At 69.2% G+C, this 56,621-nt stretch carries 55 protein-coding genes (1 of these 55 running past the window's edge); 30 read left to right on the top strand and 25 right to left on the bottom strand.

Features of this window, described 5'->3' with window-relative positions:
* Nucleotides 1-15 precede the first annotated feature (15 nt).
* On the top strand, nucleotides 16-654 hold the full coding sequence (locus OIE13_RS36155) for a ferritin-like fold-containing protein (protein WP_326644516.1): 639 nt from the start codon (nucleotides 16-18) through the stop codon (nucleotides 652-654).
* A 516-nt stretch (nucleotides 655-1,170) separates the two neighbouring features.
* On the opposite strand, the gene OIE13_RS36160 is transcribed toward OIE13_RS36155, so the two are convergent.
* The 6 genes from OIE13_RS36160 to OIE13_RS36185 form a co-directional block, all read right to left on the bottom strand.
* Nucleotides 1,171-1,401 (bottom strand): DUF3107 domain-containing protein, encoded by a 231-nt coding sequence (locus OIE13_RS36160; protein ID WP_326644514.1) that lies wholly within the window; start codon nucleotides 1,399-1,401, stop codon nucleotides 1,171-1,173.
* A gap of 127 nt (nucleotides 1,402-1,528) precedes the next feature.
* Nucleotides 1,529-2,158, bottom strand: a complete 630-nt coding sequence (locus tag OIE13_RS36165) for a TetR/AcrR family transcriptional regulator (RefSeq protein ID WP_326644512.1) — start codon at nucleotides 2,156-2,158, stop codon at nucleotides 1,529-1,531.
* Between the two features lie 60 nt (nucleotides 2,159-2,218).
* Complete coding sequence (locus tag OIE13_RS36170; protein WP_326644510.1) at nucleotides 2,219-2,521, bottom strand: hypothetical protein; 303 nt, start codon at nucleotides 2,519-2,521, stop codon at nucleotides 2,219-2,221.
* 618 nt (nucleotides 2,522-3,139) lie between these two features.
* Nucleotides 3,140-3,499 (bottom strand): hypothetical protein, encoded by a 360-nt coding sequence (locus tag OIE13_RS36175; protein WP_326829356.1) that lies wholly within the window; start codon nucleotides 3,497-3,499, stop codon nucleotides 3,140-3,142.
* A gap of 608 nt (nucleotides 3,500-4,107) precedes the next feature.
* Complete coding sequence (locus OIE13_RS36180) at nucleotides 4,108-4,428, bottom strand: hypothetical protein (RefSeq protein WP_326829357.1); 321 nt, start codon at nucleotides 4,426-4,428, stop codon at nucleotides 4,108-4,110.
* Nucleotides 4,429-5,186: 758 nt separating this feature from the next.
* A complete protein-coding gene (locus tag OIE13_RS36185) occupies nucleotides 5,187-5,504 on the bottom strand; it encodes a hypothetical protein (RefSeq protein ID WP_326644504.1) in 318 nt (105 codons plus the stop codon).
* 406 nt (nucleotides 5,505-5,910) lie between these two features.
* Here OIE13_RS36185 and OIE13_RS36190 point away from each other — a divergent pair, with 406 nt between their 5' ends.
* The 16 genes from OIE13_RS36190 (at nucleotide 5,911) to OIE13_RS36265 (ending at nucleotide 28,306) form a co-directional block, all read left to right on the top strand.
* On the top strand, nucleotides 5,911-6,819 hold the full coding sequence (locus OIE13_RS36190; protein ID WP_326829358.1) for an alpha/beta fold hydrolase: 909 nt from the start codon (nucleotides 5,911-5,913) through the stop codon (nucleotides 6,817-6,819).
* Between the two features lie 80 nt (nucleotides 6,820-6,899).
* Nucleotides 6,900-8,081: an adenylyltransferase/sulfurtransferase MoeZ gene (moeZ, locus tag OIE13_RS36195; protein WP_326644500.1), complete on the top strand. Its 1,182-nt coding sequence runs from the start codon at nucleotides 6,900-6,902 to the stop codon at nucleotides 8,079-8,081.
* A 175-nt stretch (nucleotides 8,082-8,256) separates the two neighbouring features.
* Nucleotides 8,257-8,991 (top strand): hypothetical protein, encoded by a 735-nt coding sequence (locus OIE13_RS36200; protein ID WP_326644498.1) that lies wholly within the window; start codon nucleotides 8,257-8,259, stop codon nucleotides 8,989-8,991.
* Nucleotides 8,985-10,277: a S8 family serine peptidase gene (locus OIE13_RS36205; RefSeq protein WP_326644496.1), complete on the top strand. Its 1,293-nt coding sequence runs from the start codon at nucleotides 8,985-8,987 to the stop codon at nucleotides 10,275-10,277. Before OIE13_RS36200 ends, OIE13_RS36205 begins: the two co-directional genes overlap by 7 nt.
* A 287-nt stretch (nucleotides 10,278-10,564) precedes the next feature.
* Complete coding sequence (locus OIE13_RS36210) at nucleotides 10,565-11,362, top strand: hypothetical protein (protein ID WP_326644494.1); 798 nt, start codon at nucleotides 10,565-10,567, stop codon at nucleotides 11,360-11,362.
* Entirely contained in the window at nucleotides 11,356-12,786 is a 1,431-nt protein-coding gene (locus OIE13_RS36215; RefSeq protein ID WP_326644493.1) for a S8 family peptidase, read from the top strand. Before OIE13_RS36210 ends, OIE13_RS36215 begins: the two co-directional genes overlap by 7 nt.
* A 111-nt stretch (nucleotides 12,787-12,897) precedes the next feature.
* The gene (locus tag OIE13_RS36220) at nucleotides 12,898-13,266 is read left to right on the top strand and encodes a hypothetical protein (RefSeq protein WP_326644492.1); all 369 of its coding nucleotides are present in this window, start codon (nucleotides 12,898-12,900) and stop codon (nucleotides 13,264-13,266) included.
* On the top strand, nucleotides 13,254-13,562 hold the full coding sequence (locus OIE13_RS36225; RefSeq protein ID WP_326644490.1) for an MGMT family protein: 309 nt from the start codon (nucleotides 13,254-13,256) through the stop codon (nucleotides 13,560-13,562). Before OIE13_RS36220 ends, OIE13_RS36225 begins: the two co-directional genes overlap by 13 nt.
* 218 nt (nucleotides 13,563-13,780) lie before the next feature.
* Nucleotides 13,781-16,576 carry a CDP-glycerol glycerophosphotransferase family protein gene (locus OIE13_RS36230; RefSeq protein WP_326644488.1) on the top strand — a complete coding sequence of 932 codons (2,796 nt, stop codon included), beginning with the start codon at nucleotides 13,781-13,783 and terminating at the stop codon, nucleotides 16,574-16,576.
* A gap of 342 nt (nucleotides 16,577-16,918) precedes the next feature.
* Entirely contained in the window at nucleotides 16,919-20,098 is a 3,180-nt protein-coding gene (locus OIE13_RS36235; RefSeq protein WP_326644486.1) for an ATP-dependent helicase, read from the top strand.
* 220 nt (nucleotides 20,099-20,318) lie between these two features.
* Entirely contained in the window at nucleotides 20,319-23,615 is a 3,297-nt protein-coding gene (locus tag OIE13_RS36240) for an ATP-dependent helicase (protein ID WP_326644484.1), read from the top strand.
* 98 nt (nucleotides 23,616-23,713) lie between these two features.
* A complete protein-coding gene (locus tag OIE13_RS36245) occupies nucleotides 23,714-23,929 on the top strand; it encodes a hypothetical protein (protein ID WP_326644482.1) in 216 nt (71 codons plus the stop codon).
* Entirely contained in the window at nucleotides 23,926-24,372 is a 447-nt protein-coding gene (locus OIE13_RS36250) for a hypothetical protein (protein WP_326644480.1), read from the top strand. The genes OIE13_RS36245 and OIE13_RS36250 overlap by 4 nt, the downstream gene beginning before the upstream one ends.
* Before the next feature lie 235 nt (nucleotides 24,373-24,607).
* Nucleotides 24,608-25,801, top strand: a complete 1,194-nt coding sequence (locus OIE13_RS36255; protein ID WP_326644478.1) for a cytochrome P450 — start codon at nucleotides 24,608-24,610, stop codon at nucleotides 25,799-25,801.
* A gap of 279 nt (nucleotides 25,802-26,080) precedes the next feature.
* Nucleotides 26,081-27,205, top strand: a complete 1,125-nt coding sequence (locus OIE13_RS36260) for an RNA-guided endonuclease InsQ/TnpB family protein (protein ID WP_326829359.1) — start codon at nucleotides 26,081-26,083, stop codon at nucleotides 27,203-27,205.
* Between the two features lie 156 nt (nucleotides 27,206-27,361).
* Nucleotides 27,362-28,306, top strand: a complete 945-nt coding sequence (locus OIE13_RS36265; protein WP_326644474.1) for a hypothetical protein — start codon at nucleotides 27,362-27,364, stop codon at nucleotides 28,304-28,306.
* A gap of 408 nt (nucleotides 28,307-28,714) precedes the next feature.
* Here the strand turns inward: OIE13_RS36265 and OIE13_RS36270 are convergent, their stop codons facing one another.
* The 4 genes from OIE13_RS36270 to tgmA all read right to left on the bottom strand — a co-directional run bounded on the left by OIE13_RS36270 (nucleotide 28,715) and on the right by tgmA (nucleotide 32,368).
* Nucleotides 28,715-29,518: an SAM-dependent methyltransferase gene (locus OIE13_RS36270; protein ID WP_326829360.1), complete on the bottom strand. Its 804-nt coding sequence runs from the start codon at nucleotides 29,516-29,518 to the stop codon at nucleotides 28,715-28,717.
* 463 nt (nucleotides 29,519-29,981) lie between these two features.
* Nucleotides 29,982-31,127, bottom strand: coding sequence for an ATP-grasp peptide maturase system methyltransferase (gene tgmC / locus OIE13_RS36275; RefSeq protein ID WP_326644470.1), 1,146 nt, complete (start codon nucleotides 31,125-31,127; stop codon nucleotides 29,982-29,984).
* On the bottom strand, nucleotides 31,124-32,092 hold the full coding sequence (gene tgmB / locus OIE13_RS36280; protein ID WP_326644469.1) for an ATP-grasp ribosomal peptide maturase: 969 nt from the start codon (nucleotides 32,090-32,092) through the stop codon (nucleotides 31,124-31,126). The genes tgmC and tgmB overlap by 4 nt, the downstream gene beginning before the upstream one ends.
* Nucleotides 32,093-32,095: 3 nt before the next feature.
* On the bottom strand, nucleotides 32,096-32,368 hold the full coding sequence (tgmA, locus tag OIE13_RS36285; protein ID WP_326829361.1) for a putative ATP-grasp-modified RiPP: 273 nt from the start codon (nucleotides 32,366-32,368) through the stop codon (nucleotides 32,096-32,098).
* 326 nt (nucleotides 32,369-32,694) lie between these two features.
* Between tgmA and OIE13_RS36290 the strand changes: the two genes are divergently transcribed.
* From OIE13_RS36290 to OIE13_RS36300, 3 genes are read left to right on the top strand one after another with little or no spacing between them, the layout of a single operon-like run.
* Nucleotides 32,695-32,919, top strand: coding sequence for a hypothetical protein (locus OIE13_RS36290; RefSeq protein WP_326644465.1), 225 nt, complete (start codon nucleotides 32,695-32,697; stop codon nucleotides 32,917-32,919).
* Nucleotides 32,903-33,409: a DUF6879 family protein gene (locus OIE13_RS36295; protein WP_326644463.1), complete on the top strand. Its 507-nt coding sequence runs from the start codon at nucleotides 32,903-32,905 to the stop codon at nucleotides 33,407-33,409. The genes OIE13_RS36290 and OIE13_RS36295 overlap by 17 nt, the downstream gene beginning before the upstream one ends.
* Before the next feature lie 14 nt (nucleotides 33,410-33,423).
* Nucleotides 33,424-34,296, top strand: coding sequence for a helix-turn-helix domain-containing protein (locus OIE13_RS36300; protein ID WP_326644461.1), 873 nt, complete (start codon nucleotides 33,424-33,426; stop codon nucleotides 34,294-34,296).
* A 49-nt stretch (nucleotides 34,297-34,345) separates the two neighbouring features.
* On the opposite strand, the gene OIE13_RS36305 is transcribed toward OIE13_RS36300, so the two are convergent.
* From OIE13_RS36305 to OIE13_RS36325, 5 genes are all read right to left on the bottom strand, one after another.
* On the bottom strand, nucleotides 34,346-35,287 hold the full coding sequence (locus OIE13_RS36305; RefSeq protein ID WP_326644459.1) for an ankyrin repeat domain-containing protein: 942 nt from the start codon (nucleotides 35,285-35,287) through the stop codon (nucleotides 34,346-34,348).
* A 305-nt stretch (nucleotides 35,288-35,592) separates the two neighbouring features.
* Nucleotides 35,593-36,105: a DUF6879 family protein gene (locus tag OIE13_RS36310; RefSeq protein WP_326644457.1), complete on the bottom strand. Its 513-nt coding sequence runs from the start codon at nucleotides 36,103-36,105 to the stop codon at nucleotides 35,593-35,595.
* Between the two features lie 116 nt (nucleotides 36,106-36,221).
* Entirely contained in the window at nucleotides 36,222-36,431 is a 210-nt protein-coding gene (locus OIE13_RS36315) for a DUF397 domain-containing protein (RefSeq protein WP_326829362.1), read from the bottom strand.
* Between the two features lie 56 nt (nucleotides 36,432-36,487).
* Nucleotides 36,488-36,697 carry a DUF397 domain-containing protein gene (locus OIE13_RS36320; protein WP_326644455.1) on the bottom strand — a complete coding sequence of 70 codons (210 nt, stop codon included), beginning with the start codon at nucleotides 36,695-36,697 and terminating at the stop codon, nucleotides 36,488-36,490.
* Nucleotides 36,698-36,705: 8 nt separating this feature from the next.
* Nucleotides 36,706-37,551 (bottom strand): helix-turn-helix domain-containing protein, encoded by an 846-nt coding sequence (locus tag OIE13_RS36325; RefSeq protein WP_326644453.1) that lies wholly within the window; start codon nucleotides 37,549-37,551, stop codon nucleotides 36,706-36,708.
* 405 nt (nucleotides 37,552-37,956) lie between these two features.
* Between OIE13_RS36325 and OIE13_RS36330 the strand changes: the two genes are divergently transcribed.
* Together OIE13_RS36330 and OIE13_RS36335 are read left to right on the top strand one after the other, a co-directional pair.
* A complete protein-coding gene (locus OIE13_RS36330; protein ID WP_326644451.1) occupies nucleotides 37,957-38,310 on the top strand; it encodes a hypothetical protein in 354 nt (117 codons plus the stop codon).
* Nucleotides 38,307-39,287 (top strand): ATP-binding protein, encoded by a 981-nt coding sequence (locus tag OIE13_RS36335; RefSeq protein WP_326644449.1) that lies wholly within the window; start codon nucleotides 38,307-38,309, stop codon nucleotides 39,285-39,287. Before OIE13_RS36330 ends, OIE13_RS36335 begins: the two co-directional genes overlap by 4 nt.
* Before the next feature lie 126 nt (nucleotides 39,288-39,413).
* On the opposite strand, the gene OIE13_RS36340 is transcribed toward OIE13_RS36335, so the two are convergent.
* From OIE13_RS36340 to OIE13_RS36360, 5 genes are read right to left on the bottom strand one after another with little or no spacing between them, the layout of a single operon-like run.
* Entirely contained in the window at nucleotides 39,414-40,304 is an 891-nt protein-coding gene (locus tag OIE13_RS36340) for an aliphatic sulfonate ABC transporter substrate-binding protein (RefSeq protein ID WP_326644448.1), read from the bottom strand.
* Nucleotides 40,304-41,458, bottom strand: coding sequence for an LLM class flavin-dependent oxidoreductase (locus OIE13_RS36345; RefSeq protein WP_326644446.1), 1,155 nt, complete (start codon nucleotides 41,456-41,458; stop codon nucleotides 40,304-40,306). The genes OIE13_RS36340 and OIE13_RS36345 overlap by 1 nt, the downstream gene beginning before the upstream one ends.
* The gene (locus OIE13_RS36350) at nucleotides 41,448-42,323 is read right to left on the bottom strand and encodes an LLM class flavin-dependent oxidoreductase (RefSeq protein WP_326644444.1); all 876 of its coding nucleotides are present in this window, start codon (nucleotides 42,321-42,323) and stop codon (nucleotides 41,448-41,450) included. Before OIE13_RS36350 ends, OIE13_RS36345 begins: the two co-directional genes overlap by 11 nt.
* Nucleotides 42,324-42,375: 52 nt before the next feature.
* Complete coding sequence (locus OIE13_RS36355) at nucleotides 42,376-43,104, bottom strand: ABC transporter ATP-binding protein (protein WP_326644442.1); 729 nt, start codon at nucleotides 43,102-43,104, stop codon at nucleotides 42,376-42,378.
* Nucleotides 43,101-43,460, bottom strand: a complete 360-nt coding sequence (locus OIE13_RS36360) for an ABC transporter permease (protein ID WP_326644440.1) — start codon at nucleotides 43,458-43,460, stop codon at nucleotides 43,101-43,103. Before OIE13_RS36360 ends, OIE13_RS36355 begins: the two co-directional genes overlap by 4 nt.
* Before the next feature lie 60 nt (nucleotides 43,461-43,520).
* On the opposite strand from OIE13_RS36360, the gene OIE13_RS36365 reads away from it, so the two are divergent.
* From OIE13_RS36365 to OIE13_RS36375, 3 genes are all read left to right on the top strand, one after another.
* The gene (locus tag OIE13_RS36365) at nucleotides 43,521-43,694 is read left to right on the top strand and encodes a hypothetical protein (RefSeq protein ID WP_326644439.1); all 174 of its coding nucleotides are present in this window, start codon (nucleotides 43,521-43,523) and stop codon (nucleotides 43,692-43,694) included.
* Nucleotides 43,695-43,733: 39 nt separating this feature from the next.
* Nucleotides 43,734-44,018 (top strand): hypothetical protein, encoded by a 285-nt coding sequence (locus OIE13_RS36370; protein ID WP_326644437.1) that lies wholly within the window; start codon nucleotides 43,734-43,736, stop codon nucleotides 44,016-44,018.
* 245 nt (nucleotides 44,019-44,263) lie between these two features.
* The gene (locus tag OIE13_RS36375) at nucleotides 44,264-45,082 is read left to right on the top strand and encodes an alpha/beta hydrolase (protein ID WP_326644434.1); all 819 of its coding nucleotides are present in this window, start codon (nucleotides 44,264-44,266) and stop codon (nucleotides 45,080-45,082) included.
* A 93-nt stretch (nucleotides 45,083-45,175) separates the two neighbouring features.
* Here OIE13_RS36375 and OIE13_RS36380 read toward each other — a convergent pair whose 3' ends face one another.
* From OIE13_RS36380 to OIE13_RS36390, 3 genes are read right to left on the bottom strand one after another with little or no spacing between them, the layout of a single operon-like run.
* Nucleotides 45,176-46,732: an IucA/IucC family protein gene (locus OIE13_RS36380; RefSeq protein ID WP_326644433.1), complete on the bottom strand. Its 1,557-nt coding sequence runs from the start codon at nucleotides 46,730-46,732 to the stop codon at nucleotides 45,176-45,178.
* A complete protein-coding gene (locus tag OIE13_RS36385) occupies nucleotides 46,729-48,696 on the bottom strand; it encodes an IucA/IucC family protein (protein WP_326644430.1) in 1,968 nt (655 codons plus the stop codon). The genes OIE13_RS36380 and OIE13_RS36385 overlap by 4 nt, the downstream gene beginning before the upstream one ends.
* Nucleotides 48,681-49,898, bottom strand: a complete 1,218-nt coding sequence (locus OIE13_RS36390) for a siderophore biosynthesis protein (protein ID WP_326644428.1) — start codon at nucleotides 49,896-49,898, stop codon at nucleotides 48,681-48,683. Before OIE13_RS36390 ends, OIE13_RS36385 begins: the two co-directional genes overlap by 16 nt.
* A 225-nt stretch (nucleotides 49,899-50,123) precedes the next feature.
* Between OIE13_RS36390 and nudC the strand changes: the two genes are divergently transcribed.
* Nucleotides 50,124-51,110 carry an NAD(+) diphosphatase gene (gene nudC, locus OIE13_RS36395; RefSeq protein WP_326644426.1) on the top strand — a complete coding sequence of 329 codons (987 nt, stop codon included), beginning with the start codon at nucleotides 50,124-50,126 and terminating at the stop codon, nucleotides 51,108-51,110.
* Nucleotides 51,111-51,241: 131 nt separating this feature from the next.
* On the opposite strand, the gene OIE13_RS36400 is transcribed toward nudC, so the two are convergent.
* Nucleotides 51,242-51,496 carry a glutaredoxin family protein gene (locus tag OIE13_RS36400; protein WP_326644425.1) on the bottom strand — a complete coding sequence of 85 codons (255 nt, stop codon included), beginning with the start codon at nucleotides 51,494-51,496 and terminating at the stop codon, nucleotides 51,242-51,244.
* Nucleotides 51,497-51,554: 58 nt separating this feature from the next.
* Nucleotides 51,555-52,523 carry an alpha/beta hydrolase gene (locus OIE13_RS36405; protein WP_326644424.1) on the bottom strand — a complete coding sequence of 323 codons (969 nt, stop codon included), beginning with the start codon at nucleotides 52,521-52,523 and terminating at the stop codon, nucleotides 51,555-51,557.
* 176 nt (nucleotides 52,524-52,699) lie between these two features.
* Here OIE13_RS36405 and OIE13_RS36410 point away from each other — a divergent pair, with 176 nt between their 5' ends.
* The 4 genes from OIE13_RS36410 to OIE13_RS36425 form a co-directional block, all read left to right on the top strand.
* Nucleotides 52,700-54,766: an ATP-dependent DNA helicase UvrD2 gene (locus tag OIE13_RS36410; RefSeq protein ID WP_326644422.1), complete on the top strand. Its 2,067-nt coding sequence runs from the start codon at nucleotides 52,700-52,702 to the stop codon at nucleotides 54,764-54,766.
* On the top strand, nucleotides 54,763-55,629 hold the full coding sequence (tesB, locus tag OIE13_RS36415) for an acyl-CoA thioesterase II (RefSeq protein WP_326829363.1): 867 nt from the start codon (nucleotides 54,763-54,765) through the stop codon (nucleotides 55,627-55,629). The genes OIE13_RS36410 and tesB overlap by 4 nt, the downstream gene beginning before the upstream one ends.
* A 540-nt stretch (nucleotides 55,630-56,169) precedes the next feature.
* Nucleotides 56,170-56,439 (top strand): WhiB family transcriptional regulator, encoded by a 270-nt coding sequence (locus tag OIE13_RS36420; RefSeq protein WP_030910441.1) that lies wholly within the window; start codon nucleotides 56,170-56,172, stop codon nucleotides 56,437-56,439.
* Between the two features lie 74 nt (nucleotides 56,440-56,513).
* A protein-coding gene (locus OIE13_RS36425; protein ID WP_326644415.1) for a hypothetical protein crosses the window boundary here: on the top strand, nucleotides 56,514-56,621 show its 5' portion. The gene runs 87 nt beyond the window's last position; only the first 108 of its 195 coding nucleotides appear in the window; its start codon is at nucleotides 56,514-56,516; the stop codon falls past the right edge of the window.

A 56,621-nucleotide genomic window follows, 5' to 3' on the forward strand; every position in this document is an offset into this window, starting at 1 on the left:
TCGTAGGCTGCGTCCATGAGTGATTCCCCTCCCGGTGTCTGTGACCTGCTCGGTGTTCTCGCCTACGCCGAGCTGACGGCGTTCCTCAGGCTCGCCGAGGACGCCACCCGGTATGCCCCCTCGCTGACCGATCGGGCGGCCCTCGGTGGCCTCGCGGCGGTCGAGTACGCGCATTTCGAACTGCTCCGCGACCGGCTCGCCGCCCTCGGGACCGATCCTGAGGAGGCGATGGCGCCCTTCGTCGGGCCGCTGGACGACTGGCACGCCCAGACCGCTCCCGGAGACTGGCTGGAGGCTCTGGTGAAGGCGTACGTGGGTACGGGGATCGCGCTCGACTTCTACCGCGAGGCGGCCATCGGCATGGACGACGAGACGCGGGACCTCGTCGAGGAGGTCCTCGCGGACGAGGAAAGGTCCCGGTTCGCCGTGGAGAGGGTCGGCGCGGCGCTGCAGGAGGACCCCACGCAGGCGGGGAGACTGGCACTGTGGGCCAGGCGGCTGGTCGGGGAGGCGCTGAGCCAGGGACAGCATGTGGCCGCGGCCAGGCCGGAACTCGCGACGCTGCTGGCGGAGGCGGCCGGGGAGGACATCGGCCGGATGTTCGCCCGGCTGACCGAGAAACACGGCAACCGGATGATCGCTCTGGGGCTGTGAGCCGCTGCCCCCCGCGCCCCTGGCATGGGGGCCGGGATGGTCGTTCGGGGGATGTTCCCGGCTCCCGGAGCGGCCCTGGGCCTGTTCGCCGGGGGGCGGAGCAGGAGAACCGGTCCGCGGATCGAGGCGCGTGGGACGCCGAACAGCGGTAGCGTGCGAGACATGAGGGCCTCGCGCCGCTATGGCAGTTCCTTGACGAGATGTGGGCCGAACCGCTGGACATCGCGTCCCGTGCTACGCAGAGGAGGCGCGGGGTGTCCGGCCGTCGGCCGGGGCCGGGAGCATCTTCGCCGGGTCAGACGTCCGCGCTGCTGCGGGTTCGGCGAGCGGGACGAGTGCCCGGGCACATGGGGGAACGAGCGTTTCTGAGCCCGGCGAGACGGGTGCCGGGGGTCCGGGGCGCCCCACATCGGATTCTCCGCAAGAGATGATCACTCGACGCCCGTGCTCGCGCCGGATCCGCGGACCGCGCCATGCCGGCGGGGGACGACGATCCGGCGCGAGCCTCGGAATCCGTTAGAGCGTGCCGCCGAAGCCGACGGGACGCGCCGCCTCCTCGCCGATCTCGATGAAGCCGAGTGACGCGACCGGGACGATGATCTTCCGGCCGTTGACGTCGGTGAGGGTGAAGACACCGCTGCCGGATGTGAGGGCGGCACCGATCTCGCTCTCGACCTGGTCGGCCGTGAGGTCGGTCTCCACTACGAGTTCACGGTGCACGGAACGTACGCCGATCTTGATTTCCATCGTGCTCCCTTTCGATGAGGGTTGCTCGTCCCATGGTCGCCCCATCGAAGGTCCGACGCGCCGGTTGATCGCGCCAAGCGAACAGATGTCCTGGGGCCGGCGGGGCCGGCGGGGCCGCGGGACGTTCTCAGTGGTCGGCGACGGTGCGGGGGAAACCGGAGATGCCGCGCCACGACAGGCGCGCGATGAGCTGGGTGGCCGCGTCCTTGGGAATGGAGCCGTTGCTACTGATCCAGTAACGTGCGCTGACCTCGGCCATGCCGACCAGCCCGACGCCCAGCAGGCGTGCCTCGTCGCTGGAGCAGCCGGTGTCCTCCTGGATGACCTGGCTGATCATCTCGGCGCTCTCACGGAGGTTGCGCTCCATGCGCTGGCGGACCGGGGCGGCGTTACGCAGATCCGACTCGAACACCAGCCGGAAGGCCTCGCCCTGGCTGGAGACGAAGTCGAAGAACGCGCCGATGGCGGCCTGGACACGCTGCTTGTTGTCCGTGGTGGAGGCGAGGGCGTCGCGGCAGCGAGTGATCAGGTCGTCCACATGCAGGTCGAGCAGGGCCAGATAGAGCTCCTGCTTGCCTGGGAAGTGCTGGTAGAGGACCGGCTTGCTGACCCCGGCACGCTCGGCGATCTCGTCCATCGCGGCCGCGTGGTAGCCGTTCTCCACGAAGACCTCCTGCGCCGCGCTGAGCAGCTGGCGGCGGCGGGCTGTCCGGGGCAGCCGGGTGCCCCGGGGCTTGGCATCCGGGGTAGCGGTCACGTGGTCTCCTTGGGTGAAACTCCTGGTGTCTGGGGCCATCCTACGCGCGGGTAACAGGGGTCAGCGATAATCGTCCTCATCGAGCTCGATCGTGCGTCGCTGCTCGAAGATGTCGGCGGGATTCGCCTCCATGGGGACGGTATCGGGCCACTCCTGATCCTCCTCGCGCGCGGTCCGGTCCTGCTCGGCGGCGTCCGCGGGGTCGACCTCCGCCTCCGCGGAGAGGTCGGGGGACAAGACGGAGCCGCCCTCGCGCGCCGACTGACGCTGCTCGGCGGCGTCGGCCTCGGGCGTCTCGATCGGGATCTCCTCGGACGGGTCGTCGACCGTTTTCCCGTGCTTGCCGGCGCCGTGCACGTTCATGTCTGACATCCCCTGTCGTCATCCGGGCTTCGGCACGTTTCCTGTCCTGGCCCGGTTCCTGCAAACGTCGGACATCGCCCAGCGTACGACCTCGGATGCCGCGCGCTGAGAAAGGCACGGCATCGGATTGCCCATGGCGGTACCTGCCGCATTGGCGATGCTTTACATCTGTCCGGCGATTTTTAGAACATGTGTGCGATAGTTGGCCGGAGGTGTCGGGCCCGGTGGGTCGCGTCGGCATTGAGGTGACCGGGGGCGGGCGCCGCTCGACCGACATTCGAGGGAGAGGGTTGGCGGAGGGGCGGGGGATTTGGCAGAGGGGCGGGGGATGTCGCAGCGGGGCCCGCGGTTTGAAAACCGCGGGCCCCGCCGGTAATTCCTGAGAAATGAGAACTCGCACTGTATATGAGAGCCAGGAGCTTAGGCACTTCTCCTCAAGCTCCGGTATTTGCCGTCCGACCGCTTTTTCTCGGTGAGAAGCCGTGATCGTGGCGAATGCGGGATCCTGTCTCTCCGTCACGGTTTCGGAGCCACTGGAAATCGCGGATCCGGCCGTATGTGGTTTCGGCCTCTGGTCGTGCCGCGCCCCGCCCGGGGCGCGCGGCCCTGGTCAGGAGACTAGGAGACCGGGGGGGCGGCAAGGTCGTTGTTGCCACCGTTGCCGCCACCGTTGCCGTCGCGGCCGTCGCGGCGGCGCTCCTCGCGGAGGGGCTCGAAGCGGTCCTGGCGGTTGTCGTTCCTCAGGTGGTTGCGGTTGTTGTTGTGGTTGTTGATGATCAGCCTGAACCGCCGGTGGCTGTGACGGCGGTGGCAGCCGCCACCGCAGCCGCCGCCCCAGGTCGGGAAGGCGACGGAGGTGACCGTGGTGGTCATCGCGCTGGCGCTGGTGACGGTGGTCGCTGCGCCCATGCCGACGACTCCGCCGGTCAGCGCCGTGCTGATCGCGAGCCCTACGAGGACACCCTTGAACTTGGGCATTGCGTTTCCCCCTTGAAAGGATCGGTTGCCCCGATTTTCTGCATTTCCTGGGTTGGTAGGAAATTGCCGGAGATAGCCGGTGATGAGCCATCCCTGGTTGTCATAGTTTCCTGGCATCTCTGCTGATAAACAGAGATCGAAGGCTTTTGCTCTCTCCTTAGATATTTATCATCGATGTTGAACTCTTATTGATTGATTTCAAATGAAATGTTCTTAATGTCGCATTTGTGCTTTGTGGGGGAGGGGTGTCGAGGTGAGGGGTGTTGGGGAGGGGGTGGGGAAGGTGATGTGCCGGGGGGCCGGGTGCATGGGCGAGGGCCTCGCGGTTCGAAAACCGCGAGGCCCCGCTGTAATTCCTGAGAAATGAGAACTCGCACTGTGTTGGGAGTCAGGGTCTTGGGGATTTCTCCTCAAGTTCCCGTTTCCGCTGTTCGATCGCTTTTTCTCGGTGAGAAGTGGTGATCGTGGCGAATATGGGGTCCTGTCGCTCCGTTACGGTTCCGAAGCCGCTCGACATCGCGGATTCGGCCGTGGGTGGCCTCGTGTTCCGACCGTGCCGCGCCCCGGTCGGGGGTGCGACCTCGGTCCGGTGACCGGGAGGCCTGCTATTACCTGCCGTCGCGCTCGGCGAGAACGGGCACGAGGCGGTCGTTGCGGTTGAAGTTGTCCAGGTGGTTGTCGTTGTTGTTGCGGTTGTTGATGATCAGCCTGAAGCGGTGGCGGCTGTAACGGTGGTGCGAGCTGCGGCAGCAGCAGCCGCAGCCACGCCTGCAGCTGCCGCCGCCGCAGGTCGGGAAGGCGGCGGCGGTGATCGTGGTGGTCGTCGCGCTGGCGCTGGTGACGGTGGTCGCCGCGCCCATGCCGACGACTCCGCCGGTCAGCGCCGTGCTGATCGCGAGCCCTGCGAGGACACCCTTGAACTTGGGCATTGCGTTTCCCCCTTGAAAGGATCGGTTGCCCCGATTTTCGGCATTTACCGGATTGGTCGGAAAAGCCGGAGATGATCGGTGATGAGTCATCCCTGGTTGTCATGGTTTCCTGGTATCTCTTCCGACAAACAGAGATCGAAGGCTTTTGCCCTCTTCTTATCTCCTTATGGTTGATGTCGAACTCTTATTAGTTGTTTTAAAGTGAGATGTTCTTAATGTCGTATTTGTGCTTTGTGTGGGGGGGAGGGCGCCGGGGCGTTGTCGAGGGGAGGGGCGGAGTGCGGTGGGGGGAATCCTCGCCGGCTTTCTGGGGGTCCTGCCGGGGTCGTCTCCGAGGTGTCCTGCTGTCGAATCCGGTGAGCGTGGGTGGATGCCGTGGGGGCCGTTCTCGTGCGTCGGTGTCGAGGTGAGGGGTGTTGGGGAGGGGGTGGGGAAGGTGATGTGCCGGGGGGCCGGGTGCATGGGCGAGGGCCTCGCGGTTCGAAAACCGCGAGGCCCCGCTGTAATTCCTGAGAAATGAGAACTCGCACTGTGTTGGGAGTCAGGGTCTTGGGGATTTCTCCTCAAGTTCCCGTTTCCGCTGTTCGATCGCTTTTTCTCGGTGAGAAGTGGTGATCGTGGCGAATATGGGGTCCTGTCGCTCCGTTACGGTTCCGAAGCCGCTCGACATCGCGGATTCGGCCGTGGGTGGCCTCATGTTCTGGCCGTGCCGCGCCCCGGTCGGGGGTGCGACCTCGGTCCGGTGACCGGGAGGCCTGCTACTCCCTGCCGTCGCGCTCGGCGAGAACGGGCACGAGGCGGTCGTTGCGGTTGAAGTTGTCCAGGCGGTTGTTGTTGTTGTTGTGGTTGTTGATGATCAGCCTGAAGCGGTGGTGGCTACGACGGTGGTGGTGCGAGCGGCTGCAACCGCAGCCGCGACCGCAGCCGCCGCCCCAGGTCGGGAAGGCGGCGCCGGTGATCGTGGTGGTCGTCGCGCTGGCGCTGGTGACGGTGGTCGCCGCGCCCATGCCGACGACTCCGCCGGTCAGCGCCGTGCTGATCGCGAGCCCTGCGAGGACACCCTTGAACTTGGGCATTGCGTTTCCCCCTTGAAAGGATCGGTTGCCCCGATTTTCGGCATTTACCGAATCGATCGAGAATTACCGGAGATGGCCAGTGGTGAGCCATCCCTGGTTGTCATGATTTCCTCGCATGTCTGCCGATAAACAGAGATCAAAGCCTTTTGCCCTCTCCTTATCTATTTGTGGCCGATCTTGGATACTTAGCGGCTGCTTTCGGGTTAAATGTCTTTAATGTCGCATTTGTTCTTTGAAGTACAGGGCATTGAAGGAGGCATCTAGCTAATGGTGATAAAGCGTGTAATAAAAAGACATCTGGCGAAAATAGGCTTATGTGCCTTTTGTGGTACCCGGGGGCCGTCGTCCGGCGTGTCGCGAGGCGAACTATCGTGGAAGGGCGGAGGGGCGACAGGAGGTACGAGTGGTGCACAAACCGATCCCCAGCTGGCAGGGCGAGATGATCGACCTCGGCGATCAGCGAATCCATGTGCGGTCGACGCCGCCAGGCCCCGCGGAGACCGCCGTCTATGTGCACGGCCTCGCGGGCTCCGCGACCAACTGGACAGACCTGATGGGTGAGTTGTCCGACGTGGTGACCGGCCACGCCGTCGACCTGCCAGGGGCCGGATACTCGCCCGAGCCGCCCGGCGGCGACTACTCCGTCGACGCCTACGTCCGGACCGTCACCGCCCTGATAGAGCAGGTCTCACGAGCCCCCGTACACCTGTTCGGCAACTCCCTGGGCGGAGCCGTCTCCGTGCGGGTCGCCGCCACCCGCCCCGACCTGGTCCGCTCGCTCACCCTGATCTCACCGGCCCTGCCCGATCTGCTGCCCAGGTACGGTCCCGCGCGGGTGGCGCTGTCCACCGTGCCCAGGCTCGGCGAGTGGGCGGCGAGCCGGCTGAGCCTCCTGCCCGCCGAGCGCAGACTCGGTGCCACGCTCGCCATGTGTTACGCCGATGTGGGGAGGATTCACCCGGAGCGGCTCAAGGAGGCGATCGAGGAGCTGCGCCGCAGGGACGGTCTCCCGTACGCGGGGGCGGCACTGATCAACTCGGCGCGCGGCATCGTCGCCGAGTACTTCCGGCGCGGCGAGACGAACCTGTGGCGGCAGGCGGCCCAGGTGACCGCGCCCACACTGGTCGTGCACGGCCGCCACGACCGGCTCGTCAACCCTCGGATGGCGGCCCGGGCCGGCCGGACGTTCCCGCAGGTGAGGCTGGTGCTGCTGCCCGACGCCGGGCATGTGGCCCAGATGGAGTTCCCCGGCAGGGTGGCCCGCGAGGCCAGGATCCTGATAGGTGAGACGGTCCTCACTCCGGTTGGGGAATGACCAGGGCACCAGGTTAGGTTGTGAGTGGAGCGTGCTGCGCTAGCCGTATCGTCAAGACCCCCTGAAACGGGAGCAGAACTGTGTCGTTGCCACCGCTGGTAGAGCCGGCAGCCGAGTTGACCGTCGACGAGGTGCGCCGTTACTCGCGTCACCTGATCATCCCGGACGTGGGCATGGCCGGGCAGAAGCGCCTGAAGAACGCGAAGGTGCTCTGTGTGGGCGCGGGCGGCCTGGGTTCCCCGGGGCTGCTCTACCTCGCCGCCGCGGGAGTGGGCACGCTCGGCATCATCGACTTCGACGTGGTCGACGAGTCCAACCTGCAGCGGCAGGTCATCCACGGCCAGTCCGACATCGGCCGTCCCAAGGCGGAGAGCGCCGCGGACAGCGTCAGGGAGATCAACCCCCTGGTCAACGTGATCGTCCACAACGAGGCGCTCACCACCGACAACGTGATGGAGATCTTCGCCGGCTACGACCTGATCGTGGACGGCACGGACAACTTCGCCACCCGCTACATGGTCAACGACGCGGCGGTCCTCCTCGGCAAGCCGTATGTCTGGGGCTCCATCTACCGCTTCGACGGTCAGGCCAGCGTCTTCTGGGCCGAGCACGGCCCCTGCTACCGCTGCCTCTACCCCGAGCCCCCGCCGCCCGGCATGGTCCCCTCGTGCGCCGAGGGCGGCGTGCTCGGCGTGCTGTGCGCGTCGATCGGCTCCATCCAGGTCAACGAGGCCATCAAGCTCCTCGCGGGCATCGGTGAGCCGCTGGTCGGCCGTCTGATGATCTACGACGCCCTGGAGATGAACTACCGCTCGGTCAAGGTCCGCAAGGACCCCGAGTGCGTGCTCTGCGGCAAGAATCCGACGGTCACCCAGCTCCTGGAGGACTACGAGGCGTTCTGCGGCGCGGTCTCCGAGGAGGCCCAGGAGGCCGTCTCCGGCTCTACGATCACCGCGGCCGATCTCAAGTCCATGCAGGACGCGGACGAGAACATCTACGTGATCGACGTTCGCGAGCCGAACGAGTACGAGATCGTGTCCATCCCCGGTGCCGTGCTCATCCCCAAGGGCGAGTTCCTCAACGGGTCCGCGCTGGAGAGGCTCCCGCAGGACAAGAAGATCGTCCTGCACTGCAAGTCCGGTGCCCGTTCCGCCGAGGTTCTGGCGGTCGTCAAGAGCGCCGGCTTCTACGACGCCGTCCACGTGGGCGGTGGCGTGCTCAGCTGGATCAAGACCGTCGACCCGAGCCTGCCGACCTACTGACCGACCCGGCGGGGTTTTCACGGCACGCGCCCCGTGGAGCACGCGCTCCACGGGGCGCTCGCTGTTCCCCTGCCGTTCGGGCGGCACTCGCGCCGCCGCCACATGTGCTTTCCATGCCGACGGATATGGACGGAACGGCGGATGCCACCCGCCTCACCGCATTAAGGTCGAGAGCGTGAACGAAGTCCCACGTCAGCGACGGCATTCATGGCCGACGCTGGTCGTGGCATCGGCGCTGACGCTGTTCTGCGCGGTCGTGGCCGGGGTGGCGACCAGCGCCGCCGGGGCGGAGCTCACCCGGGGGCCGACCCAGGCGGAGCTCGATCGGGCAGCCCTCGACGAGGTGGCCCGGCGCTGGCAGGCGTGGCCCGCCGGACGGGTCTTCCCCAAGACGGTCCGTTACGCCGCGGAGCAGGGGGGCGAGGAAAAAGCGCAGAGGGTGGGCATCTCGCCGGAGACCCGCTGTGACGACGCGGTCGACGCCAAGCTGCGCAAGGCGCTGCGGCAGGCCGGCTGCCTGGGCATCCTGCGCGCCACCTACATCGACGCGCTCCAGGGGGTCGTCGTCACCATCGGGGTCGCGGCCTTCGCCGACGAGATCGGCGCCACCAGGGCCAAGGCGGCGCTGCCCAGAGGGGGCCGGCCCCTGCCGGGTCTGAGGGCGCTGGCCTTCCCCGGCACCGTCGCGGACCGGTTCGTCTCCGCCGGGCGCCAGGCCGGCCTCGTCCGGCAGGCGGGCACGTACGTGGTGATGGCCACGGTCGGCCAGACAGACGGCCGGCCCGCCAGTGCGGTCGGCGAGCAGCGGCCCACCCTGTTCGCGTTCACCGGCGACATCGCCGACCGGATCCTTGCCGGCCTGTCCAGGCCCGCTCGCCCCGACTGTGCCTCCGCGGAGTGGCGATGCTGACCATGCCGAGGCGTCTTTCCGCCGCCTGCGGGGCGCTCGCGGCGACAACGCTGGTGGGACTGGCGGGGTTGGCGGGACTGACGGGGCTGACGGCACTGGCCCCGGCCGCGCGGGCCGACGACGTCAGAGACAGCCAGCGGGATGTGCTGCGGACCCTCGGCCTGCCCGCCGCCTGGCGGGTCTCGGAAGGGGAGGGCGTGACCGTGGCCGTGCTCGACTCAGGGGTGGACGGCGACCATCGCGACCTGGCCGGATCGGTGATCGAGGGCAAGGACTTCACCGCCGGGGCCAACCCGCGAGGTGTGCAACCCCTCCGGCTGCACGGAACGTACATGGCGTCGCTGATCGCCGGGCACGGTCACGGGCCGGGCGGGGCAGACGGGGTGATCGGCGTCGCGCCCCGCGCGAAGGTGCTGTCGGTGCGGGTCATCCTGGAGGACGAGGAGCCCGGTTTCCGAGAGTTCAACACCGCCGAGCGCTACGAGAACGTGGTGGCCAGGGGCATCCGGTACGCGGTGGACCACGGTGCCGACGTGATCAACATGTCGATCTCCAAGGAGCTGGCGACCAAGGAGGAGCGGTCGGCGATCCGCTATGCGATCTCCAAGGGGGTCGTGCTCGTCGCGGCGGCGGGCAACGCCGGTGCCGAGGAGCCCGACGCCGGCGGCAACGCCCCCTACTCCTACCCGGCGGCCTTCCCGGGGGTGGTCTCGGTCGCCGCGACGGACCAGGGGCTGCGCCGGGCCTCGTTCTCCAACCGGAACCCCTCGGTCCTGGTGGCCGCGCCGGGGGTGGACATCCTCGGGGCAGGCCCCGGTGACGAGTACTGGGTCGGTCGCGGCACCTCGCAGGCGACCGCCCTGGTATCGGGCGTCGCCGCCCTCATTAAGGCGAAATATCCAGAAATATCGCCCGTGCTGGTTGTCCAGGCGATCACTGCGGGAGCCACCCGGCGGCCCAACGGCGGCTACGACACCGGTATGGGCTTCGGCGTCGTCAACGCCACCCGGGCACTCGCCGCGGCCGCCAGGATCTCCCGGCACACCCTCACCGCCGAGGGGGCCGGCGGACACGACCCCGCCCGTCCGCTGGGCCTGGCGGTCGAGCCGGTGCGGGTCGTCCACCGTGACCGGCACAGGATCAACCTGTACGGCGGGGTGGCCGTGGTCGCGGGTCTCGGCGCGGTCGCCTGCCTGGTCACGATCGCCGTGTCCGTCGGCCGCCCACGCTCACCGGTGACCTACGAGGAACCCGTGCCCGACCCGGTCGCCGCGCCCTGGCCGTGAGCACCGGGGGCGGCCCCGGTAGCGGTCGGGGCCCGGAGTCGGGCTTGGAGCCGGAGCCGGGCTTGGTGCCGCGAAAATACACGCCGCTGATGAGGCGGAGAGGGCATGCGACGTAGCATCGGAGTATGTCGCAGTCAGGGCGGTCCCGGGAGCCGGAGCGGCGTCCGGGAACCCCGGCCTCCCGCGCTCGCGGCGGCTGGCCACCATCCGGCTCCCGGGTGAGCGGTGCCGGGGGCGGCGGGACCAGGCGGACGCCCGCGTCGGGCGCCACGCCCAGGCGATACCGTGTGCGCGCCTGGCCGGCGGCGGGCCGCGACCGCGCGATGGTCCAGCGTGCCGAACTGGCGACCCTGGAACAGGGCATCCGCTTCCGTACGATCTTTCTGATCCTGGTGGGCACGATCCTCGCCATCTCCGCCACCAACGTGCTGACCGGCACGGTCGGGCTGCTGCGCGAGACGAGTTCGCGCCCGCTCACCGCCGCCGAGCAGGCCCGCTACATCTCCGACGACATCGCCAGACGCTGGTACACCTGGACCGCGGACCTGGTCTTCCCCATCGAGTTGCAGTACATCGGCCTCGGGAGGGTCCAGCAGTACGCCCGCAGGGTCGGCCTCGCCCCCGAGGTGGCCTGCGCGGCCGGTACCGACGCGCAGGTGGGGTCGGTGCTCACCCGGTACGGCTGCCGCACGCTGCTGCGGGCCACCTACGTCGACCAGACGTCCACGTTCGTCTTCACCGTGGGCATCGCCGTGCTCGACGACGAGGAGCGGCGGCTCGCCGCCTCCGCGCAACTGGCCGTGGACGACAGGGTGGGGGTGCGTCCCGTGGCCTTCCCCGGCACGGCGACCGAGCTGTTCGGGGCGGCCCAGCGCCAGCGTAACGCCTGGGGCGGCGTCGGCCCCTACATCGTCTTCTCCACCGCCGGCTACGCCGACGGCCGCACCCGCCAGGCGGTCGCCCCCGAGGAGATCCTGCACAGCGAGCTGTGGCCCGCGGCCCAGGCGGTCGCCGGGCGCATCGCCAGGGCCCTCGGTGACGAGCCGAGCGCCGTGCCCCAGTGCACTCAGGGGAACGTGTGCTGAGGCTACGGCTGTGGGCGGCAGGAGCGCTGTTCGCGACCTCGATGGCGGCCCCGCTGCCGGTCTCCGCTGCCGTGTCCGCCGCTGCCGTGTCCGCCACCGCCGTGCCCGTCGCCGTGTCTGCCGCCGTGCCCGTCGCCGTGTCCGCCACCGCCGTGCCCGTCGCCGTGTCTGCCGCCGTGCCCGTCGCCGTGTCCGCCACCGCCGTGCCCGCCGCTCCCGTACTGGCCGCGCCGCCGGAGGGCACCGCCGACGTGCGCGAGGACCAGCGCTGGGTGCTGGAGATGCTGCGCGCGCAGGAGGCATGGAAGGTCACCAGGGGCTCGGGCGTCACCGTGGCCCTGGTCGACAGCGGTGTGGACGACCAGGTGGCCGAGTTGCGCGGGCGGGTGATCTCCGGACCCGACATGGGATCTGTCAAGTTCGACCGGAACTCCCCGGACGCCGGACGGCACGGCACCGCCATGGCCTCGCTCATCGCCGGGGCGGGCAACGGCGAGGAAGGCCTTCTCGGGATCGCACCCGAGGCCAGGATCCTCTCGCTGCCGCTGATCGTCGAAGAGCGGCCCGAGGACGGTTCCGCGCTGTCCCAGGAGGATCTGCGCTCGCGCGGCGACAGCCCGCTGGCCCGTGCGATCCGCTACGCCGCCGACAACGGGGCCAAGGTCATCAGCATGTCGCTGGGTGCCTACGGGCCGCACAGGAGCGAGCGGGAGGCGGTCTCCTACGCGCTGTCCAGGGGCGTGGTGCTCGTCGCCGCCGTGGGCAACGACGGAGACTCCCAGTACGCCATGGACAACTCCACCTCCTTCTGGAACTTCCCCGCCGGATACTCCGGGGTCATCGGCGTGGGCGCGGTGGACAGGCTGGGCAGGCCGGCGAGGTTCAGCAGTGACAATCTGTCGGTCCTGGTTTCGGCGCCCGGTGTCGGGGTGCCGGTGGTCGTCCCCGGCGGAAAGTACGGATCCTCTGAGGGGACCAGTTCGGCGACCGCGCTGGTGGCCGGAGTCGCCGCACTAATAAAAGCGAAATATCCGAATATGGCGCCGCAGATGGTGGCGCAGGCTCTGGTCTCCACAGCTGTAGCCGGTCCCGACGCCGGCTACGACGACCACGTCGGCTACGACGACCACGTCGGGTTCGGCGTCGTCGACGCCGCCGCGGCGCTCGCCAGAGCGGATCGGCTCGTGGCGGGTGCGGTGGAGATCCCGGTCCCGGAGGGCAAGCACTTCGGCGTCGGCATCCCGCACGTGGAGTCCGGTAGACCGGGCCCCGATCCCCTGAAACTCTGGCTGTACGGAGTGGGCCTTGTCGGCGGCCTGCTGGCGTTCGTGGCGGCCGTGGTGATGCTCGGCCGGCAGCCGGACAGGAGCGGACCGGTAGCGGCCGATGCCGAAACGACCAGGCGTGGGAGATCCCGGAGATAAGCGCAGTTTGAAGTCAATTAGAACGCGTTTAGGACACCGTTCGGATGCGGTAGCCCGAATGTCTGGATTTACACTCCGAGAAACCTGGAAGGTTCGCTATTCTCCCGCGTCATGGGGTACGAGTTGCGCGTGGAGCGCCCTGCGCCTCTCGCCTTCGCGGAACTCGCGACTGTGCTGGGGCAGGCGGGGTTCGAGTTCAGAGGATCGCAGGAGTCAGGGGAGGTCCTGGCCCGCCACAACGGCGCGGTTCATGCCATAGCGCTATGGAACGGCCGGTTGTCCGGCGCCCCCGGATCGGACTGGCAGGTGGCCCAGCTGGCACGCGTGTCCGCTCTGCTGGGAGCGCGGCTGGTCGGTGAGGACGGCGAGTCCTACGCGATCCGCGGCGGTCTGGTCGAGCAGCTGAACGGCTCGGTGGCCTACGAGTTCGGCAAGCTCGATGAGATCCTCACGGCCGGGCCGACCGTATGGAGCCAGTAGGCCATCCCACCCCGTACGCCGAGCGGGTGCTGGACCTGGTCGAGCGCATTCCGCCCGGCATGGTGATGTCCTACGGCGACATCGCCGAGTACCTCGGCGAGGGGGGCCCACGCCAGGTCGGCAGGGTGATGTCCACCTGGGGCGGGGGCGTGCCCTGGTGGCGCGTCGTGCATGCCGACGGCACCCCGCCACCCGGCCACGAGCAGCGATGCCTGGTGAACTGGCGCGAGGAGGGGACTCCGCTCAGGGGCGCCCGAGTCGATATACAGGAGGCCAGATGGGACGGAAACCCGTAGATCACAAAAGCCTGTAAATCCTACAGACCCGTAAATCGCAGCGTAACCGGGCCTGCTGTGGCGCACTACCATGGCCTAGGACAGCGCTCTGTCCGAAAGGCGGTGCTTTCCCCATGGCCATCGGTGCCACTCCCGCGCGAGCCGGCGGCGACCCTGTCGTTGATCGCCTTCGGGTCGTCCAGGATCTCTGCGACCGGGGAGAACCCCTCGAATCGATCATGGCTGAGGTGCTGGCCGACGGGCTGAAACCGGATGAGCGTCGCCGGTTCGACGCCGACGCGCTGGCCGGGCCGCTGGGTTCCCGGCTGGACATCGTGACCAAGCGGGGCGCCGCACGGCGCCGCGAGTTCGTCACGCTCCTGAAGCCGTATGTGACCGGTGTCGACGCGAGGGTCAAGCGAGACCTGCCGGTCGCCCGCAGGATCGCCTTTCATCTGATCGAGCACCGCGAGATCGACGACCTCGCCGACGGCGAAGCGCTGCAGAAGCTCGTGGCCGCCGCCGCGGAGCCGTCCAGGCGCGTCCGCAAGAAACTCCGCTGGTACGCGGACCTGCCGCTCCAGGACGAGCTGCCCGAGGCCCTGTTCCGGCTGCGGGCGGCGGACCTCATCCCGATGACCCAGATCGAGGACGTCTCCTGGTCCGGCGGGCGGCTGCACGTCAGCGGCCACGCCTATCTGGCCGGGTTGTCGGTGCGTAGTCGCCGATTCAACAGGGCCACGGTGGTGCTGCGCGGCCCGCGCTGGCTGCCGCCGGTGCGGCTGCGCACCCGGAGGGTCTTCCACCCCGAGGCGACCCACGGCGCGGAAGAGGCCGGCTGCAACTACGACTGGTCCGGTTTCACCGCCGAGCTGGGCCCGTGGTCGCTGCGCTGGCGTTCCGCGGTGCGGGCCGTCGTACGCGGCGGCAAGCGGCTGCTGCGCCACCGCGCCACGGTGCAGGACACCACCACCTGGCGCGCCGAGATCGTGATCTGGAGCAGGGGCGCCCGCGCCGGCGGCCTGCTGCGCGGCCCCTCCACCGGCCGTACCGAGCGCCCATCGGGGCTCGACCTCGGTGGGGGCTGGTGGATCCGCCCCGTCTGGACCTCCGACCGGGCACTCCAGGTGGTGCTGCAGCCCACCAGGGCCGAACTGACCGGCGTGAAGCTGGACGGCGAGCGGCTGGAGGTCCAGGTCTTCCTGCCGGGCAAGGAGGCGAGCAGGGGCCACGCCCGGCTGGACGGTCACCGGATCGCCGCGGACTTCACACCCGTAGACGGCGGCACCGCGGTCGTCGTGCCGCTCGCCGTGGCCTCCCTGCTGGAGGAACGCGACGGCGGCCGTCTCTGGATCGAGCCCAAGGGCGACCCGGCGGCCTCCGTCATGATCGGCAAGGCGGAGGAGAGCCGTACGGTCGTCGGGGACCGTGAGATCACCGTGCTGCGTGACCGGCGTGACCGGGTGAGCGTCTCCGCGCACCGGATCCGCCCGGTCGTCACCGCCGCGACCTGGGACGAGCAGGGTGCGCTCACCCTGGAGGGCTCCTACCCGGGCTCCGGCGCGGCCGAGCTGACCCTCAAGCACCGCAGCGGGCTGATCCACGCCGTCCCCCTGGAGCGGGAGGGCTCCCGTTTCACGGTGCGGATCGCGGCCGCCGCGATGCCCCGTTTCGGGGACACGGTCCCGCTGGGCAGCGGCACCTGGAGCATGGCGGTCCGCGACCCGGCCGGCCAGATCGTCCCGTTCCGCGTCGACCACGCCATTCTCGACGGGCTGGACGAGGACACGAAGATCCGCGACGGCCGTGAATACCGCCTGATCTCCACCCGCTTCGACATTCCGGTGCTGTCCGTCGCCGAGCACCGCCCCGACGACGAGAAGGGCGCCGGCGGCCTGTACGCGCTGCGCCGCGGCTTCTACCCCGCGGAGCGGACCCGCGAGCTGAACGACGCGGTCGTCTACGTCGCCTACGACGGACGGCAGTACGAGGGCAACGTCCGCGCGATCTACGAGGAGCGCGTGCGGCGCGGCGACGCCGGAGAGCACGTCTGGGTGGTCAAGGACGGCGCGTTCAGGCCTCCGGGCCCCGCGGAGCTCGGCTTCGGCGAGGGTGAGGGGCCGACCGTGGTGCGCGCGGGCAGCCGCGAGCACTACGCGGTGCTGGCCCGCTCGCGGTACGTGGTGACCAACGGCTTCCTGCCGCCGTGGTTCCGGGCGCGAGAGGACCAGACGGTCGTGCAGACCTGGCACGGCACCCCGGTCAAGCGCCTGGGCAACGATCTGCCGCACATGTCCCGTGACCCCAGGCCGCCGGCCTGGCACCGGCAGGCGGTCGAGGTGCGCGGCTGGGACCTGCTGGTCTCCCAGAGTCCCTGGGCGACCCGGGTACTGCGCAAGGCGTTCGGCTACCAGGGCGAGGTCCTGGAGAGCGGCAACCCGCGCAACGACGTGCTGGTGGCCCCCGACCGTGACGAGATGGCGGCGCGGGTGCGCGCCGGGCTCGGCATCGCCGAGGGCGCCAAGGTGGTGCTCTACGCGCCGACCTACCGCGACTACGACCGCAAGAACGCCTCGATCCGCCTGGACCTGGCCGAGGCGCACCGGGTGCTCGGCCCCGGCCACGAGTTCCTGATCAGGGCGCACTCGATGCAGGCGGCGCCCAACGTGCCCGTCGGCCTCGGACGCGACGTCACGACATATCCCGATATTACGGATCTGCTGCTGATCGCGGACGTGCTGATCACGGACTACTCGTCGGTCATGTTCGACTTCGCGGCGACCGGCAGGCCGATGCTCTTCTTCACGCACGACCTGCAGCGCTACTCGTCCAAGCGGGGCATGTACCTCGACCTGGCCGCCGAGGCCCCCGGACCGCTGCTCTCCAGCGGGGCGGAGGTCATCAAGGCACTGCGGTCGATCGACGAGGTGGCCGTCGCCCACGCCGAGCGGTACGACCTCTTCCAGCGCACCTACGCGCCCCGCGACGACGGCAAGGCCACGGCCCGGCTCGTCGACCACGTCTTTCCCTCCTGAGCGGTTCCCTGGGGCGACCGTGAGCGGTTCCCTGGGGCGGGCGCTGAGCGGTTCCCTGGGGCGACCGTGAGCGGTTCCCAGGGGCTGCCGTGAGCGGCCCTCGGGACGGCCGCCCGGCTGCTGAATCCCTTCCAGAGGGCTGCGGCGCAGGTCAGCGCCGTGCCCCGGCCATTAACCCCACCCGGTTCCGCCCGTAGCCCGCCCCGCCGGGGCGGGAGTCCGCCATGCCGTACCCGCCGACTCGGCACGATCATCGTCCGGGATCTGGTGGAATGGCGAGTTGTGAGTGGTCAGGACTGGCGGCTGGTACGTCGTGAGGGTGCGGGGAGAGCTGTTGCCCCTGTGCTGGACGAGCACCAGCGGGCGGTGGTGGCCCACGAGAGCGGCCCGCTCCTCGTGCTCGCCGGGCCGGGCACCGGCAAGACCACCACGATCGTGGAGACCGTCGTCGACAGGATCGAGCGCCGGGGCGTCGACCCCGAGCGGGTGCTCGTCCTCACCTTCAGCCGAAAGGCCGCCGAGGAGCTGCGCGAGCGCATCACGGCCCGGATGCGCCGTACCACCCGCACCCCGCTCTCCCTCACCTTCCACAGCTACGCCTACGCGCTGCTCCGCCGCGAGGCGATGATCGCGGGAGGGGTGTCGCCACGCCTGCTGACCGGCCCCGAGCAGCTCCTGGAGATCCGTCGCCTGCTCCACGGCGAGCTGGAGGACGGCGCCGTCCACTGGCCGCAGGACGTGCACGAGGCGCTCAAGACGCGTGGCTTCGCCTCCGAGCTCCGCGACTTCCTGGCCCGCGCCGCCGAACGCGGCCTCGACGGGCCGGAGCTGGTCGAGCTGGGCCGCCGCCACGGCCGCTCCGACTGGGTGGCCGCCGGAGGGTTCGCGGACCGCTACCAGGCCAGGTTCGACCTCGACCTCGAACCGGTGCTCGACTACGCGGAGCTGATCCGGGCGGCGGGGGCACTGCTCTCCGACCCCGAGGTGCGCGCCCGCGAGCGATCGGCGTACGACGCCGTCTTCGTCGACGAGTACCAGGACACCGACCCCGCCCAGGAGTTCCTGCTCCAGCAGCTGGCGGGGGAGGGGCGCGACCTGGTCGCGGTCGGCGATCCCGACCAGTCGATCTACGGTTTCCGCGGCGCCGACGTCCGAGGGATCATGAACTTCCCCGACCGGTTCCGCGACGCCGACGGCGCGAAGGCCCCTGTCATCGCGCTGCGCGTCTGCCGTCGCAGCGGCCGGGACCTGCTGCGGGCCACCCGCCGCGTCACCGCCCGGCTGCCCGCCACCCCCGGCGGCGCCACCCACCGCGACCTGCGCGCGCTGCCGGACGCCGACCCCGGTGACGTACGGGTGCTGGTGGCCGACGGGGCACCTCAGGAGGCGGCGATCGTGGCCGACACGCTCCGCCGGGCGCACCTGCTGGACGGCGTCCCCTGGTCACGGATGGCGGTGCTGGTCCGCTCCGCGACCCGTCAGGTGCCGCTGCTGCGCCGTGCCCTGGTCACCGCCGGGGTGCCGGTCGTGGTCGGCGGCGGCGAGGTGCCGCTGTTCCAGGAACCGGGCGTCCGGCCGTTGATCAGACTCATCCAGGTGGCGCTCCACCCGGAGACCCTCGACGAGGGGGTGGCCGAAGAGCTGCTGACCGGCGCGCTCGGCGGCACCGACATGATCGGTGTGCGCCGCCTCCGTCGCGCCCTGCGGATCGCCGAGCACGAGGCGCTGGCCCACCCCGGCGAGTACGAGGCGGCCGAGATACCCGAGGCGGCCGAGATGGCCGAGATGGCGGAGCGCGAGGCCCCGGGCCCTCGCTCCTCGGGAGAACTGCTGGTCGCGGCGCTGCAGGACGCACGGGAGCTGGTGCGGGTGGATGAGCAGGTCGCGCTGCCCGCCGAGCGGCTCGCCGGTCTCATCTCCGCCGCCGCCGAGGCCGTACGGAAGGGCGGCACCGCGGAAGACGTGCTGTGGACGGTCTGGGAGGCCACCGGGCTGGCCAGGAAGTGGACGGACGTCAGCCTCAGGGGCGGTGTCAGGGGCACCATGGCCGACCGCGACCTCGACGCCGTCGTGGCGCTGTTCGACCACACGGCCAGGTTCGTCGACCGGCTCCCGCACGCCGGGGTGGACGTGTTCGTCGACGACCTGGTCGCCCAGGAGATCCCCGGCGACTCCCTCGCCGATCGGGCCCCCGACGGGGACAAGGTCCGCATCCTCACCGCGCACCGCTCCAAGGGCCTGGAATGGGACGTGGTGGTCGTCGCCGGGGTCCAGGAGGGCGCCTGGCCGGACCTGCGGCTGCGCGGGTCCATCCTGAGCACCGACGACATGGTCGCCAGGGCCGAGGGCTCCGAGCACGAGAACCCGGCGGCCGTCTCCGCCGCGCTCGCCTCCCAGCTGCTGGCCGAGGAGCGCCGACTGTTCTACGTGGCCGCCACCAGGGCCAGGAGCAGGCTCATCGTCACCGCCGTGGGAGGTGACGACACCGAGGAGCGGCCCTCCCGCTTCCTCACCGAGTTGGTCCCCGGCTCGACCGAGGAGGCGGGCGTCGACGAGCGCTCCCGCTGGCTGAGCATGTCCGCGCTGGTGGCCGACCTGCGGTCGGCGGTCACCGACTCCACCAGGCCGGAACCGCTGCGCAGGGCAGCGGCCGGGCACCTGGCCAGGCTCGCCGCCGAGGGGGTGCCCGGCGCCCACCCCAACGACTGGTACGCCCTCACCCCCATCTCCGACGACCGCCCACTGAGCTGGCCCGACGACATCGTGCGCGTCTCGCCCTCGGCGGTGGAGAGCTTCAGCAAGTGCGGCCTGCGCTGGCTGCTCGAAACCTCGGTGGGCGCGGGCGGCACCGACGCGGCCCGCGGTCTGGGCACCGTCGTCCACGCGCTGGCGGTCCTCGCCGCGACGGGCATGCCCACCGAGGAGACCCTCGGCAAGCGCCTGGACGAGGTCTGGCACGAGCTCGATTTCGGCGGTGTCTGGTACAACCGCAAGCAGCGCGCGGTCGCCGAGGAGATGATCTCCAAATTCGTCGCCTGGCACGAGAACAACCCCAGGACACTGGTCGGCCTGGAGGAGGCGTTCACGGCCATGGTCTCCGAGGGCGTGCAGATCAAGGGCCGGGTCGACCGGGTCGAGCGCGACGGCGAGGGCCGAGCTGTGATCATCGATATCAAGACCGGCAAGAACGGTCCGAAGGACGCCGAGCTCGAACGCCACCCCCAGCTCGGCGTCTACCAGCTCGCCGCGCTGCTGGGCGCCTTCCAGCGGCACGGCCTGACCGAGCCGGGCGGCGCGGCCCTGGTCCAGGTGGGCGACGCGGCGGGCAAGAAGCAGGCCAAGGAGCAGGCGCAACCTCCCCTGTCGGACGACCCGGAGCCCGGCTGGGCCAGGGACATGGTCGACACCGTCGCCGTCGGCATGTCGGGGCCGTTCTTCCAGGCCAAGGTCAACGACGGCTGCCGTACCTGCGCGGTGCGGTCGAGCTGCCCGGTCAGCAAGAACGGAGACCAGGTGTGCTGAGCCGCCTCGGCGTGGAGCGTCTCCAGCATCCGGCACCGGCCCTCGCGCATCTCCGCGTGGAGCGTCTCCAGCATCCGGCACCGGCCCTCGCGCATCTCCGCGTGGAGCGTCTCCAGCATCCGGCACCGGCCCTCGCGCATCTCCGCGGCGCTCTTCGGCAGAGCGCCCGGCACGGAGGCCTCGGGCACCGGGGCCGTGTCGCGCCCGCCGGGGGCGCGGCGTGCTGAGCCCGGTTCAGCTGGCCGCCAAGCTGGGCATCCTGCCGCCGACCCCAGAACAGGCGGCCGTGATCGAGGCCGGCCTCGAACCCATGGTCGTGATGGCCGGGGCCGGGTCGGGCAAGAGCGAGACCATGGCCGGGCGCGTCGTCTGGCTGGTCGCCAACGGGCTGCTCCGCCCCGAACAGGTGCTCGGCCTGACCTTCACCAGGAAGGCCGCCGCGGAGCTGGCCGCACGGGTGCGTGAGCGGCTCAACGGTCTCGTCGAGGTCGGGCAGGTGCCCGCGGAGCTGATGGAGGGCGAGCCGACCATCTCGACGTACCACGCCTACGCGGCCCGCCTGGTCACCGAGCACGCCCTGCGCGAGGCGCTGGAACCGACCATGCGCCTGGTCTCCCCGGCCGTCTCCTGGCAGCTCGCCAGCCGGGTGGTCAGCGCGTACGACGGGCCGATGGAGCAGGTCGAGTGGAGCCCGGCGACCGTCACCCGGGCGGTGCTCGAACTGGCCGGTGAGCTGGCCGAGCACCTGCGCACCCCGCAGGACGTGCGCGACGTCGGCGCCCGGCTCGCCCAGCGGTACGCCAAGCTGCCCGGCACCCCGACCAAGGAGCAGCGCAGACCGCTGCTCACCCAGCGGGTCAGGGAGCAGCTGCTACCGCTGGTCGAGGCGTACGACCGGCTCAAGCGCGGCCGGGAGGTGGTCGACCACGGAGACCAGATGGCGCTGGCCGCCAGGATCGCCGCCAGGCACGCCGACGTCGGCGAGATCGAGCGCGGGCGGTTCGCCGTGGTCCTGCTCGACGAGTACCAGGACACCAGTCACGCCCAGCTCGTCCTGCTCCGTGCCCTGTTCGGCGGCGGCCACCCGGTGACGGCGGTGGGCGACCCCTGCCAGTCCATCTACGGCTGGCGCGGCGCCTCGGCGGGCAACCTCACCCGGTTTCCCCGTGACTTCAGGACCGCCTCGGGGGAGCTCGCGCCCGTCAACCGCCTGTCGATCAGCTTCCGCAACGGCGACGCCGTGCTGGACGTCGCCGCCCGGCTCCAGCTGCCGCTCCGGATGGAGGCCAGGGAGGTGCCGGTCCTAGTGCCCGGTAAGAACCGGGTCGAGCGCGGCCGGGTGATGTGCGCCTTCCACGAGACCGCGGACGACGAGGCGCGCTGGGTCGCCCTGGAGATCGCCAGGGTGCTGGGCGTCGAGAGCGCGCCCGACGGCATGCCCTGGAGTGACGGCGAGCGTAAGAAGGCCAAGCAGAGCATGTGGGGCGGGCCGCAGTCGCTCCAGCCGCACGACGTGGCGATCCTGGCGCGCAAACGCTCGCAGTTCCCCGCGCTCCGCAAGGCCCTGGAGGAGCGCGGTATCCCGGTAGAGGTCGTCGGCCTGGGCGGCCTGCTCCTCGTGCCGGAGATCGCCGACATCGTCTCCACCCTGCGCGTGATCTACGACCCGAGCGCGGGGGACGCCCTGGTACGGCTGCTGTCAGGCCCCCGCTGGCGGATCGGCCCCGCCGACCTCAAGGAGCTGGGTGAGCGGGCCCGCGAGCTGAACCGGGAGACCCGCGAGGGTGCCTCGCCGGTGGCCGACCCGCTGGACCAGGTCGTGGCCGACATGGCCGAGGAGCGTGGCAGCCTGGTCGACGCCCTCGACGAACTGCCCGATCGTCCCGCCTGGCAGGACCTGTTCTCCCCCCTGGCCAGGGTGCGGCTGGTCGCCATGGCCCAGGAGTTGCGCCTGCTGCGCGCCCACACCGGCCAGCCGCTGCCCGACCTGATCCTGGAGATCGAGCGCAGGCTCGGCCTGGACATCGAGGTGGCGGCCAGGGGGACGGCCGTCGGCCCGTTCGCCGCCCGCGCCGACCTCGACGCCTTCCTGGACGCCGCCGCCCGGTTCGCCGGAGACTCCGAGGATCCGACGCTGGGCGCGTTCCTGGCGTTCCTGAAGGCGGCGGACGAGGAGGAGAACGGCTTGGACGCCGGGCGGGTGGGCGAGAGCAACAGCGTGAAGCTGATGACGGTCCATGCCTCCAAGGGGCTGGAATGGCCGGTCGTGGTGGTGCCCGGCCTCTCCCAAGCGCTGTCGAAGGCCGGGACGCTCACCGTCGGCACCGTGTTCCCCGCCCGCTCCACGACCAGCCCGAAGTGGACGGAGAACCCCCGAAAGCTGCCCTACCCGCTCCGCGGAGACGCCTCCGACCTGCCCGGGCTGGCCGGGCTGGCCAAGGAGGAGCTGGCCGACTTCGACGAGCGCTGCCGCGACCGCGACCTGCTTGAGGAGCGCCGCCTGGCGTACGTCGCCGTCACCCGCGCCCACTACCTGCTGCTCGCCTCCGGCTACCGCTGGGGCACCGCGTCCAAGCCGCTGGAGCCGTCGGACTTCCTGCTGGAGATCCGCGAGACCTGCGGCAGGGTGGCCCTCTGGGCCCCGGAGATGGAGAAGGGCGCCGTCAACCCGCTTCTCGCCGAGCCGGCCGAGTCCCGGTGGCCGATCGAGCCGGACGATGCCCGCTACGCCGCCGTTCTCGACGGCGCCACCATGGTCGAGGCCGCCCTCGCTGCCTTCGCCGGAGGGCCCGCTCCCGTCTCCTCCGAGCTGCGGGGGTGGGACAGGGAGCGGGCGAAGGCGTGGGAGCGGGACATCGAGCTCCTGCTCAGGGAGCGGGAGGTGAACCGGCGGCGCGGTGTCGGCCGGGTGGAGCTGCCCACCCACCTGACCGTCTCCTCCCTCGTCACACTGGCCTCCGACCCCAAGGCGCTGGCCAGGCAGATCCGGCGCCCGGTGCCCAGGAAGCCCGCGCCGCTGGCCCGCCGGGGCACCTCCTTCCACCGCTGGCTGGAGGGGCGCTGGGGCCAGCAACGGCTGATGGACGAGTTCGAGCTGCCCGGCGCGTCCGACGACTTCGAGGAGACCGACGCCCACCTAGACCAGCTGCGTGACCGCTTCGAGGAGAGCGAGTGGGCGGGCAGGGAACCGCTCGACGTCGAGGTCCCCTTCGAGACCGTGATCGCCGACCGGGTGGTCCGCGGCCGGATGGACGCGGTCTTCCAGATCTCCGAAGGGCGCTACGAGGTCGTCGACTGGAAGACCGGCCGGCGTCCCAGCGGGAAGAAGGCCGAGGCTGCCGCCTCCGTCCAGCTCGCCGCCTACCGGCTGGCCTGGTCCCACCTGGCCGCCGTCCCGCTGGACCAGGTGGGTGCGGCCTTCCACTACGTCCTGTTGGGCAAGACGGTCCGCCCCGTCGACCTCCTTGACGAGGCCGGCCTCGTCGCCCTCATCGAGTCGGTCCCCAAACTCCCCTAAAACTCCGCACAGTGAACGCAACGCTCTCGGCACAGTCGACTACTTAGCATGATTCCACGCCGTGGACGCCGGAGTATGACTCAATTACCCTCATGAGTATGACCAAGCGGATCACGATCTCCCTGCCGGACGACCTCGCGGATGAAGCGCAGCAGTCCGGCAACGCCTCCGGCTACATCGCCGAGGCTCTGCGGGAACAGCGCCGCATCAAGGACGGCATGGCGGCTCTGGAGCGCCTGTGGGGTCCGGACTGGCAGGGGGACATCACCGATGCCGACCGGGAGCGCGCGAACCGCCTGTTCGGTGCGGCATGACACCGGGAGATGGGGGACTGACCGGTCACGTCCTCGACCTCGATGCGATTCACCACCTGCTCGACGCCAAGAGCAACTACGGTCGTGAGATCGTCCGCCAGTCGGTGCTGCGTAACACCACGCTTCTGCTGCCCGCGGTGGCCGCGCAGTGCGTGGCCGGATTCCGGCCCCATCAGGCCGAGGCGCTCTTCTCGGTGCCGGTGGTGACGATCGGAGGTCTTCCTGTCGCCGATGTCCTGAGCGCCGCCCAACTCGGCCCGAAGATGTGGGCGAACCTGGAGCAGCACGCACCGGGCCGTCTTGCCGGGGCAGAGGTCGGGGCGGTTCTCGCGGCCGCACATGCCGTGATCCTGGCCGAAGCGCGCGGAGGCTGGCGAATCATCACCTCCGCGCCGCATCTGTACTACGGCATCCCCGATGTTCGACTGGAAATCCTGCCCTGAGCGCCTTCCACGAACATGCTGCCGTGCTGCTCGGCGCCGGGTCCGGCGCGCTGGTGGGGGTACGTCTGAACCGCACCTGGATCCACGCGTACGTCTGAACCGCACCTGGATCCACGCGTACGTCTGAACCGCACCTGGATCCACGCGTACGTCTGAACCGCACCTGGATCCACGCGTACGAGAGAACGCACGAGCCCGGCTGATCCCGGACCCGTCCCGACCAGAAAGGCACGCCATGACCATCATCGCCGACTCATGGGGCCTGCACGAGGGGCACTTCTGGCTACGGGGAAAACGGCCGGACCGGCCGGTGAGCTTCGACGCCGGCACCGGGACGTGGAACGTCTACGGCTACCCCGAGGTACTGCGGATTCTCGGCGACCCGAAGACGTTCTCCTCCGATACCGGCCGCGTGGTACCCGAGGTCGCCAGGCCCGCCGAGCGCAGCCTGACGCAGCTGGACCCGCCCATGCACAGCAAGCTTCGCAAGCTCGTCAGCCACGCCTTCACCCCGAAGGTCGTCGCCGACCTCGAACCGCGGATCGCCGAGCTGACCAACGAACTGCTCGACGCGGTGGCCGACACGGGCCGGCTGGAGCTGGTGGCGGACCTCGCCTACCCGCTGCCGGTCATCGTCATCGCGGAGCTGCTCGGGGTGCCCGGCTCCGACCGCTACCTGTTCAAGCAGTGGGTGGACAGGATGTTCGAGGGGTCCCAGCGGTTCTCGCTCGTCAACCGGAGCGAGGAGCAGGAGCGCAACCTTGAGTTCGTCATGGAACAGGCCAAACACCTGGCCGACTACCTCGGCGAACACGCCGCGGAGCGACGACTCAGGCCGCGCGCCGACCTGCTCACCCAGCTCGTCGAGGCGGAGGTGGACGGTGAGCGGCTCAGCCAGGCCGAGGTGGTGAACTTCGCCAACGTCCTGCTGATAGCCGGGCACATCACCACCACCATGCTGCTGGGCAACACGGTGCTCTGCCTGGACGCCCAGCCCGAGCGGTTCGCCCGCGCCCGTGCGGACCGCTCGACGATCCCCGCCGTGATCGAGGAGTCCCTGCGCTTCTTCAGCCCGTTCGCGGTCCTGGCCCGGGTCACCAACGTCGACGTCGAGTTCGGCGGCCGGCACGTGCCCGCCGACCAGCTGCTCATGGTGTGGATCGCGGCGGCCAACCGCGACCCCCGGCAGTTCGCCGACCCGGATGTCTTCGACCCGACCCGTGACCCCAACCCCCACCTCGGTCTCGGCCGGGGCATCCACTTCTGCCTCGGCGCGCCGCTGGCCCGCCTGGAGGGCCGGGTCGCGCTCGACATCCTGCTCGACCGCTTCCCGAACCTGCGCACCGACCCGGACGAGCCGCCGCTCTTCCTGCCGAGCCCCAACATGACCGGCGTACGGAAGCTGCCGCTGCTCACCTCCGCCGACTGAGCGGGCTGCTCCGCCAGGAGAAAAGGGGAGGTACGAACGGCACCCCGATTTGAGCGAAAGTTCCGGTCCGGTTCATCGTCCGTTCCGCTTCTCTGCACGTGATCAAGGTCACGCCCCCCTTACCAGGAGAAGTCAAGTGAACGGTGTAACCGACGGGCTCGCCACGACACTACGATTTGTTCAGCGATACCTGCCTAGCGAGGAACCCCGGGCGTTCATGCCCGGGAGGAATCGCATACGGTGCCGCGCGTTTGGCGAATCAACGCTATACTTCACAGCGTGAAATTCGTTGTGCAGGTCCGGCTGTTCCCCACGCCCGCCCAGGAGGCGGCGCTGGCAGACACGCTGCGCCTGTGCAACGACGCCGCCAACCTCGTCTCCGGTGTCGCGTGGGAGACGAAGGTGTTCCGCAACTACGACCTGCGGCTGCACTCCTACGGCGACCTGAAGGCCATGGGCCTGTCGGCCCAGCCCGCCCAGCACGTCATCAAGAAGGTCTCCGACGCGTACACGACGGTGAAAGCCCAGGTGAGTGCGGAGCTGCGCACGCCTCTGGCCAAGCCGATCGCCTTCCGCCCGGACGCGGCGCAGCCGTTCGACGATCGGTGCCTGTCCTGGCAGGTCGAGGCCCGCACCGTGTCCATCTGGACCACCGGCGGCCGGATGAAAGGCATCCGGTTCGCCTGCTCCGACGAGCAGGCCCGCGCACTGGCCGCCTACCGCAAGGGCGAATCCGACCTGATCCACCGAGACGGCATGTGGCTGCTCATCGCCACCTGCGACGTCCCCGATGCCGACGTCACCGAACCCGACGCCTTCCTCGGCGTTGACCTCGGCATCGCCAACATCGCCACCACCGGCGACGGCGAACGACACTCCGGCAGGCACCTGAACGCGGTCCGGCACCGCAACCGGGAACTCCGCCGCCGCCTGCAGGCCAGGCAGACCAAGTCCGCCAAGCGGCTCCTGAAGAGGCGCCGCCGTAAGGAGTCCCGGTTCGCCCGGGACGTTAACCACCGCATCTCCAAAAGCATCGTGACCGAGGCTGCACGCACCGGACGCGGCATCGCCCTGGAAGACCTCCAGGGCATCCGTGAGCGGGTACGGCTCCGCAGGCCCCAGCGGGTCACGCTGCATTCGTGGTCGTTTCACCGGCTCGGCCGGTTCGTCGCCTACAAAGCCGCCCGCGCGGGTGTCGCCGTCGTCTACGTCGACCCGGCTTACACCTCGCAGGAGTGCTCGGCGTGCGGGCACGTCGACAAACGCAACCGGCCCAACCAGGAAACCTTCGCCTGTACGTCGTGCGGTTTCGCTGAGCACGCCGACGTCAACGCGGCCCGCAACATCGCCTCGCGCGGTGTGGCGTGCTGGGCAGTGAGTCACGCTGCCGACGACGCGGCCTGAACCGTCGAACCCATCGACGGCGAGGAGCTGCAAGCTCGGTCGTTTACGGCCGAGAAGCTGACCGCAGAGGGCCGCAATCTTGTTATTGGCGGCTGGCGCTCGTTTGGCGCGGCCTGAAACGACACCATGGATCTTCCCTGAAGGGCGGATGGCGCCGTGCTCCCTGACGAGTTCATCAACGGCTACGTGGACGACGTGGTCCGGTTACTGCCACGCCGGGGGCGGCGCGATGTGGCATTGGAGTTGCGCGCACTGCTGGTGGACGCACTCGCGGCCAAGGCCGAGGACGCGGGACGGGCCACCGACGAGGCGATGGCGCGGGAGCTGGTCATCGGTTTTGGTCGGCCCGCCGAGGTCGCCGCGCGGTACGGGCCGGTTTTCACGATCATCGACCCGGCCGATTCCCGCAGGTTCCTCTGGCTGACCGTGGCCGGTATGGGCTTCTTCGGGCTATTCATGTCGATGCCCGCCCTGATGAGGTTTCCGGTGAGCTCGAGGGCGGAGGTAGTCGGCTTGCTGGCGGAGTGGTGGAGGTTCTTCGGGCTGTACCTCCTGTGGTGGCCAGGACTGCTCGTGGTGTGCTTCGCCGTGACGGCCTGGCTGCGGCGGCGCCGGTCGGCGGCGGCCGCATGGGAGCCTCGGCGGAAGGATGGCGATCGGATCAGCCGGGCCGGCTACATTGTCCTGATCATTATGGACGCCTGCCTGATATCCGTACTGATCAACGCCGGAGCGCTGCTCGACTTCCTCTTCGAAAGGCAGGCGGCGGTCAAGAAGATCCACCAACTCTTCGCCATTGACGAGAACTTCCTCCGTTATTACGGTCCGTGGCTTCTGGGGCTACAGGTCGTGCACTGGGCCCTCTACCTGGTCCTGGTCGTGCAGGGGCGGTGGCGGTCGCTGACGCTGCGACTCGACATCGGCCTGACGTTCGCGATGTGCGGCGCCCTTGCCTGGGTCGTGCTCGCGGGCGCCATCTTCCAGGCGGGGCCGCTCAACCGGTGGGCGGAGTTCCTGGTTGTGCTGGTCATCCTGGGTGCCCTGGTCGACGCGGGCCTGAAAGTACGCCGCGAGTGGCGGCGGGCCGCCCCCTCCCCTTGACCTGATCTTGTCATCGGCGATCGCCTCAGGAGCCGACGGATGTCAGTGCGGTGTCCAGGGTTGGCGTAGATGGTCACCCGAGGCGAACCTGTCCGCTCGACAGCGCCGCTACACCGTCGACTAAGACCGGCCACATCTCAAACACCCACCAAGGCGCCGCGATCGGCCGTGATGGGTGTACGCATAGTGCCCGGAAAATGGTGATAAATCAGGTGAACGAACGACGGTGGGCACCCTCAGGTGGCTGACTGGCCAGAGGTTTTCCTTGATCTGGGCGATTAGGCACGTCCCCGGCGTGCCTAATCGCCCAGATCAAGAAAGGACTCCTGGCCGCGCTGATGAACGGCCCCGCCGCTCTTGAACCAACGGGCACATCACCTCTGGCCGCCCCTGAGACGGTGTGGCGCATCAGGGTTTGCGGCCTACTCCGACGTAGCCGATCGAAGTGTTTCGCTCGCCGAACAGGGGCGGATCGACAGGGCGCCAGTCCTTGGGGAACACCAGGCCGGGTTCGAGCAACTCATAGCCGTCGAAGAAGCGGGAGATCTCCGCGTGCGTGCGCAGGCTCAGCGACTCGGTGGCCCGCTTGTAGATCTCCAGGGCCTCCGGCGTGGTGTCAGGCTTGGCGTTGATCGCGTGACTGAGAACGAGGTGGCTGCCCGGCGCGCTCGCCTCGTACAGCCGCTGGGTGATCTGGTAGGCGCCCGCGCCGTCGGGGTTCTCGTCCGGGATGAAGTGCAGAATGGCCAGCAGCAGGAACGCCACGGGCCGACTGAAGTCGACGTGCTCGCGCAGCTCGGCCAGCAGCGTCTCCGGGGCCCGCGCGTCGGCGTGCACGATGGTGACGTTGTCGCCGTTCTCCAGGATCGCCCGGCTGTGCGCGCACACGACGGGGTCGTAGTCCACGTAGACCACGCGGGTGTCGGGCGCGACCGCGTGCGCGATCTCGTGTGTGTTGCCCCGCGTGGGTAGCCCGGAGCCCAGATCCACGATCTGCTGGACGCCCGACTCGACCAGATGGCGTACGGCACGTGCGAGGAACGCCCGGTTCTCCCTCGCGGAGTCGCGGGTCTCGGGGAAGATCTTCAGAATCTGCTCGGCTGCGGCCCGGTCGGCGGCGAAATTGTCCTTGCCGTCCAGGTAGTAGTCGTACATCCGGGAGATGTTAGGCACGTTCGGGTCGACCCCGGCTGGCGTAGCCTGATCTTCCACACTTTCTCCAGACTCTTCAGCATCCGTCTGGGGTTGATCTTAGAGAGTCTTTTGCACGTTGGCAGCAGGATGAGGTCATCGATGTGGGGCTTTGGCGGCGGACGCCGCCGGGGCAGGTGAACAGCCCAAGATGACGAGCATCGCAGCAGGATTCTGAGCCAGATAGCAGGGCGAAGAATGCTGACTTGATTTAAAACAGTACATATATGGTGTTATAGGCATCTTGCTGTGATCGCGAACTTAGACAGAGCCGGCATCGGTAAAAGAGGCGGAGTCCGCCGAGTGCCACCAACACTCGACACCGGCCGGGCCGGTCACCCTCGCAGGTGCGGTAACGGCCTGCCCTCCCGGTCGGGTTCGATCCCCCCGGTGATGTGCCGCGATCACCTCGTTAACACTCGTTGACGTTTCATGTCCAGCCGACCCTGTTCGGTTGGCGCGGAGGGATGTGCTGACCGGGTGGTCAGATGGGAAGGTTCCAGCTTGGTCCCTCTGGTCTCTCCAGCCAGATGTACTGGCGGCTTCGAGTGACCGTGAGCCCGAAGGCCGACTGATGGGGGGAACCGGCTTGCTGCCAGGTCAGGATGGCGTTCTCGACCGCGTCCCAGAGACGCAGAGGTCCATGCTGGCGTACGGTCCAGCCACCGGAGGCCGATCGTTCGGTGGTGGCCTGCGAGCCGGTGGCCACGTCCAGGAGAAAGACGTCGTCACCCCCGCCGAGCTTCTCCGCTGACGGGGCGCCGAGCTGGGCCACGAACAACCCGGTCCAGTCGTCGAGCACGCCGGGATCGATCCGGCTCTCTCCGGCGTCACCCAGCCCTGTCCGTAGATATGACGGCCGGGGCGGACGGCTGTGTTGCCGTGCGGGCATGAAAGAGACGTTCTGCTCGTGGAAGCGCCCGCTCGCGGTGCCGTCGTCGGAGAGGGTGAGGTGGGCGAGAGCCGACCCGGTCATCCAGCCCGACAGCGGGGTAGTGATCGTTCCGCCGTCTCGTACCTGCCACATCCACGGGGCCGGGATGTAACGGACCGAGCAGGTGGCGATCAGTCGATCGTATTCGGCGTTCTTCTCATATCCTCCTAAGCCATCACCAACTACCAGGGCGGGTGTGTATCCGACAGCGGTGATCGCCACAGCGGCGCGAGCCGCGGCGCTCCTGTCGTATTCGATTGAAGTGACCGCGTGGTCGCCGAGACGGTACGAGAGCAGGGCGGTGGAGTAACCGGTTCCGGTGCCGATCTCCAGCACCTTGTCCCCTTCGGCGATCTGCGCCGCCTCCAGCATGCGCACCACCAGGCTCGGAAGCGTGGCGGACGAGGTGGGATCACCTGTCATCGGGCCGGGTGCGTCTTCCGCCAGGACACCGTTCACCTGGGTGACCCATGTCTCGTCGGCGTATGCCAGGCGCGACCATTCGCCCTCGCCGGAGTCCGTACGGTGAACAGGTTGCCACATCGTTTCCCGCTCTCCGTCGACCGGACGATAGACCGCGTCACCGAGAAATGCTTCGCGCGGTACGGCTTTGACGGCCTCACGCCATCGGGGGTGAGTGAGCGCTCCGGTCGCGGCAAGCTTCGTGGCGAGATCATCGGCGGTGGAATTGATCATGAACAGCCTCTCGGGTTCTCCAGGCGGTCGGCGATGGCGGCGGCGATCAGATGCGGGATCGGGTCGGTGAACCAGGCCCACTGGCCATTGGGATTGCACTCCAGGAACACCCACTCACCGCCGGAGGTCAACGCGAAGTCGAATGCTCCGAAGACCAGCCCGAAGTGAGCAAGATAGGCGCGCATCCTCTCGATCAGGTGGGCCGGTGCCTCGATCAACTCGTAAGCCAGGGCGGCGTAGTCGTACCGCCAGTCCAGGCTGGGAGCACCGTCGATGTGGACGGCGAAGGCACGCTCTCCCACCATCGTTACGCGGATGTCGGCGACCTTGTCGATGAGTTGCTGGAAAAGGTGAGCGGTGACGCCGATGCCGTCGTCCAGGTCCGCGGGATCCACGGCGCGGGTCCACACGGCCACGGCCGTCCCGTTCGTGTCGCGGTACGGCGTGGACCACAACGGCTTGTATACGATCGTGCCGACCTCGGCCGCGAACCGTCTCGCGGTGCTGAGACTGTTGGTGATCACCGTGGGGGGAACAGCCAGCCCGCAGGCGGCGGCCGTGACGAGTTGCTCGGGTTTGTACTCGGCATCGCGGTTGCGCCAGGGGTGGTTCAGGTAGAAGGCGCCGGGGATCGCGGCCAGGACTCCGCCCAGGCCGTACCGGGACTGTTCGGCGGCCCACTTCCCGGCCTGCTCGTCGAGGTGTGAATATTTCTGGTGCTGGTAGGGAGTGGGCTTCCGCCAGTACACCGAGCGGACACGTGTCAGCTCCAGACGGCGCGTTCCTGTGCGGAGCAGGCCGCCCATTCCGTGCCCCCCGAGTCGCACGTCCAACGCGCAGGCGGAGGGGAAGTCGGCTCCCGGATCGAACCGCACGACCGGGGTGCCCCGGTCGTGCAACTCGGCCAGCACAAGGTCGGCGGTGAAGTCATCCAAGGCGGTGATCGCCAGTACGGGTGGAGGCATCACCTAATCCGACACCCAGTCGGTGTGCGAGTCCGCCGTGCCGCCACCACCGCCACCGGAACCATCCGTGGTCGGTGGCGCGGTCGCGGTGGCCTGCTCCCTGTTGGTGCCGTGCTTACCGGCTTCGATGGGCTGACCGGTCACCGCGTCGCTGTAGACACCGGTCTGGGCGACCGGGTCAAGCTCAACCCGGTGTGTCCTGGCCGAGGTGTGCGCCGCTGCGGAGAAGGGAGTCGCCCGGGTCAGGCCCCATGGCTTTCTGCGGAGGTTATCCATGATGTCCCTTTCGATAGGATCCGGCGTCTGGGCCCGGATCCGGGTCGCTGGAAACACGCATGTGCGACGCTAGGTAGCCGCCTGTCGGATGAACAATGAACTTGCACGAATTTGCGGGAAGGCTTTTCGGTTATATCGTCGATCGCTCCCGCGATCGGTTAGTCGGCGGCCGGTTTCGTCCGACTGTGATATTTTCATCCTGAAACAAGGTTTTCGTGTTCAGGTGAAAATCTTCTTGGATCACGGAACGCTATTGACCGCTCCGCAACCTCCGGTCATGCTCGCGATTGCGCAGGTCCGCGCACACCTCAAGCTGGGAGGTCGCCATGGCACTACGGTTCCTCGGGAAAGATCCGGAGTCTCCCATCAACGATTCGCCGACGATTTGGGATGACGGCGACTGCTATGTCATCCAGGGGTGGCGTATCACCGATGCCGCCACGCTGGTGGAAGTCGGTGATGTCCCCGGGCACGAGACGGTTCTACGGTTACCCAAGCGCATGATGCAGTTCTTTCCGGAGGTGAACGGCAGGAATGGAACCAACGTTTGACGATCTGCTCGCCTCGGCGCGGAGGTCGGCTGTACACCTGGAAATGCGCGATGGCTACATGCGCAGTGATCCGGCATTCATCGCCTGGAAAAGAGGAGAGGAGATCGTCCCGGCCACCCGATGGCCGGCATGGTTCGCACTCGTCGGCGCTGCTCGTGCTCGGGGCGTCCAGGTCCGGAGGGCACGCATCGTGTCCGAACCGATCACTGACTATGTCCGTTTCGAGTACGACATCACCGAGGGGTTGAACCTCGCGGCGGGTGAGGACGTGCGGTGGCTCCCCCGACGCCGGGCCTCGGACCTGGCCTTGCCCGGCAATGATTTCTGGGTCTTCGACGACACCACGGTCATGTGGAATCACTTCACCGGAGGCGGTGAATCGGCAGGAAAGGAAACAAGCGACGATCCGGCGGCAGTGAAACTGTGCGCGTCGGCGTTCCTGGCCGTCTGGGAGAGGGCGATTCCGCATGCGGAATACCGGGCCGTCTGACCGTAGCCTGGCTTATGCGCACCCCGCCGTCATCCAATGTCCAGCAGGCCCGGCAGGCTCTCGCCGACCGCCTCCGTGAGATTCGCCTCGACGCGGGTTTGACCGCTCGCGCGGTCGCTGTGGCGGCGGGTTGGCACGAGTCGAAGTGTTCCCGGATCGAGAACGGGCGTACCGCGCCGTCCGACGCCGATATCAGGGCATGGTGCGAAGTGTGCGACGCCGGCGACCAGGCCGCCGAAGTCATCGCCGCTTCGCGGACCGTGGATTCCATGTACGTGGAGTGGCGGCGGCTGGAACGTGCGGGACTGCGACAGGCGCAGGAGTCGGTGCGCTCCCTGTTCGAGCGGACGCGGAGATTCCACGCTTATTCCACCTGGCTGATCCCCGGCATCTTCCAGACGAGCGCCTACACTCGCGCCATTCTGCAGGCCACCGCCGCCCGGCGAGGTCTCCCGGACGATGTGGAGGGTGCTGTGGCGGTCCGTATGGAGCGTCAGCGTGTCCTCCATGAGGGTGACCACACTTTCGCGATCTTGATAGAAGAGCCGACACTTCGCACGCTGATCGGTGATACCGAGGTGATGGTTGGGCAGCTCGGCCACCTGCTGACCGTCTCCTCCCTGCCCAGGGTCAGCCTCGGGATCATCCCGGTGTCCAGTGACCGCAGCGCCATACGACCGGTCGAAGACTTCTGGATCTTCGACCGGTCGCAGGTGAACGTGGAACTCGTCTCAGCGTGGCTGACCGTCACCCAGCCAAGGGAGATCGAGATGTACGCACAGGTGTTCGCCGAACTCGCAGGACTGGCCGTGTACGGCGGGCAGGCTCGGAGCCTGATCACGGCAGCGATCGACGCGCTCGGCCGAGAAAGCGCGGATCTGCCCTGACCGATCTTCGAGTCAGTACCTGTGCTGCGTTCCTTAACGGGTGTTTCGGTCAGCTCCAGTAATCCCGCTCCGGAAGTCTGACCCATATGTCGGGTGGGCCGGTGATGGCCCGGGCGTCGGTCAGTCGCAGTCCCGCGCGCGCACAGCAGCGCGCCACGGCTTGACGCTTATAAAGGTAGAGGGCGAGAACCGTCTCCGCCGAGTCCCCGGAAGACACGCCGTCGCGGGTGTCCCGCTCCTCGATGACGCCGTCGCGGGTGACGCTCCCCTGGTTCCCGCTCGCCGCATTGGCGTACATGGCGTAGCAGACGGTGCCCATGGACAGGCGTTTGGTGACTCCGGGGGTGTGTGGCATGTAGTTCCACGGCTGGCTGACGACGCATCCGCCGGGCACGTCGGTCACGCCGACGGTATGCAGGCTCTCCTTGTCATCGTCGGCCCTGCGTGACCATTCCACCGGTGTGGCTTGCAGACGCCGCACCGCCTCGGCCGCGTCGATACCGGACACACATGCCAGGCCCAGGCCCATGTGGGGGGAGAATCTGCCCACGGCCGCGAGCAGACGCCGGGCTTCCGCCTCGGCGGCGGCCTCGGCGGCGGACAGGCCGACGTCGGCGGGACGAGGGGTGAACAGGTCGGGGGTGGGAGTGGCCAGGCTCAGCCGTCCGGGGGACCAGCCGGCCATCATCGGCCGCCACGGGTCCGCTCCCGCCGCGACCAGGGCGCGGGCGTTGTCGGGGCGGTTGGCGAAGACGGCATCCCACAGCGCGGTGCAACCGTTGTTCTCCGCGTCGACCTCGCGGACACGTCTGGCGAGTTCCGCGACCACCTCGGGTGAACCGCACTGGGCCGCAACAGGTAATGGTCGCTCGTGATAGTAAACGACGCTGTCAGGGTCGGCACCAGCGTCGAGCCGGGCTCGGACCAGCGCGAGGTCCGTCCAGTCCTTCCAGCCGACACCGAACCATCCGGCCTCTTCAGTGGCAACCACGAGACTCCTCGGCGAGAGGTAGGGGACACGTGCGGCCGAGCATGGCGTACCCGACCGACATTTTCAGGATCACCCCCGCGAAGGGTCCTCGGCCCGGAGCGGCGGTGTCGCCCCCTCGGCGATGCGCTCACCGATTCGGAGAGGCCCCGCTACATAACCCGAGGCGGACCCGCACGCCGACAGCCGCGCCACACTATCGACTGAACCCAATCACCCACCTCAAACACGCACTGAGACGGTTGGCGATGACCTGGCGCGCCTGCTGGGCGCTGGACGAGGGAGAGGTGGACGCGTGCGACGGTATGTCAGGTGGGCCGATAGTCCGCGTGATCGATGCCCCGTCCCCAGACGGCCCCGAAGGCCGCCAGGCAGAGCCTGATCACGGCGGGGTCATCGCAGAACGTGTGACCGGCGGGCTCGCCATTTCCGGAGAAGTAGCCGAACCGGATCAGCCGTTCGTCGAACAACCAGAAGTCGTTGCCGGGGAGTGCCAGGTCAGAGGCCAGTCGCCGGGGAAGCCAGCGCACCTGTTCGCCCCCGGCGAGGTTGGAGTACGGAGTGGCCGAGTGCTCGTAGCGGATGTAGTCGCTCACCGGTTCCGACACGATCCGGGCCCGTCGTACGACCACGCCCCGGGCGACCGCGCCGCTGACCAGGGCCACCCACGGAGCGTCGAAGTTGGTGCGGTCGAAGGGGACACCGTCACGCCAGGCGACGAATCCCGGGCTGGAGGTGCCGTAGTCATCGCGCGTCTCCAGATGGAGCGCGGAACGGTGACACTCGCCGAACAGGTCACCGAATGTCGGTTCCGCCGTCACCACATGCCTCCACTAGCAGGCCCTTCATCCGCGCGGGAATCCTGACGATCTTCTCGTTCCTTGTGATCGGACTACAGGTCTCGACACACGCAGCAGATCCGCCAGGGTCTGACCGACTACCTCTGGCCGAACTCGCCGTTCTTCACGCCGCCGATGAACGCTCGCCATCTATCAGGACTGAAGCTCAGCGTGGGCCCGTTGGGGTTTTTGCTGTCTCGTACGGCTCGGCCGCCGCTGGGTAGGTTGGCGACCTCGACGCAGTTGTCGTTGTTGGCCCCGCTGAGAGTGCTCTTGTACCAGGTGAGATCCTGAGTGTTTTGGGCCACTGTGTTTCGCCGCCCTTCGAGGGTCTCCGCTTACTGAAGCTAGCTGTTCTGGCCGGTCACTTTCGGTCGAACTCGCCGTTTTTCACATTGATGATGAACGTTCGCCACTCGGTGTGGGTGAAGTTCAGCATCGGCCCGTTGGGGTTCTTGCTGTCTCGTACGGCCTGGCCGCCGCTGGGCAGGTTGGCCACCTCGACGCAGTCATCGTTGTTGGTTCCGCTGAGGGTGCTCTTGCGCCAGATGAGATTCGAGGGGCTCTTGTCCACTTTTTCGCCTATCCCTTGAGTTGCTCCACGAGCTTCGCCATGTGTTGGACCGATTCGTCTGGCGACAGAGCCAGTCCCATCACATAGTCCAAAATAATGGTGTATCGCTGATATTCCAATGGCTGTTCAAGCCAGAGGCTTTCCGTCGCGGTCACGGTGTAGATGAGGCTCGGGTCGCTGGGGAAATCCAGAATGACGAACGAACCCTCCAGGGCTGGATGCGCGCCAGCGGAGTCGGGAACGATCCGGATGATGATGTTTGGCCTGGCGGCCATCTCGATGAGGTGGCTGATCTGCTCACGCATCACCTCAGCACCACCGATCGACTTGCGCAGTGCGGCCTCGTCGATGAGCGCCAGCAGGGTTGGCGGGTTCTCCCGGAAAAGGATCTCCTGACGCGTGAGTCTCGCCTGGACGTGGCGCTCGACGAGCGTCTCGTCGAGAACCCGAGCGGCTCGCCATAGTGCTCTTACGTATCCCTCCGTCTGGAGCAGTCCTGGGATCAGCACGATCTGCCAGGTGCGGATGGAACTGGCACCCGATTCGAAATCGGGAAGGCTGCCACGGAAGACGTCCTGGTACTTCTCCCACCAACCGCGCTGACGTGACTCCCTGGCGAGGGTGATCATTGCCTCGCGCTGGTCCTCGTCGGTGATGCCGTACAGGTCGAGCAGTAGGCGAATGTCGTGGACGCTCGGGAGTCGCCACTCGTTGCGCTCCATCCTGGACACCTTTGACGCGTCCCACTCCAGCCGCCTGCCAGCCTCGGTCACCGAGAATCCGGCTTCCTTCCGGAGTTGTCGGAGCGTTTGAGAGAGTTTCCGGCGTTTGACCGTGGGGCTGTTGCTTGTCATTTTGGGCCTCCTCTGTGAACTGCCGGTGACGGTTCTGTGGAACAAATCAGACAATTCATCTTGATTTTATCTACGCATTGTGATCCTCGTGTCACTGTGCCAGCATGCTAATGGGTTCGGGGCTGAACGGCGACCCCAGTGTGACAATGAGGGTTATTATCCTAAATTTCTGCGCAAATATGTCCAGATTGCACTTTATTTAGTAATTGGCACTACCTGCTGTCGGCCATGGCCCCTCCGCCTGCTCCAGGTAGTCGTCAAAACGCGTTCTCCCTCTTCCCCTGGCAGACCCGAAAAACGAGTCGAGGCCGCCACGGTGCGGCAAACACCGTGACGGCCTCTTGAACCGGACTCTGGAGGTCCGATCCCATGGTCAACTTTACAAGAGCGATCAAGGTAATCCGGATGCGTTTCAGCGGTGACCGGCCGCCGGCCCCGTTGGGGTGTCGGTGGTGTGGGCACTCGCCGTACGCGCACGATGACCGGTGCCTGCCCCATCGGCAGGCGCACGCCTACGAGCGGCCGACGCCCGCGCAGTTCCGGGCGAGGCTGGCGGAGTGGTGGCGGCTGGGATTCGCGGGACGGTTGTCCGCCTCGGCCTCGGTGCGCCCGCCGGGAGAGACGCAGGCGGCACCCGGTCAGGGGCGGCACGTCAGGCCCGCAGAGTCCGGATCGCTCTCGTCGTACGGGCGAGGCAGGCCGCCGGACGGCAGGCGGAGGTCGTACCCGGGCGTGCTGAGCTCCGGGAGGGCGGCGTGAGCGGGCGGCATCGGCGGGGAGAGCCCGTCGATCAGCGAGGCCCACGGCAGTGGGACCGCGAGCAGCGGGAGGTCGCGGCCCGGCTGGATCGGGCCGAGGCGGGCTGGCTGGTCATGTACGGGGTGGGCGGGCGTCGGTTCTACGCCATCGCCGCCGGATGGGTCCCCGAGCCGCTGGTCGTGCAGGCGGGTACGGCCGAGGAGCTATGCGCGCTGATGCGCGAGACCGAAGAGGCGAAACCGGCGACGCCGTCCGGCGTGCGGCCGGTGCCGGAATTCCACCGGCAGAAGGAATCCCACAGGCGGACGGAAACCCACGGGCAGGCGGAATTTCACCGGCACGGGCAAGGAGATTTGATGATCGCAGGCACTCCCGACGGGCTCCGGACCGTCTGCTGGGACATTCCCCGTGACCCGGCGACCGTCGGTGAGGCCCGCCGGATGACGCGGGAGACCCTCACCGGTTGGGGCCTGGCGCCCGAGTTCGCCGACGACGCGGTGCTGGTGGTCGGCGAGCTGGTGGCGAACGCCACGCTGTACGGCGAGGAGCCGATCCGGCTCTCGCTCTGGGGCATGCCCCAGGGAGTCTGCGTGCGGGTCACCGATCACGGCTCCGAACGGCCCCGCAAGCTCAGCCTGGGTGAGGACGCCTCGCACGGCCGGGGGCTCGCGATCGTGGAGGCGCTGGCCGACCGGTGGGGTGTCGTTCCGGTGCCGGGCGGGATCGGCAAGACGGTGTGGGCCGCCTGGGGGATCTCCCGCTCGCAGTCCGACGCGTCCCGCGCCATCGACTGCATGGACCCGGTTCCGTCCTCTCGGGGCCACGAAGGGGCGTCAATTACATCCCCATATGTCCCCGAAAAAGGGTTCATGTCATCCTCCTACGCCCCAGAAGGAGCGTTCGTGCGGTCCTCCTCCGTCATCGAGGCGGCGTTCATGGCATCCGCCCAGTTCCGTACCGGAGACCTGCTCTCCTGACGGCAGGTGCGGACTTGTGATCCCGCGGCTGGTCAGCGGAGGTCGCGAGCGGCGGCGCTGAGGCCGTCAGGGCGGCCTTCCCGATGCTCAGAGCCGGATCAGGAAGGCCGCACGGAAGCCGGACGGTCAGCTCGTGACCAGTTTGCCGAGTTCGGGGAGTACCGCGTCGGCGACGGTGATCCTCTTCTCGATCAGCCCGTTGGTGTGGAAGAGGTCGGCGATGTGCTGCTGCTCGGCGACGAACTCCTCGCTGATCGGGTGCAGGCCCCACGGGCGGGTGCGCAGCGCGTGCTCCCAGGCGTCCAGGTCGCCGCCGTCGTCCTTGGCGAACAGCTCCGCCGCCGCGCGGGGGTTTCGCCGGATCCAGTCGTCGGACTCCTGGAGCGCGGAGACGATCCTGGCCAGCTCCTCGGGCTGTTCGAGGGCGAAGTCGCGGCGGGTGAACCAGAGGGAGCGGTGGCTGAACAGGCCGTCGGTGGCGACCAGTTCCCGGACGGACGCCCGCTGCTCGACCCCGGTGAGGTAGGGGTAGGAGCCCACCCACGCGTCGACCTCACCGGACAGGAACAGTTCGGCGGCGTTGCCGTAGGCGTCGACCGGGACGATGTCGCTCCAGCCAAGTCCGACCCGCGCAAGGGCGAGCAGCAGCAGGGTGGTCTGCCAGGAGCCGTGCCCGAGGGCGACCTTCTTGCCCTTCAGGTCCGCCAGGCTCCGGATCGGCGAGTCGTCGAGGACGACCAGGCGGCCGTTCTCGACCCGAGGTTCGGAGATCGCGACGTAGACGATGTCGCGCCCGTTGGCCTGGGCGGTCACCGGAGGGGTGGAGCCGGTGCCGATGAAGTCGTAGCCGCCGTCGAACAGATGGTCGCTGTGCAGCGAGGGCAACCCCCGGGTGGGGTCGGGCCGCTCGCCGGTCGGGAGGGAACGCAGGTCTACCCAGTCCACCTCGGGGAGTCCTCGGTGCCGCAGCACCCAGAGCGAGCTGTTCTGGGGGAAATATCCGACTCGGGTGGTCATCAGGAACGTCCTTTCAGCAGGGGGAGCACGTGTGTGCCCACCCGATGGGCTTCTTCCAGGTGCGGGACTCCGGCGAGGATGAGAGCGTCCACGCCGAGCCCGATCAGTTCGTCGAGCCGTTCGGCGACCTGGTGGTAGTCGCCGACCAGGCCGAAGGCGGGGCCGCTGCGCAACTCGTGGAACCCGCCCCAGACGCCTGGCGAGACCTCCAGGTCGCGGAGGTCTCCGCCGGCCGAGGCGAGGAAGGACCGGCTCCGCCGCACGCCGACCGAGTCGCCGGAGCCGGAGCCGGAGCCGGTGTCGGAGCCGGAGCCGGTGTCGGAGCCGGATTCCCCATCGGAGTCGCGGGGCGCCCTGGCCGCCCAGCCCCGGCGGAGCTCGTCCCACGCCTCCTCCTCGGTCTCGCGGGCGAGCACGTCCACCCGGACCGCGAACTTCGGCGGGGTGTCGCTGTGCGCGCGGACCAGGTCGAACTTCTCCGCCAGCGCGGGGTACGGCTCCAGCCACGACAGGTAGTGGTCGGCGTGCCGCCCGGCGGCGGCGATCGCGGCGGGGGACGAGCCGGAGAAGAAGATCTCCGGGAACGGCTGCCCGGCCAACTCCTCCGGCAGGCCCGCGTTCTCCACCCGGTAGAAACGGCCGTGGTGGGTGTGGGAGCCGTGCCACACGCCCTTGAGCACGTCGAGGAACTCCGAGGTGCGCGCGTAGCGGTCGTCGTGGTCGATCCGGTCGCCCCACCAGAGCTGCGCGGGTCCGCCGCCGCCGGAGATGATGTTGTAGACCACCCGCCCGCCGGTGGCCCGCTGCAGGGTGGCGGTCATCCGGGCCGCCTGCACCGGGTGCAGGAACCCCGGCTGGAAGGCGATCATGAACCGGTAGGAGCGGGTCTCCCCGGCCAGGGTGGCCGCCGCGGCCCACGGGTCGTCGGTGCTCGGGAAGGACGGCAGCAGCCCGCCGACGAAGCCGGAGTCCTCGGTGGCCCTGACCACCTCGGCCATGTAGTCGGCATGGCTGTAGCCGTCCGGGCCGCCGTCCCTGACTCCCGGTGCGAGGGCGCCGGGCAGGTCGGCGAAGCCGCCCCGGCTGCTCTCCCTGCGGCGCAGCGAGGGCTGGTCGCCCTCCATGTGGATACGCCAGTAGATGTCAACCGACACGGGTGCTCTCCTTCAACAGCGGCAGCAGATACTCGCCCAGCCGGTAGTTCTCCTCCGGTCGCGGCCCGGCCTCCAGGAAGAACTCCGACACGCCCCGCTCCACGTACTCCCCGATCGCAGCGGCGACGGCGGCGTACGAGCCGGTCAACCCGGTGAAGCCGGTACGGCGAGCCGTGGCCAGCGCCTCGTCGTCCTCGCGCGCCAGCACCGGCAGCCGCAGGCCGTACGCCACGCCGGGCAGCCGCGCGGTCAGCGCCTCCAGGTCGTCCCCGGGGGAGAACACGTGCACGTCGGCATGGCGCGCGGACAGTTTCAGTGCCCGCGGCGAGGCGCCGCCGAGGTAGACGGTCGGGAAGGCCCGCCCGGAGAGCGGGGGCGCGAAGCCGCCCCCGGCCACCTGGTAGAAGCGGCCTCGGTACTCGAAGTCGCCCTGCCAGACGCCCTTGGCGACGGTGAGGAACTCCTCGGCTCGCGCGTACCGGCTGTCTCCGATGAGGAAGTCCCCCTCGGTCCTGGCCACCGCCGGGTTGAGGTCCACCGTGAGCCACCAGCCGAGCCGGTCGGCGGAGAAGCGCTGCAGCGAGGCCGACAGCTTGGCCAGGTAGACCGGGGTGGCGATCCCCGGATGGAACTCCGCGATCACCCGCAGGTGGCGTGAGTCGCGCAGCAGCCCTGCGGCCACGACCAGCGACTCCTGCCCCTCGGGATCGAAGGGCACCAGGGCGCCGGACAGCCCCGCCAGTTCGGCGGCCCGACCGGCCCGGCCGGCCGGATCGGACCGGGCAGGCCGTACGTCGGTGACGAAGGTGGGCAGCGTGCGGCGGGCGGCGGTCCTGACCGGAAGCGTGACGTTGAACCTGGCCATCACGCCACCGCGCCGAGGGGAAGGCGTGCCGTACGGGAATGTGCCGGTGGGCTCACCGCGCCACTCCCGCGTGCTCGGAGAAGGGTTCGCCGGTCAGGACCCCGAGGTCGGCGAGCAGGCGGCGGCGCAGCGCCACGAAGTCGCCGTCCACCCGGTCGCGGGGGCGGTCCAGCTCGACGGTCAGGTCGGTGACGAACGCGCCGTCGCGGAGCACGACGATCCGGTCGGCGAGCAGGATGGCCTCTTCGACGTCGTGGGTGACCAGTACCACGGCGGGGCGGTGCCTGGCGCACAGCTCGGCGATCAGGTCCTGCATGTGCAGCCTGGTCAGCGCGTCGAGCGCGGCGAACGGCTCGTCAAGCAGCAGCAGCTCGGGCTCGCGGACCAGGGCGCGGGCCAGCGCGACCCGCTGCGCCTCGCCGCCGGACAGCGTCGCGGGCCAGGCGTCGGCGTGGCCGCTCAAGCCCACCTCGGCGAGTGCCGCCAGGCCCTTGGCGCGGGCGCTGCGGCCCTGCCCGAGGATCACGTTGGCCGGCGCGCGCTTGGAGGGGATCAGCCGAGGCTCCTGGAAGACGACGGTCCGCACCGGCGGGACCAGCACGGTCCCGCTCGTGGCGGCGTCCAGCCCGGCGAGGATCCGCAGCAGCGTCGTCTTGCCGGTGCCGCTGGCACCGAGCAGCGCGAGGAACTCGCCGCGCCGTACCCGCAGGTCGATCCCGTCCAGTACGGCGCGGCCACCGAAGGCCCTGCGCAGGCCCGTGGTCTGTACGGCCAGGCTCATCGGGCCGCCACCGCCTTTCGCCACGGCATGGTGAACCGCTCGGCCAGCCGGAGGACCACGTCGGCGGTCAGCCCGATCAGCGCGTAGAGGATGACGCAGAGGGCGAGAATGTCGGTGCGCAGGTAGTCGGTGGCCCTGGCCATCAGATAGCCCAGCCCGGCGGTGACGTTGATCTCCTCGGCGGCGATCAGCGCGACCACGCTGAGCGTGGTCGACAGCCGCAGCCCGGCGAAGATCGAGGGCAGCGCGCCCGGCAGCACCACCTCCCTGGCGAGAGCGAGGCGGCCGAGCCCGAACGAGCGGGCGGCCTCCACGGTACGGCGGCGGAGGTGTCCGCCGAGGGAGTGGAGCCGCACGCGACCAGCAGGGCGAGGGGGAGCGCGGCGGCCAGGGCGAGTCTACGCATGGGATTCTCCGTGGGATCGGGCATTGGCGAGCGGGGTGTGGTCGGCCCAGGCGGCGACGTCCACCGCCGACTCCAGGAAGCCGCGGCCGCGCAGGTTCCCTGGTTCGTCACGCAGGCCCGCGCCTGCGCCCGCGTTCTGGAGGTGCTCCTGCTGCCTCCCGCCGAACGCCGCCGGCACTCGTGATCCGGTACGGCCGCCGGTCGACTCCATAGGAAGTCCACCATGACCGACCTGGTGGCGATCTCCGGCGTCGTCGGCGGTCTGTTCGGTGGTGGCGGCGGCGCGGAGATGCAGTCCGCGCTGGTCCGGGTCGCGGCCCGCGCCAAGCACGGCACGGCGGTCGCCGACCAGGTCTGGTCGGCGTTCCGGGCGCAGAACGACACGGAGACGACGCTCACCCTGCACAACGGCCAGAGCTTCCCGTCCGGGGCAGCGCCCGCTGAGGTCACCGCAGTGTTCGCCGAAGATCGGGCGGATATGGACCGACGGCTTACCGGCCAGGGATGATCCGGGTGGTCGTGTCAATCAGGTTCGGGCCCGGTCGGCCCGGCCGGGCCGGTCCAGGTAACGTTCGATCTCCGTTCCGTGTAAGGGGACACAGGATGCCAGGCGCAACACCATCCCGACCCAAGCCGCCGCTCATCGCACGGATCATCTGGGGGATTCCGTTCCTCTCCAGGCCGCGGCTGGCCACGGTCACCGCCGCGCAGTTGGAGAAGATACAGGAGGAAGCCCGCGCAAAGAGCGGGCGCATGAACGCGACGACCCACCAGCGCGTGATCGAAGGGCCGGGCGGTGCGATCACTCTCCGCATCCACACCCCTGGCACTCCCGCCATAGGGGAACGCGCTGTCGTGGTCCACTTCCACGGCGGCGGCTGGGTGTTCGGAAGCCCGCGCGAAGCCGATTTCATCTGTTCGACGGTTGCCGAAGGTGCGGGTGCGATCGTCGTATCGGTCGACTATCGTCTCGCACCCGGACACCCGTACCCCGCAGGACTCGATGACTGCTATGCCGCGCTCGTCTGGGTGAGTACGCACGCCGCGGAGTTCGGCGGGGACGCCTCACGCCTCGGACTGGTCGGTGAGAGCGCGGGAGGCAACCTGGTCGCGGGCGTCTCCCTGCTCGCGCGGGATCGCGGTGGTCCGGCGATCCGTCATCAGACGCTGCTTTATCCTGCGACGGACGCTTCGATGTCGGCACCGTCTTACCGCATGAACGAGAACGCCCCCTGGCTCACGGCAGCCGATATGCGGAACGCCTACAAGCACTACGTGCCGGCCGATGTCGACCGCCTGGACCCGGGAGTGTCGCCACTCCACGCGACCGAACACGCAGACCTTCCGCCGGCGACGATCGTCGTAGCCGGACACGATCCACTCCACGACGACGGCGTCTGGTATGCCGAGCGACTACAGCAGGCCGGAGTTCCGGTCGAGCTGTTCGACTACCCCCGGATGGTGCATGGTTTCGTCAATGTCCCTCATCTGTTCTCCGACACCGCCCACGCCCTGGGAGAGGTCGTGAGAGCGCAACGCAGATATCTTTCGAGCGAGTCCGCCGAGGCGTGAGCCCACGCGCGTGACGAGGTCACCCTCCCGGCCCTTCCCGGGGTTGAGCAGATGGACACCGCCGCGGATCCCGCACCCCCGGATCCGCGGCGGTCAGATCACGGCCAGCGGGTTGGCGACCGGCACGTACCCGGCGGCGCGGTCCGCCGACCGCGCCCACCTGACCGACAGGTTGGCCTTGGCCGGCAGCGGAGCCCCCGCCAGCAGGTCCGACAGCGGCCGGGGCCACCCCCGCGACTCCGCGTACCCCGCCAGGACCTTCCCGGCCACCGCCCACAGCTCCCGCGCGGGCCCGGCCTCGGAGAGGGAGGCGGCGATCTCGGCGAGATGGTTGACCATCAGGCAGTAGACCACCCGGCTCCAGCCGGCGTCCGCGTCGTAGCTGAGCGCCTCGGCGACCCGGACCGGCAGGCCGGACAGGTCGTGCCGCCCGGCGACGAGCTTCGTGCCCTCCATGTCGCGGAAGACCGCCTCCACGGGCAGCCCCTCCGCGTCCACACCGATCAGCACGTTCTGCAGGTGGGGTTCGAGCACCACGCCGTGGCCGAGGTAGGCGTCGAGCACCGGCAGCGCCACGCGCTCCACGTACGCCCGCCACCAGCGCACCGGATCGGCGACCGTCACCTGCCGTCCGGCGGCCAGCGCGCCGCTCAGCAGGGGGGTCACCCCGGGTCTGCAGACCGACCACGGGCTGACCCGGACGATGACGCCGAGCCCCTCAAGCAGCCGGGTGCCCAGCTCGGCGGAGCGGTAGCCCGGCTCGGGCAGCCAGCGGGTGCCGGGGAAGGCCGCCGAGAGTTCCCCGAACACCGGTCCGAGGCGGCGGCTCAGCTCGACCGCGCCGGCCAGCTCGTACCAGGAGTTCTTCCGCAGGCAGTTGGTGATCCGCACATCCAGGCTGAACTTCAGGCACCGGTCGATCAGCGGCTCGTAGACGGTACGGACCGACGAGGTGGGAACGGCCATCCGGGTGCCGTTCCCCAGGTCGACCAGCCGGCCGTCGGCCAGCGGTGCGGCCAGGTCGGCCGAGAGCAGCTCCAGCTGCCACGGATGCGCGGGCAGCAGCGAGTAGCCGGGCGGCGCCGCTCCGAGCGCGTCGAGCGTGCCGACCTCGCCCGCCTCCGCCAGCACGTCGTTCCTGACCCCGAGCAGTCTCAGCGGGAAGCTCGCGTGCGCCTCGGGCGCGTAGCGCAGCCAGCCCGCGCCGCCGTGCGCCTTCGGGCTGGGGTGGAACGGGTGCCCGAAGACCAGCGCCTGCTCCGAGGCCAGCCACGGGTCGGCGGGGGGCGATACGTCTCGCCGGGCCGTGAGCAGCGCCGCCATGGCGTCCCTGCTGGCGCCCACCTGGACGGCGAACTCGTCGTTGCCCTCGCCGAGCTCGGTCTCCACCAGCCGGACGAGCAGGTCCGCCGAGAGCGGTTGCCAGGAGTCGTTCTCCAGCCACTCGGCCCGTCCGTCGAAGCGCAGCGCGAGCCCGCCGTGCGCGCGGGCCCGCAGTAGGGTGCCCGCGACGCGCAGCAGCACGTACGGCTCGTCGTGCCTGACCTGCCCACGAGGCCCAGAGATCTCCCGTACGCAGCAGCGCAGCAGCGCCGCCAGTGAGGCCTTCTCGGCGACGGCTGCGGGGGAGTCGAGGGCGAGGCTGGTCATGGCGTCCTTCGAATGATCGCGGCCTGCGTGGCCTGGGGCTGCTGGCGAAGGTAGTTCGGCCCGCTCGTGCCGTAGAACTTGTTCACATCCCGCGCGCCGGTGCGCGCCTTGTCCACCAGGGTTCCGGCGGTGACCATCGACTTGCCGACGAGCCTGGCGGCGTCCAGGGTCCTGGCCCGCAGCAGCCTGGCCATCGGGTCCTCGCCGTACTCGTCGAGTGCTCCGGCGAGCGCGTCGCGGACCAGCTCGGCGGCCCTCGGCGACGGCAGCGCGCCGAACGCCACGGCGGCGGCCGCCAGGTGCAGGGTGATGGTCACGAACATGTCGGCGAGCGCGTGCGGGTCGTCGGTGAGCATTCGCGCGTCCGTGAAGTCCGGCACCGGGAGGCCGGCCTCTCTCAGCAGTTCGGGTGAGGTCAGCAGCCCGTCGTTGTCCTTGACGAGCAACCGCACGACACCTCTGTCCGCGGTGCTGTCACCCGCAGCGCCGTCACCTGTGGTGCTGTCACCCGCGGTGCTGTCACCCGCAGCGCCGTCACCAGTGGCGCCTTCGCCTCCGGTGTCGGCGTCGAACACCAGGGAGAGGTTCTGCTGGTGGGCCTCCAGCGCCGTGCCGTACCTGACGAAGAGCCGCACGTGGAAGCGGAACAGCACCCGCAGGTACCGGCCGAGCAGACCGGCGACGTCCCCGCCGAACCACCGTCCGGCGAGTTCCTCCACGACCAGCCCGCCCCCGGGCAGCGGCGCCGCCAGCGCCGCGACGGGGACGACCTCCCCCGCGGGGTGGCGGCGCAGGAGCCAGCCCAGGTACTCGTGTCCGGCGTGCCCGTACGTCTGCTCGTCGGCCAGGAGCACCTCCGGGTCGGGCATGGCCCGCAGCAGCAGCTCGGCCCGCGCCCCGTCGGCCAGCGTGTCGGGCTTGATCGACCTCCGGTTACGCAGCCCGAGGGTGCTGGTGGTCAGCGGCAGCTTCAGGTGCGCGCCCGGGGCGATCTCGACGGTGCGCATCGACAGTGTGGGCCTGACCTCCAGGTACGGCCGAGGGGCCACGGTCGCCCACGGGATCTCCTCGAGGGCGGGGACGGTCAGCGGGTGCACGGGGAACAGCACGTGCGTCTCCGCGAGACTCCCCGTCAGCCCGACGGCGCGGAATCCGGGAGCCCCCGGCACCTCGCCGCCGGTGAGCCGTGCCCGGGGAACCGCGGCCCAGCGCAGCTCGAAGGTGGGCGCGAACTCCGGCGCGTACGCGGTCAGTTCCTCGTCGGACAGGCCGATCCGGCACCGGGCCGTCGGGTAGACGGGGTGGTCGACGAACGCGGCCAGCGTCTCGTACCGCACGTTGTCGCGCCCGCCGCCGGTTCCCGTGATGCCCGCGGTGCCGTCTCCCGCTCCCGCCGGACGCCCGGTGCCGGGCGCGGTGCCGGATATGGTGCCTGGTCGCGCCGCAGGAGTGGTGCCGGTGTGCGTGGTGCAGGGGCGTGTGGTGCAGGGGCGTGTGGTGCAGGGGCGTGTGGTGCCGGTGTGTGTGGTGCCGGCGGCCAGTCTGGTGAGCACCTGTTCGCGGTGGACGTCGTGAAGGTCGAGCGCGCGCAGCGCCTCGTGGCACTCCCGGACGAACGACTCGACCCCGGCCGCGTCGGCGGGGGCGGAGATCTCCCGCAGTGTGTGCAGGACCTCCTTCAGGCGGAGCGCCTCCTGCGGGGCCGCGACGAAGTCCTGGAACAGCGAGCCGGGGACCAGCCGCACCCGCCTGCCCCCCGGAAGGACCAGCGCGATGCCGTCCTTGCCGTGGGTCATCCGCCCGGCCAGGCCGCCGTAGTCCTCGCGCAGGAGCGCGTTCAGCACCCGGACGGCGAGGTACGACTCCCGCCCGCTCACAGAACCTCCGCCGATCCCGGAGCCGTCCGTGGCTCCCCGGCCGACCACAGGTCGGCTCGCGGGCACCCGGCTCACGCGATCATCCACGGGTTCTCCGCCCTGAAGGCCGCGACGGCGGTGTCCACGCTCGCCCGGTCGGGCCCGGTCGCCCGGACGATGCCCAGGTAGTCGCGGTTGGTGTTGCTCCGGTCGATCCGGTCGCCCACGGCGCGCAACGGCCGGTGCCAGATCCGGACCGGGTCGCCGCGGGCGGGAACGACGGTTCCGGGAGCCTTCACCACGGTCCCCGAGCGGTCGGCGACCAGGCTCAGCACGGTCCCGTGCACCCGTGCCGGGGCGGGGGCCTCCAGCTCCGCCCCGAGATGCGCCCCGAGATGCGCCCCGAGATGCGCCCCGAGACGCGCCCCGAGGTGCGCCCCGAGGTGCGCCCCGAGGACGAGCTCGAACAGGGGCACCTCCAGCAGGCTCGCCAGCAGGAAGTCGCAGTGGTCGCCGATCACCCGGTAGTTGACCTCGATGATCCGCGGCCCGGCCGGGGTCATCACGTACTCGGTGTGGCAGGCCCCGAGCCCCACCCGGAGCGCCTCCAGCGCGCGCAGCACGTGATCGCGGCCGGGAGGCGGCTCCCAGTCGAGACGTTCCTCCACGAAGTGCGGCAGTGGCCCGAGGGTGGTGCGGAAGCCGCCGAGCACGCTGATCCGCTCACCGTCGCCGAGCGTCTCCATCGTGTGCAGGGGTCCATCGAGATACTCCTCCACGACCAGCGTCTCTGCAGGCCGCCTGTCTCTGATGGACAGGACGGCCGCCGCGAGCTCGTCCGCGTCGTGGACCAGCACGACGTCCTCGCTGGCCACGCCCTCGCGCGGCTTCACGACCGCGGGGAAGGGCACGTCCGTGAACGGCGGGTCGGCCGGTGCCAGCCGTGCGGAACGGACGGTCTCGACCCCGGCGGCGGCCAGCCGCCGTCGGGTGAGCGCCTTGTTCTTGGTGTCGACGCAGGCCCGCCAGTCCTTGCCGGGAAGTCCGAAGTACGCGGCGGCGAGTGCGGTCTCCGCCTGGATGTGGTCGGAGTTCGAGAAGATCGCGTCCGGGGTGTGGTGGTGCGCGACGGTGTCGACCACCGCCCGCGCGTCGCGCACGTCGCAACGGAGCACCTCCGCCCCATGGTCGCGGTACTGTTCCGGCCGGTCGGTGAGGATTGTGACCTCACAGCCGAGTGCGCGTGCCGCCGGGAGGAAGCCGTCGGTGACCGAGTCCGTCGGTTTCAGCGCGGTGAGGTACAGCCGCAATGTAGGGACCCCCGATATCAGGTAAGGCTAACCTAACTCGGTGCATCCTAGCGGGATGGAGATCATCGCGCCGGGATGATCGGTCTATTGACCGTACATGGCCGTGTCGTCTAAAGACGGAAGTCTTTTCGGTAGGGCCTCCGGCCAGGGATGACGCCGTCGGCCCTGTGCGGCTCCGCGTTGCGGCGGCGTAATATGTGCACTCGTCTGGGGAGGCGGAACGGCGTGGAGATCACGGCACAAGAGACACAAGAAGGACTTCTGGGGCCGCTGCTGCTTGCGCGCAGTGCCATCGACCGGTCGGCGGTGCTCCGCGGCGACGCCGAGTGGCTCGAAAGAGCCTGGGCGGACGCCGCGACCAGGGTCGTGGTCGTCGACGACGGGCAGGCGCTGATCCGGCGTAGCGGGGAAGAGGCGCAGCTGGTCCTGCTGTCCACCGCCGACGCGCCAGAGGGAGAGCGTTACCTGCTTGGTGTCGACGTGGAGGGCATCGCCTACTTCGCCGTTGCGGCGCCGCCGGCCACCGCCGCTCATGCCGGCTCCTTCAACCGGATCGTCTCCCCGCTCGCCCCCTCGGAACTGGGCGAGGGGCAGAGCATCACCGCCGGGCTACGCCAGGTGGGCTCGTTGCTGGGGGATCTGGACGCCGGCCTGCTGGTGTACGCGGTCGCCCTGGAGGCATGGCACTCCACCCACGAGTTCTGTCCCCGCTGCGGGAGCCGCACCGAGGTGCGGGCGGGTGGGCATGTGCGCGTCTGCCCCAAGGACGACAGCCAGCACTTCCCCCGGGTCGACCCCGCGGTGATCATGCTGATCCACGATGACGACGACAGGTGTCTGCTGGCCAGAGGACCGCAGTGGCCCGAGGGGCGGTTGTCGGTGCTGGCCGGGTTTGTCGAGCCGGGTGAGTCGCTGGAACAGGCCGTGGCGCGCGAGGTTGCCGAGGAGGTCGGCGTGCGTGTCGCCGATCCGCGCTACATGGGCAGCCAGCCCTGGCCGTTCCCACGCAGCCTGATGCTCGGCTTCTTTGCGCGGGCCACGTCTACGGAGTTCACGCTGGACTCCGAGGAGATCGCCGAGGCCCACTGGTTCAGCCGTGCCGAACTGCTGGCCGCGCTGGAGAGCGGCGAGGTGCGCCTGCCGCCCGAGGTGTCGATCGCCCGCAGGCTCATCGAGACCTGGTACGGCACACCGCTGACCGGCGACTGGTGACCCGGACCGCTACGCGGGGCCGCACGCGGATGTCGTCCAAGTCCGCTGCCGGCGGCTGGGAGACCTCGCCGCCGACCGTCGACCGCATGGAGGAGCCCCGGCTTCCGCGGAACCGGGGCTCGGGTGGGAGGCTACACGCCCGCGCCCGCCAGGATGCGCTTGAGCTCGATCACCGAGGGGTTGGTCCTGACGACCTGACCGGTGGGGGAGTCGACCACGACGGTGGGCACGACCTGGTTACCGTTGTTGACGCTCATGACGAACGTGGCGGCGTCCGGGTCGCTCTCGATGTCGATCTCGTTGTAGGAGATGCCCTCGCGGCTGAGCTGGCTCTTCAACCGCTTACAGGGGCCGCACCAGGTGGTGGTGTACACAGTCAGTGCCATGTCGTGAAAAATCCCCTCATGTGATGTCCGGCGCCATTGGCAACAAAGTGAGAGCCGTTCATCTTCCCAACTGGAGAAGCTTCTCCGCGACCCACTGCTGAACCTGCTCCGCCACGCCGGGCAGCCGGTAAAGAGGTGCGCTGTGCTCGATGCCCTGCTCGGTCAGCACCGTCACCGGCACGCGGACCTGCTGCAGGTGCTCCTTGAGTTGCCTGCCGTGCTCCGCGGACACGAACTCGTCCGACGAGTGCACGATCAGCATGGGGGCGTCGCCGCGGCTCGCGTGCCACGGCACCTCCATGCTGGTCCACACCCTGGCGCACTTGTCGGTGGGCTCGCAGCCCCCGGCGAGCTTGATGGCCGCCTCGCGCAGCTTGCGCCTGTTCGGGTCGAGGGCGCCGATGCCCTCGGTGTACGCCGTGAGCGGGGAGATCACCGGGGAGATGCCGACCACGCCGCGCAGGCCGGACAGGCCGTTCTTGTAGGTGCCGACGGAGGCTGCCAGATGCCCTCCGGCGGAGAAGCCGACGATCACATAGTTGTTCGGGTCGAAGGACCAGCGCGCCGCGTGCCGCCGCGCGGTGGCGATGGAGCCGAAGGTGTCGGTGCGCTGGGCCGGCCAGGAGGCGTCGCCCGAGAGGCGGTAGTTGATGTTGAAGACCACGTAGCCCTGTTCGGCGTAGCTACGGCTTATCTCGGTCATGTACTTCTTGTCACCCGAGGACCACCAGCCGCCGTGGACCAGGAAGACGCCGGGCCGTTTCAGCTCGTCGGGCTGGTACCAGACGTCCATGCGCTGACGCACATGCGGGCCGTACGCCACGGTTTCGACAAGGGTGCCCTGGGCCAGCAGGGAGGAGCCCGTGCTCGGAGACGGAGATGGAGCCGGGGTGGCCTTGCCCGCCTTCCCGCCGCCGGCCTGGGTTGGAGTTGAGATCGCGTGCGCGGACGCGGTCGTGTGCACCACCGCGGGGCCGATCATCGCCGCCGCCAGAGCGAGCGCACCCACGGTTACCCAACTTCGCACGGGCCTCTTCCTTCCCCGGAACTAGTCGAACCCTATTGTGGGGCAAAAGGCCCACTTTATGCATCTCGGTGATCGATACAGGTCGAAGGCGGCATGTTGCCAGGATGAGCGAGGTTCGGCCAGAGCCTGGGAGAATGTTGCCGCCCGGTCCGTTCGACTGCTTGTAAGGAGGCTCTGTGGGGCCCGACAACATTCTGGCGGGACTGGATCCCGAGCAGCGTGAGGTGGCCGAAGCCGTCCGGGGACCGGTCTGTGTTCTTGCCGGGGCGGGGACGGGCAAGACCCGGGCCATCACACACCGCATCGCGCACGCCGTCCACAACGGGGTGGTCGACGCCCAGAGTGTGCTGGCGGTGACGTTCACCACACGAGCGGCCGGTGAGCTCAGGCAGCGGCTCAGGCAACTCGGCGCGCCGGGCGTGCAGGCGCGCACCTTCCACGCCGCCGCGCTGCGCCAGCTCACCTACTTCTGGCCGCGCGTCATCGGCGGTGACCCGCCCAGGGTGATCGAGTCGAAGCTGCCGCTGCTGATCGACGCCTGCCGCTCCCTGCGTAAGAGTCAGGACCGCTCGGAGTTGCGCGACATCGCCTCCGAGATCGAGTGGGCCAAGGTCACCCAGATCGGCCCCGAAGACTACGCGGAGGCCACGAGGAAGGCCGGCCGGACCTCGCCCGTACCGGCCGAGGAGGTCTCCCGGCTCTACGAGGCGTACGAGACCCTCCGCCGCGACCGGCACCTGGTCGACTTCGAGACCATCCTGGAACTCACCGCGGCCGTGATGACCGAGCACCGCGAGGTGGCAGGCGAGATTCGCAGGCAGTACCGCTACTTCGTGGTCGACGAGTACCAGGACGTCAACCCGCTGCAGAAGCTGCTGCTCGACACCTGGCTCGGCGGACGCGACGACCTGTGCGTGGTCGGCGACCCCAACCAGACGATCTATTCCTTCACCGGAGCCACCCCCCGCTACCTGACGGGTTTCTCGGTCGAGCACCCCAACGCCACCGTGATCAAGCTGGTCCGTGACTACCGCTCCACACCCCAGGTCGTCTCCCTGGCCAACCGGGTGCTCGACAGGGCGAGGACCCCGCACAAGCTCGCCCTGATCGCCCAGCGTCCAGACGGCCCCGAGCCGGTCTTCGCCGAGTACGACGACGAGACCGCCGAGGCGGAGGGCGTGGCGCGGGTGGTGCGGAAGCTCGTCGGTGGCGGCGTGCCGACTCGCGAGATCGCCGTGCTGTTCCGGGTCAACGCCCAGTCCGAGGCGTACGAGCAGGCCTTCAGCAAGGCCGGCCTGCCGTACGTGCTGCGCGGCGCCGACCGGTTCTTCGAGCGCCCCGAGGTCCGCCAGGCGGTCGTGCTGCTGCGCGGCGCCGCGCGCTCCGCGGAACCCGGCGACATGCTCACCTCGACCGTGCACCACATCCTGTCCGGCATCGGGCTCACCCCCGAGGCGCCCGGCGGAGGCAAGGCCCGCGAGAAGTGGGAGTCGCTGAAGGCCCTGGCCGACCTCGCCGAGGACCTCGCCGCCACGGGCGCGGACCTGTCCGTCTTCGTCGCGGAGTTGGAGCGCCGGGCCAGTGAGCAGCACGCACCGCCGGTCGAGGGGGTCACCCTCGCCTCACTGCACGCGGCCAAGGGCCTGGAGTGGGATGCCGTCTTCCTCGTCGGCGTCACCGAGGGCATGCTGCCGATCATCTACGCGGAGACGCCTGAGCAGATCGAGGAGGAGCGTCGCCTCCTGTACGTCGGCGTCACCCGCGCCCGTGCCCACCTGGGGCTGTCGTGGGCGCTGGCGCGCTCGCCGGGAGGCCGGCGCTCCCGCAAACCCTCCCGCTTCCTGGACGGGCTGACCGGTCGCTCCACGCAGAAGAGCAGCCGCACACCCGCGGCGGCTGATCGCCGCGCGGTCGCCGCGCCGATCAGCTGCCGGATCTGCGGCAAGACCCTGACCACCGCCGCCGAGCAGAAGCTCGGCAGGTGTGCCGCCTGTCCGGCGGACTACGACGAGGCACTGCTCGAAGCGCTGAAGGCATGGCGTACCGGAGTCGCCAAGAAGGAGAAGCTCCCGCAGTGGGCGGTCTTCACTGACGTCACCCTCCAGGCCATCGCCGAGCGGGCGCCGGTTTCCGAACAGGACCTGTTGGCCATCACGGGAATCGGACGCGTCAAACTGGATCGTTACGGTGAAGCGGTGCTCGGACTGTGCCGTGCCGCCGCGAACCATACGGAGGGCGCGTGAACGAGGCGTTAAAGGAGCTCTTGGACCTGCTGGACCTGGAGCAGATCGAGCTCGACATCTTCAGGGGCCGTAGTCCCGAGGAGCGTATCCAGCGGGTCTTCGGCGGTCAGGTGGCCGCCCAGGCCCTGGTCGCCGCAGGGCGGACGGTGCCCGACGACCGTAATGTCCACTCGCTGCACGCCTACTTCATCCGCCCGGGTGACCCGGCCATCCCGATCGTCTACAACGTGGAGCGGGTCCGTGACGGCCGCTCCTTCACCACCCGGCGGGTGGTGGCCGTCCAGCACGGCAAGGCGATATTCACCATGTCGGCCTCCTTCCACGTGTCGGAGCCCGGTGTCGAGCACCAGGCGGCCACGATGCCCCAGGTGGTCGGGCCGGAGGAACTGCCGTCGCTCATGGACCGGATGCTCCAGATCGTGGGGGAGGATCCATCGATGCGCGAGTGGGTGTCCAAGCCCAGGCCGGTGGAGGCCCGCTATGTGACCCCTCTCACCTGGGAGGCCCAGCGCGACCCGGAGCTTCGGAGTTCGAACACCAACGTGTGGTTCCGCTACGAGGCGGAGCTGCCCGACGACCCGCTGCTGCACGTGGTGCTCGCCGCCTACGCCTCCGACTTCACCCTGGTCGACACCGTGCTGCTGGCGCACGGCCTGGCCTGGGGCGCCTCCAATGTCTCCGGTGCCTCGCTGGACCACGCGATGTGGTTTCACTGTCCCATCCGGGTGGACGAGTGGGTGCTCTATGCCCAGGAGTCGCCGTGGTCGGGGGCGGCTCGCGGGCTCGCCAAGGGCGAGATGTTCACCCGATCCGGAGAACTGGCCGTGTCGGTAGTGCAGGAGGCGATGATCCGCGTGAGATAGTCGCAAAGTCGCAGGTAGAAAATATGTTGCCCACTCCCGGGGCTCGGGTTTAGGGTCATGCTCAAGCAAGTCGGACGCTCCTGTCCGACGATCCACGAATGGAGGTGAGTCCGCTGTGAAGAACATCCTGATGTCGTCCCAGATGGGGCTCGCTTCCGTGCGCCGTAACACCGGTCTGCCCTGCGGCAGCCAGGTCTCCCTCACCCGTAGCGCGGCAGCTCCGGCTCTGCGGGACAACCCTGCCCGCTTCTGGGTCGAGGCCGACCGCCGGTCCGCTCTGATCGCCTTCGCGGTTACAGAGGCCCCGGCTGTCCCGACCCTCGCGGGCGACAGCTACGCAGCAACGACCAAGCACATCGGAAACGGTGGACTGCGCGGTCCGCAACCCTGGAGGCATCCTCCGGTCATAATCTGACCGAGGAAAGAGCCTTCAGGCCGCGGATCCGCACCAGGATCCGCGGCCTTCTTGTTTGTCCGCGTCATTCCTGCCCCCACCCAAGAGGTAGCCGAAGATCAACACCTAGCTGAGAGGTGAAACAGATGGGGGCCCAGACGGTCATGGACCTGATCGACGAAGCCACAATCCCCTGTCGTACCGACCCCGACCTGTGGTTCGCCGAGTCTCCGGAGGACGTGGAGTTCGCCAAGGCGCTCTGCGGAGGCTGCCCGATCCGCCAGGCCTGCCTGGCCCGCGCGCTGGAGCGCGAGGAGCCGTGGGGAGTCTGGGGCGGCGAGCTCGTCCTGCGGGGGGCGATCGTCCCCCGGAAGCGTCCGCGCGGACGTCCGCGCAAGAACCCGGTCGCTGCCTGAACACTCCGGTCATCGCCCAGACCACCGAGAACCTGATCAACCAGGAACCACCCGTTCCCGAAAGGACCACCCCGATGAGCTACTTCAACACCACAGGGCTCGACCTGCCGTCTATGCAAGAAGCACTGGTCCGTGACCGAATACGGACCCTCCACCGCGAGGCGGAGGAGCATCGCAGAGCC

The sequence above is a fragment of the Streptosporangium sp. NBC_01810 genome (assembly GCF_035917355.1).
Classification (GTDB): Bacteria; Actinomycetota; Actinomycetes; order Streptosporangiales; family Streptosporangiaceae; genus Streptosporangium.

Bases quoted from the DNA above. Each gene is read 5' to 3' on its own strand.
- OIE13_RS36155 (WP_326644516.1), top strand. From the start codon at position 16: ATGAGTGATTCCCCTCCCGGTGTCTGTGACCTGCTCGGTGTTCTCGCC.
- OIE13_RS36160 (WP_326644514.1), bottom strand. From the start codon at position 1,401: ATGGAAATCAAGATCGGCGTACGTTCCGTGCACCGTGAACTCGTAGTG.
- OIE13_RS36170 (WP_326644510.1), bottom strand. From the start codon at position 2,521: ATGAACGTGCACGGCGCCGGCAAGCACGGGAAAACGGTCGACGACCCG.
- OIE13_RS36175 (WP_326829356.1), bottom strand. From the start codon at position 3,499: ATGCCCAAGTTCAAGGGTGTCCTCGTAGGGCTCGCGATCAGCACGGCG.
- OIE13_RS36180 (WP_326829357.1), bottom strand. From the start codon at position 4,428: ATGCCCAAGTTCAAGGGTGTCCTCGCAGGGCTCGCGATCAGCACGGCG.
- OIE13_RS36185 (WP_326644504.1), bottom strand. From the start codon at position 5,504: ATGCCCAAGTTCAAGGGTGTCCTCGCAGGGCTCGCGATCAGCACGGCG.
- OIE13_RS36205 (WP_326644496.1), top strand. From the start codon at position 8,985: ATGCTGACCATGCCGAGGCGTCTTTCCGCCGCCTGCGGGGCGCTCGCG.
- OIE13_RS36220 (WP_326644492.1), top strand. From the start codon at position 12,898: ATGGGGTACGAGTTGCGCGTGGAGCGCCCTGCGCCTCTCGCCTTCGCG.
- OIE13_RS36225 (WP_326644490.1), top strand. From the start codon at position 13,254: ATGGAGCCAGTAGGCCATCCCACCCCGTACGCCGAGCGGGTGCTGGAC.
- OIE13_RS36230 (WP_326644488.1), top strand. From the start codon at position 13,781: ATGGCTGAGGTGCTGGCCGACGGGCTGAAACCGGATGAGCGTCGCCGG.
- OIE13_RS36245 (WP_326644482.1), top strand. From the start codon at position 23,714: ATGACCAAGCGGATCACGATCTCCCTGCCGGACGACCTCGCGGATGAA.
- OIE13_RS36250 (WP_326644480.1), top strand. From the start codon at position 23,926: ATGACACCGGGAGATGGGGGACTGACCGGTCACGTCCTCGACCTCGAT.
- OIE13_RS36255 (WP_326644478.1), top strand. From the start codon at position 24,608: ATGACCATCATCGCCGACTCATGGGGCCTGCACGAGGGGCACTTCTGG.
- tgmC (WP_326644470.1), bottom strand. From the start codon at position 31,127: ATGATCAATTCCACCGCCGATGATCTCGCCACGAAGCTTGCCGCGACC.
- tgmB (WP_326644469.1), bottom strand. From the start codon at position 32,092: ATGCCTCCACCCGTACTGGCGATCACCGCCTTGGATGACTTCACCGCC.
- tgmA (WP_326829361.1), bottom strand. From the start codon at position 32,368: ATGGATAACCTCCGCAGAAAGCCATGGGGCCTGACCCGGGCGACTCCC.
- OIE13_RS36290 (WP_326644465.1), top strand. From the start codon at position 32,695: ATGGCACTACGGTTCCTCGGGAAAGATCCGGAGTCTCCCATCAACGAT.
- OIE13_RS36295 (WP_326644463.1), top strand. From the start codon at position 32,903: ATGGAACCAACGTTTGACGATCTGCTCGCCTCGGCGCGGAGGTCGGCT.
- OIE13_RS36300 (WP_326644461.1), top strand. From the start codon at position 33,424: ATGCGCACCCCGCCGTCATCCAATGTCCAGCAGGCCCGGCAGGCTCTC.
- OIE13_RS36325 (WP_326644453.1), bottom strand. From the start codon at position 37,551: ATGACAAGCAACAGCCCCACGGTCAAACGCCGGAAACTCTCTCAAACG.
- OIE13_RS36330 (WP_326644451.1), top strand. From the start codon at position 37,957: ATGCGTTTCAGCGGTGACCGGCCGCCGGCCCCGTTGGGGTGTCGGTGG.
- OIE13_RS36340 (WP_326644448.1), bottom strand. From the start codon at position 40,304: ATGACCACCCGAGTCGGATATTTCCCCCAGAACAGCTCGCTCTGGGTG.
- OIE13_RS36350 (WP_326644444.1), bottom strand. From the start codon at position 42,323: ATGGCCAGGTTCAACGTCACGCTTCCGGTCAGGACCGCCGCCCGCCGC.
- OIE13_RS36355 (WP_326644442.1), bottom strand. From the start codon at position 43,104: ATGAGCCTGGCCGTACAGACCACGGGCCTGCGCAGGGCCTTCGGTGGC.
- OIE13_RS36370 (WP_326644437.1), top strand. From the start codon at position 43,734: ATGACCGACCTGGTGGCGATCTCCGGCGTCGTCGGCGGTCTGTTCGGT.
- OIE13_RS36375 (WP_326644434.1), top strand. From the start codon at position 44,264: ATGAACGCGACGACCCACCAGCGCGTGATCGAAGGGCCGGGCGGTGCG.
- OIE13_RS36380 (WP_326644433.1), bottom strand. From the start codon at position 46,732: ATGACCAGCCTCGCCCTCGACTCCCCCGCAGCCGTCGCCGAGAAGGCC.
- OIE13_RS36400 (WP_326644425.1), bottom strand. From the start codon at position 51,496: ATGGCACTGACTGTGTACACCACCACCTGGTGCGGCCCCTGTAAGCGG.
- OIE13_RS36420 (WP_030910441.1), top strand. From the start codon at position 56,170: ATGGGGGCCCAGACGGTCATGGACCTGATCGACGAAGCCACAATCCCC.